54 protein-coding genes (2 of these 54 running past the window's edge) are annotated in these 57,383 nt (G+C 67.6%); 14 read left to right on the top strand and 40 right to left on the bottom strand.

Translation table 11 applies throughout. The features are described 5' to 3' along the window. The 17 genes from trpA to nadA all read right to left on the bottom strand — a co-directional run. Positions 1-656, bottom strand: the 5' portion of a protein-coding gene (gene trpA, locus ACVT6V_RS21130) for a tryptophan synthase subunit alpha (protein WP_489896069.1). It extends 178 nt beyond the left edge of the window; the window shows 656 of its 834 coding nt (coding positions 1-656); it begins with the start codon at positions 654-656; its stop codon lies off the left edge, out of view. Continuing rightward, entirely contained in the window at positions 653-1,969 is a 1,317-nt protein-coding gene (trpB, locus tag ACVT6V_RS21135; RefSeq protein ID WP_489896070.1) for a tryptophan synthase subunit beta, read from the bottom strand. The genes trpA and trpB overlap by 4 nt, the downstream gene beginning before the upstream one ends. A gap of 45 nt (positions 1,970-2,014) precedes the next feature. Further along, entirely contained in the window at positions 2,015-2,833 is an 819-nt protein-coding gene (gene trpC, locus ACVT6V_RS21140; protein WP_489896071.1) for an indole-3-glycerol phosphate synthase TrpC, read from the bottom strand. An 80-nt stretch (positions 2,834-2,913) separates the two neighbouring features. Beyond that, on the bottom strand, positions 2,914-3,756 hold the full coding sequence (locus ACVT6V_RS21145; protein WP_489896072.1) for a TIGR02234 family membrane protein: 843 nt from the start codon (positions 3,754-3,756) through the stop codon (positions 2,914-2,916). Continuing rightward, positions 3,753-5,366, bottom strand: coding sequence for an anthranilate synthase component I (locus tag ACVT6V_RS21150; RefSeq protein ID WP_489896073.1), 1,614 nt, complete (start codon positions 5,364-5,366; stop codon positions 3,753-3,755). Before ACVT6V_RS21150 ends, ACVT6V_RS21145 begins: the two co-directional genes overlap by 4 nt. Then, positions 5,363-5,542: a tautomerase family protein gene (locus ACVT6V_RS21155; RefSeq protein WP_066162994.1), complete on the bottom strand. Its 180-nt coding sequence runs from the start codon at positions 5,540-5,542 to the stop codon at positions 5,363-5,365. Before ACVT6V_RS21155 ends, ACVT6V_RS21150 begins: the two co-directional genes overlap by 4 nt. A gap of 19 nt (positions 5,543-5,561) precedes the next feature. Further along, a complete protein-coding gene (hisI, locus tag ACVT6V_RS21160) occupies positions 5,562-5,945 on the bottom strand; it encodes a phosphoribosyl-AMP cyclohydrolase (RefSeq protein ID WP_489896074.1) in 384 nt (127 codons plus the stop codon). Then, positions 5,945-6,718, bottom strand: a complete 774-nt coding sequence (hisF, locus tag ACVT6V_RS21165) for an imidazole glycerol phosphate synthase subunit HisF (RefSeq protein WP_489896075.1) — start codon at positions 6,716-6,718, stop codon at positions 5,945-5,947. The genes hisI and hisF overlap by 1 nt, the downstream gene beginning before the upstream one ends. Beyond that, complete coding sequence (locus tag ACVT6V_RS21170) at positions 6,715-7,563, bottom strand: inositol monophosphatase family protein (protein WP_489896076.1); 849 nt, start codon at positions 7,561-7,563, stop codon at positions 6,715-6,717. The genes hisF and ACVT6V_RS21170 overlap by 4 nt, the downstream gene beginning before the upstream one ends. Next, positions 7,563-8,306: a bifunctional 1-(5-phosphoribosyl)-5-((5-phosphoribosylamino)methylideneamino)imidazole-4-carboxamide isomerase/phosphoribosylanthranilate isomerase PriA gene (gene priA / locus ACVT6V_RS21175; protein ID WP_489896077.1), complete on the bottom strand. Its 744-nt coding sequence runs from the start codon at positions 8,304-8,306 to the stop codon at positions 7,563-7,565. Before priA ends, ACVT6V_RS21170 begins: the two co-directional genes overlap by 1 nt. Then, positions 8,299-8,598, bottom strand: coding sequence for a hypothetical protein (locus ACVT6V_RS21180; RefSeq protein ID WP_489896078.1), 300 nt, complete (start codon positions 8,596-8,598; stop codon positions 8,299-8,301). Before ACVT6V_RS21180 ends, priA begins: the two co-directional genes overlap by 8 nt. After that, positions 8,595-9,239 (bottom strand): imidazole glycerol phosphate synthase subunit HisH, encoded by a 645-nt coding sequence (gene hisH, locus ACVT6V_RS21185; protein WP_489896079.1) that lies wholly within the window; start codon positions 9,237-9,239, stop codon positions 8,595-8,597. The genes ACVT6V_RS21180 and hisH overlap by 4 nt, the downstream gene beginning before the upstream one ends. Before the next feature lie 127 nt (positions 9,240-9,366). Beyond that, positions 9,367-9,990, bottom strand: a complete 624-nt coding sequence (gene hisB, locus ACVT6V_RS21190) for an imidazoleglycerol-phosphate dehydratase HisB (protein ID WP_489896080.1) — start codon at positions 9,988-9,990, stop codon at positions 9,367-9,369. Then, positions 9,991-11,130, bottom strand: a complete 1,140-nt coding sequence (locus tag ACVT6V_RS21195; protein ID WP_489896081.1) for a histidinol-phosphate transaminase — start codon at positions 11,128-11,130, stop codon at positions 9,991-9,993. Beyond that, entirely contained in the window at positions 11,127-12,467 is a 1,341-nt protein-coding gene (gene hisD / locus ACVT6V_RS21200; protein ID WP_489896082.1) for a histidinol dehydrogenase, read from the bottom strand. The genes ACVT6V_RS21195 and hisD overlap by 4 nt, the downstream gene beginning before the upstream one ends. A 145-nt stretch (positions 12,468-12,612) precedes the next feature. Further along, a complete protein-coding gene (gene nadC, locus ACVT6V_RS21205; protein WP_489896083.1) occupies positions 12,613-13,527 on the bottom strand; it encodes a carboxylating nicotinate-nucleotide diphosphorylase in 915 nt (304 codons plus the stop codon). After that, complete coding sequence (gene nadA / locus ACVT6V_RS21210; RefSeq protein WP_489896084.1) at positions 13,520-14,593, bottom strand: quinolinate synthase NadA; 1,074 nt, start codon at positions 14,591-14,593, stop codon at positions 13,520-13,522. Before nadA ends, nadC begins: the two co-directional genes overlap by 8 nt. A gap of 233 nt (positions 14,594-14,826) precedes the next feature. On the opposite strand from nadA, the gene ACVT6V_RS21215 reads away from it, so the two are divergent. Both ACVT6V_RS21215 and ACVT6V_RS21220 read left to right on the top strand, forming a co-directional pair. After that, the gene (locus ACVT6V_RS21215) at positions 14,827-15,390 is read left to right on the top strand and encodes a response regulator transcription factor (RefSeq protein WP_489900929.1); all 564 of its coding nucleotides are present in this window, start codon (positions 14,827-14,829) and stop codon (positions 15,388-15,390) included. 53 nt (positions 15,391-15,443) lie between these two features. Beyond that, positions 15,444-16,163: an NUDIX hydrolase gene (locus ACVT6V_RS21220; RefSeq protein WP_489896085.1), complete on the top strand. Its 720-nt coding sequence runs from the start codon at positions 15,444-15,446 to the stop codon at positions 16,161-16,163. A gap of 15 nt (positions 16,164-16,178) precedes the next feature. On the opposite strand, the gene map is transcribed toward ACVT6V_RS21220, so the two are convergent. Further along, the gene (gene map / locus ACVT6V_RS21225; RefSeq protein ID WP_489896086.1) at positions 16,179-16,943 is read right to left on the bottom strand and encodes a type I methionyl aminopeptidase; all 765 of its coding nucleotides are present in this window, start codon (positions 16,941-16,943) and stop codon (positions 16,179-16,181) included. 77 nt (positions 16,944-17,020) lie between these two features. Between map and ACVT6V_RS21230 the strand changes: the two genes are divergently transcribed. Further along, positions 17,021-17,284: a helix-turn-helix domain-containing protein gene (locus ACVT6V_RS21230; protein ID WP_489896087.1), complete on the top strand. Its 264-nt coding sequence runs from the start codon at positions 17,021-17,023 to the stop codon at positions 17,282-17,284. Here ACVT6V_RS21230 and ACVT6V_RS21235 read toward each other — a convergent pair. Genes ACVT6V_RS21235 through ACVT6V_RS21260 form a run of 6 tightly spaced genes read right to left on the bottom strand, consistent with a single transcriptional unit; the run spans position 17,272 to position 22,521 of the window. After that, positions 17,272-17,910, bottom strand: coding sequence for a DUF2567 domain-containing protein (locus ACVT6V_RS21235; RefSeq protein WP_489896088.1), 639 nt, complete (start codon positions 17,908-17,910; stop codon positions 17,272-17,274). The two genes, ACVT6V_RS21230 and ACVT6V_RS21235, sit on opposite strands and share 13 nt — an antisense overlap. After that, positions 17,907-18,188: a biotin synthase auxiliary protein BsaP gene (bsaP, locus tag ACVT6V_RS21240; RefSeq protein ID WP_489900931.1), complete on the bottom strand. Its 282-nt coding sequence runs from the start codon at positions 18,186-18,188 to the stop codon at positions 17,907-17,909. Before bsaP ends, ACVT6V_RS21235 begins: the two co-directional genes overlap by 4 nt. Positions 18,189-18,210: 22 nt before the next feature. Beyond that, positions 18,211-19,251, bottom strand: coding sequence for a biotin synthase BioB (bioB, locus tag ACVT6V_RS21245; RefSeq protein ID WP_489896089.1), 1,041 nt, complete (start codon positions 19,249-19,251; stop codon positions 18,211-18,213). Beyond that, on the bottom strand, positions 19,248-20,036 hold the full coding sequence (bioD, locus tag ACVT6V_RS21250) for a dethiobiotin synthase (protein ID WP_489896090.1): 789 nt from the start codon (positions 20,034-20,036) through the stop codon (positions 19,248-19,250). Before bioD ends, bioB begins: the two co-directional genes overlap by 4 nt. Then, positions 20,033-21,223: an 8-amino-7-oxononanoate synthase gene (locus tag ACVT6V_RS21255; RefSeq protein ID WP_489896091.1), complete on the bottom strand. Its 1,191-nt coding sequence runs from the start codon at positions 21,221-21,223 to the stop codon at positions 20,033-20,035. Before ACVT6V_RS21255 ends, bioD begins: the two co-directional genes overlap by 4 nt. After that, positions 21,220-22,521, bottom strand: coding sequence for an adenosylmethionine--8-amino-7-oxononanoate transaminase (locus ACVT6V_RS21260; protein ID WP_489896092.1), 1,302 nt, complete (start codon positions 22,519-22,521; stop codon positions 21,220-21,222). Before ACVT6V_RS21260 ends, ACVT6V_RS21255 begins: the two co-directional genes overlap by 4 nt. Before the next feature lie 116 nt (positions 22,522-22,637). On the opposite strand from ACVT6V_RS21260, the gene ACVT6V_RS21265 reads away from it, so the two are divergent. From ACVT6V_RS21265 to ACVT6V_RS21285, 5 genes are all read left to right on the top strand, one after another. After that, positions 22,638-23,234, top strand: a complete 597-nt coding sequence (locus tag ACVT6V_RS21265) for a TetR family transcriptional regulator (RefSeq protein WP_489896093.1) — start codon at positions 22,638-22,640, stop codon at positions 23,232-23,234. Between the two features lie 163 nt (positions 23,235-23,397). Then, on the top strand, positions 23,398-25,593 hold the full coding sequence (locus tag ACVT6V_RS21270) for an acyltransferase family protein (RefSeq protein ID WP_489896094.1): 2,196 nt from the start codon (positions 23,398-23,400) through the stop codon (positions 25,591-25,593). Between the two features lie 93 nt (positions 25,594-25,686). Continuing rightward, positions 25,687-28,218: a glycogen debranching protein GlgX gene (gene glgX / locus ACVT6V_RS21275; protein WP_489896095.1), complete on the top strand. Its 2,532-nt coding sequence runs from the start codon at positions 25,687-25,689 to the stop codon at positions 28,216-28,218. Between the two features lie 10 nt (positions 28,219-28,228). Then, positions 28,229-30,556, top strand: a complete 2,328-nt coding sequence (gene treY, locus ACVT6V_RS21280; protein WP_489896096.1) for a malto-oligosyltrehalose synthase — start codon at positions 28,229-28,231, stop codon at positions 30,554-30,556. Between the two features lie 756 nt (positions 30,557-31,312). After that, entirely contained in the window at positions 31,313-32,584 is a 1,272-nt protein-coding gene (locus ACVT6V_RS21285) for an IS110 family RNA-guided transposase (protein ID WP_489896097.1), read from the top strand. Positions 32,585-32,776: 192 nt separating this feature from the next. On the opposite strand, the gene ACVT6V_RS21290 is transcribed toward ACVT6V_RS21285, so the two are convergent. The 9 genes from ACVT6V_RS21290 to ACVT6V_RS21330 are packed head-to-tail and all read right to left on the bottom strand — an operon-like array spanning position 32,777 to position 42,121. Beyond that, positions 32,777-33,607 (bottom strand): hypothetical protein, encoded by an 831-nt coding sequence (locus ACVT6V_RS21290; protein WP_489896098.1) that lies wholly within the window; start codon positions 33,605-33,607, stop codon positions 32,777-32,779. A gap of 14 nt (positions 33,608-33,621) precedes the next feature. After that, complete coding sequence (locus ACVT6V_RS21295) at positions 33,622-34,806, bottom strand: MlaD family protein (protein WP_489896099.1); 1,185 nt, start codon at positions 34,804-34,806, stop codon at positions 33,622-33,624. Continuing rightward, a complete protein-coding gene (locus ACVT6V_RS21300) occupies positions 34,803-35,954 on the bottom strand; it encodes an MlaD family protein (protein ID WP_489896100.1) in 1,152 nt (383 codons plus the stop codon). Before ACVT6V_RS21300 ends, ACVT6V_RS21295 begins: the two co-directional genes overlap by 4 nt. Beyond that, positions 35,951-37,054 (bottom strand): MlaD family protein, encoded by a 1,104-nt coding sequence (locus ACVT6V_RS21305; RefSeq protein WP_489896101.1) that lies wholly within the window; start codon positions 37,052-37,054, stop codon positions 35,951-35,953. The genes ACVT6V_RS21300 and ACVT6V_RS21305 overlap by 4 nt, the downstream gene beginning before the upstream one ends. Next, on the bottom strand, positions 37,048-38,037 hold the full coding sequence (locus ACVT6V_RS21310) for an MCE family protein (RefSeq protein ID WP_489896102.1): 990 nt from the start codon (positions 38,035-38,037) through the stop codon (positions 37,048-37,050). The genes ACVT6V_RS21305 and ACVT6V_RS21310 overlap by 7 nt, the downstream gene beginning before the upstream one ends. Further along, positions 38,034-39,068 carry an MlaD family protein gene (locus ACVT6V_RS21315; RefSeq protein WP_489896103.1) on the bottom strand — a complete coding sequence of 345 codons (1,035 nt, stop codon included), beginning with the start codon at positions 39,066-39,068 and terminating at the stop codon, positions 38,034-38,036. Before ACVT6V_RS21315 ends, ACVT6V_RS21310 begins: the two co-directional genes overlap by 4 nt. Next, complete coding sequence (locus tag ACVT6V_RS21320) at positions 39,065-40,390, bottom strand: MlaD family protein (protein WP_489896104.1); 1,326 nt, start codon at positions 40,388-40,390, stop codon at positions 39,065-39,067. The genes ACVT6V_RS21315 and ACVT6V_RS21320 overlap by 4 nt, the downstream gene beginning before the upstream one ends. An 11-nt stretch (positions 40,391-40,401) precedes the next feature. Next, positions 40,402-41,268 (bottom strand): MlaE family ABC transporter permease, encoded by an 867-nt coding sequence (locus tag ACVT6V_RS21325; RefSeq protein ID WP_489896105.1) that lies wholly within the window; start codon positions 41,266-41,268, stop codon positions 40,402-40,404. Position 41,269: 1 nt separating this feature from the next. Then, on the bottom strand, positions 41,270-42,121 hold the full coding sequence (locus ACVT6V_RS21330) for an MlaE family ABC transporter permease (RefSeq protein WP_489896106.1): 852 nt from the start codon (positions 42,119-42,121) through the stop codon (positions 41,270-41,272). Between the two features lie 212 nt (positions 42,122-42,333). Between ACVT6V_RS21330 and treZ the strand changes: the two genes are divergently transcribed. Continuing rightward, positions 42,334-44,220, top strand: a complete 1,887-nt coding sequence (gene treZ / locus ACVT6V_RS21335) for a malto-oligosyltrehalose trehalohydrolase (protein WP_489896107.1) — start codon at positions 42,334-42,336, stop codon at positions 44,218-44,220. Between the two features lie 27 nt (positions 44,221-44,247). Here treZ and ilvA read toward each other — a convergent pair whose 3' ends face one another. Further along, positions 44,248-45,633 carry a threonine ammonia-lyase IlvA gene (gene ilvA / locus ACVT6V_RS21340; RefSeq protein WP_489896108.1) on the bottom strand — a complete coding sequence of 462 codons (1,386 nt, stop codon included), beginning with the start codon at positions 45,631-45,633 and terminating at the stop codon, positions 44,248-44,250. Between the two features lie 308 nt (positions 45,634-45,941). Between ilvA and ACVT6V_RS21345 the strand changes: the two genes are divergently transcribed. Continuing rightward, positions 45,942-46,856, top strand: coding sequence for an SMP-30/gluconolactonase/LRE family protein (locus tag ACVT6V_RS21345; protein ID WP_489900933.1), 915 nt, complete (start codon positions 45,942-45,944; stop codon positions 46,854-46,856). A gap of 10 nt (positions 46,857-46,866) precedes the next feature. Here ACVT6V_RS21345 and ACVT6V_RS21350 read toward each other — a convergent pair whose 3' ends face one another. From ACVT6V_RS21350 to ACVT6V_RS21360, 3 genes are all read right to left on the bottom strand, one after another. After that, positions 46,867-47,121: a hypothetical protein gene (locus ACVT6V_RS21350; RefSeq protein WP_489896109.1), complete on the bottom strand. Its 255-nt coding sequence runs from the start codon at positions 47,119-47,121 to the stop codon at positions 46,867-46,869. 159 nt (positions 47,122-47,280) lie between these two features. Next, entirely contained in the window at positions 47,281-50,826 is a 3,546-nt protein-coding gene (dnaE, locus tag ACVT6V_RS21355; protein WP_489896110.1) for a DNA polymerase III subunit alpha, read from the bottom strand. A gap of 185 nt (positions 50,827-51,011) precedes the next feature. Further along, a complete protein-coding gene (locus ACVT6V_RS21360) occupies positions 51,012-51,761 on the bottom strand; it encodes a hypothetical protein (protein ID WP_489896111.1) in 750 nt (249 codons plus the stop codon). On the opposite strand from ACVT6V_RS21360, the gene ACVT6V_RS21365 reads away from it, so the two are divergent. Continuing rightward, positions 51,760-53,070: a sensor histidine kinase gene (locus tag ACVT6V_RS21365; RefSeq protein WP_489896112.1), complete on the top strand. Its 1,311-nt coding sequence runs from the start codon at positions 51,760-51,762 to the stop codon at positions 53,068-53,070. The genes ACVT6V_RS21360 and ACVT6V_RS21365 overlap by 2 nt on opposite strands. Continuing rightward, complete coding sequence (locus ACVT6V_RS21370) at positions 53,067-53,711, top strand: response regulator (protein ID WP_489896113.1); 645 nt, start codon at positions 53,067-53,069, stop codon at positions 53,709-53,711. Before ACVT6V_RS21365 ends, ACVT6V_RS21370 begins: the two co-directional genes overlap by 4 nt. Positions 53,712-53,747: 36 nt before the next feature. Here the strand turns inward: ACVT6V_RS21370 and ACVT6V_RS21375 are convergent, their stop codons facing one another. Together ACVT6V_RS21375 and lspA are read right to left on the bottom strand one after the other, a co-directional pair. Continuing rightward, entirely contained in the window at positions 53,748-54,674 is a 927-nt protein-coding gene (locus ACVT6V_RS21375; protein ID WP_489896114.1) for an RluA family pseudouridine synthase, read from the bottom strand. Next, a complete protein-coding gene (gene lspA, locus ACVT6V_RS21380) occupies positions 54,667-55,341 on the bottom strand; it encodes a signal peptidase II (RefSeq protein ID WP_489896115.1) in 675 nt (224 codons plus the stop codon). The genes ACVT6V_RS21375 and lspA overlap by 8 nt, the downstream gene beginning before the upstream one ends. 54 nt (positions 55,342-55,395) lie before the next feature. Here lspA and ACVT6V_RS21385 point away from each other — a divergent pair, with 54 nt between their 5' ends. After that, a complete protein-coding gene (locus ACVT6V_RS21385; protein ID WP_489896116.1) occupies positions 55,396-56,319 on the top strand; it encodes a hypothetical protein in 924 nt (307 codons plus the stop codon). 164 nt (positions 56,320-56,483) lie between these two features. Here ACVT6V_RS21385 and ACVT6V_RS21390 read toward each other — a convergent pair whose 3' ends face one another. Continuing rightward, the gene (locus ACVT6V_RS21390; RefSeq protein WP_489896117.1) at positions 56,484-57,032 is read right to left on the bottom strand and encodes a WKL family lipoprotein; all 549 of its coding nucleotides are present in this window, start codon (positions 57,030-57,032) and stop codon (positions 56,484-56,486) included. Positions 57,033-57,272: 240 nt separating this feature from the next. Between ACVT6V_RS21390 and ACVT6V_RS21395 the strand changes: the two genes are divergently transcribed. Then, positions 57,273-57,383 carry the start of an asparaginase gene (locus ACVT6V_RS21395; RefSeq protein WP_489896118.1) on the top strand. It continues 831 nt past the right edge of the window, so only the first 111 of its 942 coding nucleotides appear in the window; the start codon lies at positions 57,273-57,275; its stop codon lies off the right edge, out of view.

Consider the following 57,383-nt stretch of genomic DNA (forward strand, 5'->3'; position numbering starts at 1 on the left):
ATGGGAATGTCCGAATGGGCACGGACCCGTGCACACAGCTCCGGGGCGGCATCGGACACCGCGTCACGGGCGCCGGTGACACCCATGGTGGAGGCCGCATAGATGAATCCGCGCGACGCGTCGACGGTCATCGCCAACCTCTCGTTGGTCGACGACGGCGCGACCAGGTAGATCCGGTCGAGGTCGTGTTCGTCGGACGCGGCGTGCCAGGCGGCGCCCTCCTCGGGGATGAGGTTGGGGGTGATCATGCCCGCGCCGCCCGCGTTGGCCAGATCCCGGGCGAAGCGATCGACACCGTATTGCAGGACCGGATTCCAGTAGCTCATCACCACCGCCTGCCCACCGGCGTCGGTGATCGCCTGCACGGCGGTGAACACGTCCCGCACGCGCACACCATTACCCAGCGCGGTGTCGGCGGCCTCCTGGATGGTGGGCCCGTCCATCACCGGATCGGAGTACGGCACACCGACCTCGATGATGTCGCACCCGGCCGACACCATGGCCCGGAAGAACTCCACCGATTTCTCCACGGTGGGGTACCCGACCGGAAGGTACCCGATCAGCGCGCTGTGGCCGTCGGCTCGGCAGCGTTCGAAGGTCGGTCCGAGTTTCGACGGAGCGGTGTGGGTGATGGTCGCGGTCGCTGCGTCGCTCATACGGGCTCCCCGGTCTGCTCGCCGCCGGCGGCCGCCTCGTCTTGTGACGGCGGCTTGTCGAACAACCCGAACCATTCGGCGGCGGTGTCGACGTCCTTGTCGCCGCGGCCGGACAGGCTCACCACGATGACGGAGCCGTCGCCGAGTTCCTGCCCGAGCTTGAGTGCACCGGCGACCGCATGGGCCGACTCGATGGCGGGGATGATGCCCTCGCGGCGGCTCAGCAGCGCCAGCGCATCCATGGCCTCGGTGTCGGTGATCGGGTAGTACTCGGCGCGACCGATGTCCTTGAGGTAGGCGTGTTCGGGGCCGACGCCCGGGTAGTCGAGGCCCGCCGAGATCGAGTGGGACTCGATCGTCTGGCCGTCCTCGTCCTGCAGCAGATAAGAGTAGGCGCCCTGGAAGGCGCCCGGCGTGCCGCCGGTGAACGTGGCCGCGTGCCGGCCGGTATCCACTCCGTCACCCGCCGCCTCGTAGCCGACCAGCCGGACGCCGGTGTCGTCGATGAACGGGTGGAAGATGCCGATCGCGTTGGACCCGCCGCCGATACAGGCGACGACCGCGTCCGGTAGCCGCCCGGCCTGCTCGAGGATCTGGACACGGGCCTCGAGTCCGATGACCTTCTGCAGGTCTCGGACCATCGCCGGGAACGGGTGCGGCCCTGCGGCGGTACCGAAGCAGTAATAGGTGTTGTGCGCGTTGGTCACCCAGTCGCGCATCGCTTCGTTGATGGCGTCCTTGAGGGTGGCCGAGCCGTTGTCGACGGCGATCACGTCGGCGCCGAGCAGCCGCATGCGGGCGACGTTGAGCGCCTGCCGATCGGTGTCGACCCGACCCATGTAGACCACGCATTCGAGGCCGAGCAGTGCACACGCGGTGGCCGTCGCGACGCCGTGTTGACCGGCACCGGTCTCGGCGATCACACGCGACTTGCCCATCCGCTGGGCCAGGAGCGCCTGGCCGAGGACATTGTTGATCTTGTGCGAGCCCGTGTGGTTGAGGTCTTCGCGCTTCAGGAAAATCCTTGCGCCGCCAGCTGATTCACGCAGTCGCTTCGCTTCGTACAGGGGCGACGGCCGCCCGGTGTAGTCGCGTTGCAGGCGGTCGAGCTCGGCGAGATAGTCGTCGTCGCGGCGGAGCTTCTGATAGGTCGTGGTGACCTCGTCGATCACGGCCATCAGCGCTTCGGGCACGTGGCGCCCGCCGTAGACGCCGAAGTGGCCGCCTTCGTCGGGCTCGATCGATGTCCGGGTGGTGAGCCCCACGCTCGCCGCCGGATAAGAGGTTTCTGAGGTGTCGGTATGGGAGGTCACGGTCTCTTGTCGTCGCTCATCGGGGTGGTCGGGCGGAGATGTCCGTCAGCGAACCGGTTTGGGGCAGGACGGGTGGGTCCCCGCGGTGACCAGCTCGGACACGGCCGCGCGCGGGTCGCCACTGGTGACCAGTCCCTCCCCGACCAGCACCGCGTCCGCACCGGCGCCGGCGTAGGCCAGCAGATCGGCCGTGCCGCGGACACCGGATTCGGCCACCCGGATCACCTTGGTGGGCAGTCCGGGGGCGATTCGAGCAAAGCAGTCGCGGTCGACCTCGAGGGTCTTGAGGTTGCGTGCATTCACGCCGACGACCGAAGCGCCGGCCTCGAGTGCCCGGTTGGCCTCCTCCTCGGTGTGCACCTCCACCAGTGCGGTCATCCCGAGGCTCTCGGTGCGGTCGAGCAGGGAGGCGAGCACGTTCTGTTCCAGCGCTGCCACGATCAGCAGGATGACGTCGGCGCCATGGGCCCGGGCCTCGTGGATCTGGTAGGGCCCCACGATGAAGTCCTTGCGCAACACCGGGATGTTCACCGCGGCGCGCACGCTGTCGAGGTCCGCGAGGGAACCACGGAACCGGCGTTCCTCGGTGAGGACACTGATGATGCGGGCACCGCCGGCCTCGTAGGCACTGGCCAGCTCGGCCGGGTCGCCGATGGTGGCGAGATCTCCCTTGGAGGGGCTGGCTCGCTTGACCTCGGCGATGACGCCGATGCCGGGCTGGCGTAGCGCCTCCATCGCGTCCTTGGGTGCGGGGGCCTTCGCGGACGCGGCTTTGACCGCCACGTAATCGACCACGGCTTCGCGCGCGGCCACATCAGCTCTGACTCCGTCGATGATGGAGTCGAGGACTGTCGGCATACTCACGACCGTTGGCCCCCTTTCGGTGTTCGTTGTGTTCTCAGGGTAGACCGCGGCCCGTTTCGAGCTGAGGTCGGGTTCGTCGCTCAGCGACGCCCTTCGTCGTCGTCGGGGACGGTCCCACCGGGCCTGCCGTCGTCGTCGACATCGGTGGGATCGATGCCGGTGTCGAGGGCATCCCACATCATCCGTTCGTTCGCGACCGGACCTTCGTTACGCGCGGAAGTGTCGGCGGGTGGTTCGGCCGTGTCGCCCGCGTGGCCGGTGGCGCCCTCGGCGTCGGCCGCCTTGCGCTGCTCGTGTTCGGCGAAGATCTGTCGCTCGAGCTCCTCGCGACGGGCGCCCGGCGTCTGATACTTCGACGACATCCCGGCCGCACCCCCGGCGACCCGGAGCAACAGCACCCCGGCCAGCACCGCGCACAGTGAACCGATGAGGACCACCACGGCCGCCCACGAGTTCGTGGTGATGAGCAGGACCTGGAACCGTCCCGGGATGTCGGCGGCATTCGACGCGTAACCCGAGTCGGCACCGCCGGTCAGCAGCGAGATCGCCGGCACCGCGGAGACCACGCCCGCGACGGCGACCAGCAGCGCGATGATGCGCAGACCCCATCCGCGAACCGAGAACGCGGCGAGGATGGCCGCCAGCAGGGCCAGCGCGAGCGGGGTCAGCCACGGGCTCCAGTCCGAGCCACTGACGTCGAAGGTGCGCGGTGGCGCCAGCCCGTCCGACGCCAGGACGTGGCACCAGACCAGCCGGGACGCCGACCACAGGGCCAGCGCGCACAGCGCCAGCAGGACGGCGGCGATGATCTGTCGGCGACGCAGGAACGCCTTGGTCGCGGCTTCCGGATCCATCCGCGACGGCGACGAACCGGACGGAATCGGGCCCGACGGTGCGGGACCATCCGGTGTGGAATCGGTCATCGGCTGCCGGCCTCCCCGACCGTCTGGTCCGCGCTTGGATCGTGCCCGACCGGATCGTCCCCGCCGACGCGTCGCATCGTCGCGGCCGCCGCGACCGCATTGAGCACCGCGGTCGCCTTGTTGCGGGCCTCGTTGTACTCGTACTCGGGCTCACTGTCGGCGACGACCCCGCCACCGGCCTGGACGAACGCACTGCCGTCGGCCATCAGCGCGGTGCGGATGGCGATGGCGGTGTCGGCGTCACCGGCGAAGTCCAGATATCCGACGATGCCGCCGTACACACCCCGCCGGGTCAGTTCCTGCTCGTCGATGAGTTGCATCGCCCGAACCTTCGGCGCCCCGGTGAGGGTACCGGCCGGAAAGCATGCCGTGACGGCGTCGAGCGCGGTCTGGTCGTCGCGCAGGGTGCCGGAGACCGTCGACACCAGGTGCATCACGTGGCTGTACCGCTCGACGTGCCGGTAGTCGCTGACCTTCACGGTGCCGGGGCGGCAGACCCGTCCCAGGTCGTTGCGGCCGAGATCGACGAGCATCAGGTGCTCGGCGTTCTCCTTCTCGTCCTCGACCAGGCCCTTGGCGAGGAGCTGGTCTTCTTCCTCGGTCTTGCCGCGCCAGCGGGTGCCCGCGATGGGGTGCGTCGTGGCGACACGATCCTGGACCGTCACCAGCGCCTCCGGACTGCTGCCGACGATGGTGAAGGGGCCACGCCCGGCACGAGCACTCCCGGACGGATCGGTGTCGCCTTCCTCGACGCCCGGCATCCGGAGCAGGTACATGTACGGACTCGGGTTGGAGGCGCGCAGCACGCGGTACACGTCGATGGGGTCGGCATCGGTCTGCATCTCGAAGCGCTGCGACGGCACCACCTGGAAGGCTTCGCCCGCCTCGATCTCGCCCACCAGATCCCGGACGATCTCGCCGTATTCGGCGAGCGTGCGTTGCGAGCGGTACTCCGGTGCCGGCCGGTCGAAATGCGACACGGTCGACGGGGCCGGCGCGGCGAGGGCTTCGGTCATGCGATCCAGCCGCGCGACGGCGTCGGCGTAGGCCTCCTCGACCCGATCGGCGGAGCCGTCCCAGTTCACCGCATTGGCGATCAGGGTGATCGTGCCCTCGTGGTGATCGACTGCGGCGAGGTCGGTCGCCAGCAGCATCATCATGTCGGGCAGACCGAGGTCGTCGACCGTGGTCTCCGGCAGACGCTCCAGGCGCCGCACCATGTCATAGGCGAAGAACCCGACGAATCCACCGGTGAGTGGCGGCATGTCCGGGAACGGGTCCGTGGCCAGCAGGCGCAGGGATTCGGCGAGGGCCTCGAGCGGGTCCCCGCCGTCGGGTGCACCGTTGGGCACTTCTCCCCACCATCGCGCCTGGCCGTCGACGACGGTCAGGGCCGACGGTGAGCGCGCACCGATGAACGACCAACGCGACCAGGAGCGCCCGTTCTCCGCGGATTCCAGCAGGAAGGTCCCCTCGCGGTCGCCGGCGAGTTTGCGGTATGCCGACAGCGGCGTCTCGGAGTCCGCGAGTACCTTGCGGGTCACCGGCACCACGCGGTGATCGGCGGCCAGGTCGAGGAACTCCTCGAGCGTTGTGGTGGTGGCGCTCATCCCAGTGGCTCGCCGCCGACGCCCCACTGCTGTCGCGGTACCTCGGTGATGGTCACCCAGACGGAATCGGGGTTCTTGCCGGTGGCCTTCGCGTAGGCCTCCGTCACCGCCGCGATGGTCTCGCGCTTGACCCGGTCGGACAGGCCGGGTGTCTGCGAAATCTGGATCAAGGGCATTCCTGCCGTCACCGCCTTTCTATGTCACGTTCTCATCGTCGGGGAGCTCGTCGGCAACCGCCTCGCCCTCAAACAGCGACGGGGTGTCGAAGCAGCTGTGATTTCCGGTGTGGCAGGCGGCGCCCACCTGATCGACGACGAGCAGGACGGTGTCACCGTCGCAGTCGAGGCGTACGTCATGGACGTACTGGGTGTGGCCGCTGGTCTCCCCCTTGACCCAGTACTGCTGTCGGGACCGTGAGTAGTACGTCCCCTGTCGGGTCGCCAGGGTGGCCTCCAGCGCGGCGTCGTCCATCCACGCCATCATGAGCACCGTTCCGGTGGACCGCTCTTGCGCGATTGCAGCGAACAGTCCGTCGTCGTTTCGCTTCAGCCGTGCGGCCAGGTCGGGGTCGAGGGCCATCAGCGCACCGTGATCCCTTCCGCCGCCATCGCGGCCTTGACGTCGGGAATGGTCAGCTCGCCGAAGTGGAAGACCGACGCGGCCAGGACGGCGTCGGCGCCGGCCTCCACCGCAGGCGCGAAGTCGCCGAGCGCCCCGGCGCCACCGCTGGCGATCACCGGCACGGTGACCGCTGACCGGACCGCGGCCAGCATCCGCAGGTCGAAACCGCGCTTGGTGCCGTCGGCGTCCATGGAGTTGAGCAGGATCTCGCCCACCCCGAGCTCCTGACCGCGCTCGGCCCACTCGATCGCGTCGATGCCGGTGCCCTGTCTGCCTCCATGGGTGGTGACCTCCCACCCCGACGGTGTCGGGGTGTCGCCGTCGGGCACCGTCCGCGCATCCACCGACAGGACGATGCACTGCGAACCGAATCGACGACTCATCTCGGCGAGGACGTGCGGGCGTGCGATGGCCGCGGTGTTCACGCTCACCTTGTCGGCGCCGGCCCGCAGCATCGTGTCGACGTCCTCGACGGTGCGGATACCACCGCCGACGGTGAGCGGGATGAAGATCTGGTCGGCGGTGCGTTTGACGACGTCGATCATCGTGGCGCGGCCCGAACTCGATGCGGTGACGTCGAGGAAGGTGAGTTCGTCGGCGCCCTCCCGGTCATACCGGGCGGCGAGTTCGACCGGGTCGCCGGCATCCCGCAGGTTCTGGAAGTTGACGCCCTTGACGACACGACCGTCATCCACGTCCAGGCAGGGAATGACCCGTACCGCCACCGTCATGACCTACCTCCGGAGTTGTCTGGGTGGGCGGACCGCGCGGGTCTCGAATCCCACTCGTCGCCGACCACGTCGCCGATGACCGCCATCAATTCGTCGTGTAACCCGGGTGCCCCGGTGACCAACGAGGTCGACCTCGCGGTCCACGGCGTTCCCCCCAGGTCGGTCGCCACTCCTCCGGCAGCCCGGATGAGCGCCGCCCCTGCAGCGTTGTCCCAGGCGTGGCGGCCGAACGCGATCGCGCCGCCGAAGATCCCGGCGGCGGTGTAGGCCATGTCGACACCGGTGCTGCCGGTCATCCGCAGCCGCGCAACCCGCGAACTCAGTGCCCGGAGCACATCCACGCGGCGTGCACCCGGGTAGCGTCCCTGCGCTGCCGCATTGAACGGCCCATACCCGATCACCGCCGACTCGAGGTCGATCGGCGCGAGGGCACCGACCGGCTCACCGTCGACGTACAGGGGGCCGTCGACATGTCCGGCGAAGCGCCGTTTCAGCAGCGGGAGCCAAGTGAGGCCGAGCACGGGTTCGCCGTCGACGAGCAGCCCCAGAAGGATGCCGGTCAGCGGAAAACCGGTCGAGTAGTTGTAGGTACCGTCCACCGGGTCGAGCACCCAGACCGGGCCCTCGGTGATCGGTGGTCCGCCGAACTCCTCCCCGTGCACGGGGATCTGTGTGCGTTCGGCCAGTTCGGCGCTGATGCGACGCTCGAGGTCCAGGTCGACCTGGGTCGCGAAGTCCGTCGCTCCCTTGGCGACCGCGCTGGGCGCACCGAGACCGGCGACGAACTCGTCGGCGACCGAATCGAGGATCGTGCTCGCGACGTCGAGCAGGCGGGAGGGATCCATCAGATCCCGTCGACGGCCGTGAGGGCCTCGGGGAGGGTGAACCGGCCGGCATAGAGCGCCTTGCCGACGATCGCGCCCTCGACACCTCGATCGACGAGCCCGGCGATGGCGACGAGGTCGTCGAGCGCGGAGACGCCGCCCGAGGCGACGATCGGCGCCGACGTGGCGGCGGCGACCTCGGCCAGCAGATCCAGGTTGGGACCGCCCAGGGTGCCGTCCTTGGAGACGTCGGTGACCACATAGCGGGCGCAGCCGTCGCGGTCGAGGCGGGTCAACACCTCCCACAGATCGCCGCCGTCGGTCACCCAGCCGCGGCCACGCAGTCGATACGACTCGCCCTCGCGGATGACATCCAGACCGACCGCGATCTTGTCGCCGTAGCGTTCGATGGCGCGTGCACACCAGTCCGGGTTCTCGAGCGCCGCGGTGCCCAGATTGACGCGCGTGCAACCGGTTCCGAGCGCCGCGGCGAGCGAGTCGTCGTCGCGGATGCCGCCGGAGAGCTCGACCTTGACGTCCAGTTCGCCGACGACGTCGGCGAGCAGTTCGCGGTTGTTGCCACGCCCGAACGCGGCGTCGAGGTCGACGAGGTGAATCCACTCGGCGCCGTCGGTCTGCCAGGCCAGGGCCGCCTCCCGGGGCGAGCCGTAGGAGGTCTCGGAGCCGGCTGCACCCTGGACGAGGCGGACGGCCTGTCCGTCGGCGACGTCGACGGCCGGGAGGAGTTCAAGGGTGTTACCCATCGGTGGAGGAGTTCCTGTCTGTCGGATGTGGGGGGTGCGGCGGTTGGGCCGGATCGGCGGCGCGGGCGGCCAGGATCTCGCGCTCGGCGGTCGCGATGATCCGGCGAGACACGGTACCGATGACCGCGATCATCGCCAACACGGCGATCAGCGCCACGACGAGCCCGGCGATCGGCGACCACTGCGCGATGAGCAGGATGACGGGGATCGACACCACCAGGACCAGCACGCCGGCGCCGAGCGAGTACAGCACCAGCTTGCCGTAGGAGAACCGGGTGTCGCCGAGGCTCATGTCAGTGACCGGACCCAGTTGCGCAGCAGATGCGCGCCGGCGTCGCCGGACTTCTCGGGATGGAACTGGGTGGCGGCCAGAGCCCCGTTCTCCACGGCGGCCAGGAAGGGACCGCCGTGTTCGGCCCACGTCAGTTTCGCGGCCGCGAGTGGTGAGCCGACGTTGTCCATCTCCCAGGTCTGCGCCGCGTAGGAGTGCACGAAATAGAAGCGGGTGTCGGCGTCGAGCCCGTCGAACAGCAGCGAACCCTCGGCGGCCTTGACGGTGTTCCAGCCCATGTGGGGCAACACCGGAGCGGGCAGTTGGCTGACGGTTCCGGGCCACTCCCCGCAGCCGTCCGCCTCGACCCCGAACTCCACGCCCCGCTCGAACAGGATCTGCATGCCGACACAGATGCCGAGTACCGGACGACCACCGGCCAGCCGCCGGTCGATGATCCGGTGGCCCTTCACCGCGCGTAGACCCTCGATGCAGGCGGCGAAGGCGCCGACGCCGGGCACGACGAGGCCGTCGCAGTCGGTTGCCGCGTCCCGGTCGGCGGTGACGGTCACCGTGGCGCCGGCCCGTTCGAGTGCTCGCTGCGCCGACCGCAGGTTGCCCGAACCGTAGTCGAGGATCGTCACCTCAGGCGTGCCGCTCACCGGGTCACCCCCGTGGTCCCGGAAATGCGCCCCAGAAAGCCACCCTCCTGGGCGCCGCCGTCGACATGATGTGCGCGACCGGCTGCTGCCGGGCGCTTTTCTGGGGTGTTTTTCGTCAGCGCCACGATCACAGCGCACCCTTCGTCGACGGCACGCCACTCACACGCGGATCGGGTTCGGTCGCCGCCCGCAACGCCCGGGCGACCGCCTTGAACTCGGCCTCGGTGATGTGGTGCTGGTCGCGACCGTAGAGGACCCGCACGTGCAGCGCGATCCGGGCGTTGAGGGCGATGGATTCGAAGACGTGGCGGTTGATCACCGTCGAATACGGCACCCCGGGGTAACCACCGATCACGGCGGTGAGCAGGTGCTCCGGTTCGCCGGTGTGCACACAGTAAGGCCGTCCGGAGACGTCGACCACGGCGTGCGCAAGCGTCTCGTCCATGGGGATGAAGCAGTCACCGAACCGGCGGATGCCCTTCTTGTCACCCAACGCCTGACCGAGTGCCTGACCCAGGACGATTGCGGTGTCCTCGATGGTGTGGTGTCCCTCGACCTCCACGTCGCCCTTCGCCTCGACGGTGAGGTCGAAACTGCCGTGCTGACCGAAGGCGGTGAGCATGTGGTCGAAGAACGCGATACCGGTGGAGATGGCGGTGACGCCGGTGCCGTCGAGGTTGATCTCGACGGTGATCGACGATTCGCGGGTGGTTCGTTCGACCCGCGCGATGCGCGGTGCTGCGGTGGTCACTTACCCATTCTCCAGATCTGTGGCCGCCAGCGTGGCGCTGACGTCGAGGAAGGCGTCGTTCTCCGGTGCGAGGCCGATCGTGACACGGAGGTGGCCGCCGATACCGACGTCTCGGATCAACACGCCGGAGTCGAGATAGCGCTGCCAACTGGCCGGAGCGTCACGGAACCGCCCGAACAGCAGGAAGTTCGCGTCGGAGTCCACCACGCGATAGCCGATGTCGGCCAGTCGCGCTGCGACGCGCTTGCGTTCGGCGATGATGGCGGCCACCCCGGCCAGGGTGTCGTCGCGGTGACGCAGGGCTGCGCGTGCGGCAGCCTGTGTCAGCACCGACAGGTGGTACGGGAGGCGCACGAGCTGCAGTGCATCGACGATGGCCGGCGCGGCCGCGAGGTAGCCGAGGCGCCCGCCGGCAAAGGCGAACGCCTTGCTCATCGTCCGGCTGACGACGACCTTCGTCGGATACTCGTCGATCAGCTCGACCGCGCTGGGCTGTTCGGAGAACTCGCCATAGGCCTCGTCGACGATGACGATTCCCGGCGCCGCCTCGATGATGGCGCGCAGCGCATCGTTGGGGATCGACCCGCCGGTGGGGTTGTTCGGCGAGGTCACGAACACCACGTCGGGCCGACGATTGCTCACCTCGGCCACCGCGTAGTCGACGTCGAGGGAGAAGTCCGAGGCACGCACGGCGTGCAGCCACGTCGTGTCGGTGCCGTCGGAGATGATCGGATGCATCGAATAGGACGGCACAAAGCCGAGCGCACTACGGCCCGGACCACCGAAGGCCTGCAGTAGCTGCTGCAGGATCTCGTTGGAGCCGTTTGCCGCCCAGAGATTCTCCGGAGACAGCTCCACCCCGGTGGCCTCGGTGAGGTAGTGGGCGAGGTCGGTGCGCAGCGCGACCGCATCCCGGTCGGGGTAACGGTGCAGCTCCACCGCCGCCTGCCGGGTGGACTCGGCGATGTCGGCGACCAGCGCCGCCGACGGCGGGTGCGGGTTCTCGTTGGTGTTCAACACCACCGGCACCTTCAGTTGCGGTGCGCCATAAGCACTTTTCCCACGCAGATTCTCACGCAACGGCAGATCGTCGACGGTGATCCGACTGCCCGGTCCGCCACGACTCGTGAGTGCGCTCATGACGCTCCCGAGGCGACAAAGCGCTGCTTGATGGCGTCACCGTGGCCTGGCAGGTCTTCGGCGTCGGCGAGGGTGACGACCTTGTCGGCGACGTCACGCAGGGCGGCCTCGTCGTAGTCGATGACATGCACGCCCCTGAGGAACGTCTGAACCGACAGACCGGAGGCGAACCGGGCCGAACCCGAGGTCGGCAGAACGTGATTCGATCCGGCGCAGTAGTCGCCGAGACTCACCGGCGCATAGGGTCCGACGAAGATCGCACCCGCGTTGGTGACCCGGTCGGCAACCGTCGCCGCATCCCGGGTCTGGATCTCGAGGTGTTCGGCGGCGTAGGCGTCGACCACCGCCAACCCGGCCTCCAGGTCGTCGACGAGCACGATCCCGGACTGCTTGCCGGACAGGGCGGTGCTCACCCGTTCGCGGTGCTTGGTCGCTGCCACCTGCGCTTCCAGTGCTACGTCCACCGCGTCGGCGAGTTCGACGCTGTCGGTCACGAGCACCGATGCGGCGAGAACGTCGTGTTCGGCCTGACTGATCAGGTCGGAGGCGAGGATGCCCGGATCGGCGCTGTCGTCTGCGAGGATGGCGATCTCGGTGGGGCCGGCCTCGGAGTCGATACCGACGACGCCGCGGCACAGACGCTTGGCGGCGGTCACGTAGATGTTGCCCGGACCGGTGATGAGATCGACCGGGTCGAGTATCGCGCCGGCCGAATCGCCGTCGGAATCGCGGCCGCCGTAGGTCAGCAGCGCGATGCCCTGCGCTCCGCCGACCGCCCAGACCTCATCGACACCGAGCAGCGCGCACGCAGCGAGAATCGTCGGGTGCGGCCAGCCGCCGAATTCCTTCTGCGGCGGCGAGGCGATGACGAGGGAACCGACGCCGGCCTCCTGCGCCGGGACCACATTCATGATCACCGACGACGGATAGACCGCATTACCGCCGGGCACGTAGAGCCCCACCCGGCGGACCGGAATCCACTTCTCGCTGACCACTCCTCCGTCGACGACCTGGGTGCGCGAGGTCTCGCGACGCTGGTCGGCATGCACCAGACGGGCCCGGGTGATCGACTCGCGCAGCGCGTCGACAACGGCTTCGTCGAGGTGATCGAGCGCGTCGGCGATCACCTGAGCCGGCACCCGGACCGACGCCGGGCGGACGCCGTCGAACTTCTCCCCGAACTCGAGCGCGGCATCGGCACCGCGCTCGGCGACCGCATGGACCACCGGCGCCACCGTCTCGAGAACGGCATTGACATCGGTGCCTCCGCGGGGCAACGCACGACGCAGTTCAGCGAGCGTCGGAGTGGCACCGCGCAGGTCGGTTCGGGCGAGCATCGGGATCTCCTGTTGACAGTGGGGAGGCTGCGCATCGTGCGCACGTCACCACAAGTTTATGGGGTCCGACGAAGTGGTTTTCACACGGTGCGGCAGGCCTCGCCGAATCGAGTGCACCGGCGGCACCGAATTCGGGCGGCTCGCATCACCGATCGGCGGTGGGCGCCGGGATGTCGAGGCCGAGATCGAGAACCGTCACCGAGTGGGTCAGCGCACCGACGGCCAGATAGTCGACGCCGGTCCGCGCGTAGTCGGCGGCCATGTCCAACGACAGGCCACCCGAGCTCTCCAGCTTCGTCTCCGGCGAGCGCGCGTTGCGCCGCTGGACCGCCATCTGCGTCTCCCAGAGCGCGAAATTGTCGAGCAGAACGAGCTGGGGCTCCAGCGCCAGCACCTCGTCGAGCTGGGCCAGCGAGTCCACCTCGACCTCGACCGGCAGGTCCGGAGCGGCGGCGCGCACCGCGGCGAGCGCGGCGCTCACCGAGCCGGCCGCGACGACGTGATTGTCCTTGATCAACGCGGCGTCGCCGAGGCCCATCCGGTGGTTGACACCCCCGCCCGCCCGGACCGCGTACTTCTGCAGGGACCGTATCCCGGGCAGCGTCTTGCGTGAGTCACGCACCTTGGCGTCGGTGCCGTCGACTTCGGCCACCCACCGGGCGGTCGCCGTCGCGATGCCGGACAGGTGGCAGATGAGGTTGAGTGCGGTGCGCTCGGCGGTCAGCAGCGCGGCGGTGGGCGCCTGCACGGCGAGTACCACGTCCTTGGGGCCGACCACGTTGCCGTCGGACAGCGCCGCGGTCACCTCGTAGGCGCCGGCGCCGATGACCTCGTCGAACACCGCGAGCACCAGTGGGATGCCGGCTATGACGCCGTCGGCGCGACTGACGATCGCGGCGTCGGTCGCGGCGTCGGCGGGCACCGTGGCGAGCGTCGTGACGTCGGGTCCGTAGCGCAGGTCCTCGTCGAGCGCGGTCCGGATCAGCGTCCGCACCTCGTCGGTCACCGCGAGGTCGAGCGCCCCGGACACCCCGATCTGACCGACGAACGCGTCACTCACCGGAACCGGGATTGCCGATCGCGATCATCCGCTCGACGCTCTTGCGAGCGCGCTCGGCCACGTCCGGGGCGACGTGCACCTCGTCGCGCCCCTCACGCAGCGAACGCAGCAGGGCCGCCGGGGTGATCATCTTCATGTACGGGCACGACGCCCGGTCGTTGACCGCCTGGAAGTCCACTGTGGGCGCGGCCTTGCGGAGCTGGTGCAGCATGCCGATCTCGGTGGCCACCAACACCTGCTTTGCCTGCGTTGCACGCGCCGCATCGAGCATTCCGCCGGTCGACAGGATCTTCACCCGGTCCTCGGGCACGGCTCCCTCACCCGCGAGATACAACGCCGACGTCGCGCAACCGCACTCCGGGTGGATGAACAGGTCGGCGTCCGGGTGCGAGCCGGCCTTCGCGGCGAGCTCGTCGCCGTTGATGCCGGCGTGCACGTGGCACTCACCCGCCCAGATGTGGATGTTGTCGCGGCCCGTCTCACGTTTGACGTGGGCGCCGAGGAACTGATCGGGCAGGAACAGCACGTCCTTGTCGGGATCGATCGATGCGACCACGTCGACGGCGTTTGACGAGGTGCAGCAGATGTCGGTGAGACCCTTCACCTCGGCGGTGGTGTTCACATAGGACACGACGACCGCGTCCGGGAACTCGTCTTTCCATTCGCGCAGTTCGTCGGCGGTGATGGAATCGGCCAGCGAGCAGCCGGCCCGCTCGTCCGGGATCAGCACCCGCTTCTCGGGGCTGAGGATCTTGGCGGTCTCGGCCATGAAATGCACACCGCAGAAGATGATCTCGTCCGCGTCCACCTCGGCCGCGATCCGCGACAGCGCAAGCGAGTCACCCACATGGTCGGCGACGTCCTGGATCGCGGGCAGCTGATAGTTGTGGGCCAGCAGGGTCGCGTTCCGGGCGCGGGCGAGCCGCCGGACCTCCTCGGCCCACTCCTGCGTGGGCTCGACCCCGGTGTAGCCGCCGGGTCCGTCGGTCCATGAGGCGTCCATCAGGTCGAGGTCAACGGCCCCGACCTCTGTCGTCACCGCCGGACGGTCGCTGGTGATGCTCATCTGCCACTCCTCTTCCGGTCATGCCCGGCGCTGTGGTCGCGCTCCGAGCAGGGTTTTCGACTGATGATCGAAAACACTGTCCATCGTAACACCGGTCACATCCGAGGCATTCCCGCGGGCAATTCGAGTAGTGGACTACGCGTTCGCGCGAACGCCACAAACCCTAGCGTCAGCGGAGTACACCCTCTCCGGCCAGGTCAGAACCGGCCGCTGACCAGATTGTGAGCAGCGTGATGACCGTTTCCCCGTCCGACACCTTCACGACCTCACCGGTTGCCGCCGGTCCCCTTGCACCGCCTCTCGGGCGGGCCGCCGCGGCCGCGGTCCAGCGCCGCCAGGCCGCGCTGGCCCGACTCGCCGCGCGCCGCATGCCACTGCCCGGGGCCCCGGCCATGCCATCCGCCATGCCACCGGCGCCACATGCGGCCACTGTCCGCCGCCCGATCGAGGACACGCGACCGCGCCCCCATATGCATCTGGTGGCCGCACCCGAGGTCTCCACGCGGCCTTCCGCGGCGCCGACCGTGGGCCCGCATCCGACCGCGACATCCGCGCCCGGGGGCCCCCGCCGCCGTCCGGGCCTGACCGATCGCGAGATCCAGGTGCTGCGTACGTGGCTGCTGACCGATTCGAAGATCGCTGTGGCGAAGGAGCTCTCGATCTCCATCGGCACGGTGAACACCCACCTCACGCGGATCCGCGCCAAGTACTCGGCGGTCGACCGGACCGCCCGCACGAAAGCAGCACTCGCGGCGCGCGCGATCCAGGACGGGATCATGTCACTCGACGAGCTCTAGCGCCGCGCGCGGCCGACGACGACGTGGGGTCGCGCGCCCATACAATCGACGCCATGGCGACGCCCCCATCGAGCTCATCCAGCGCCGCCGGGGCGTCCCAGGTTCGCGTGGAGGTCTTGACCGCCGTCTTTCAGGTCCGGGAAGTCGACGCCGACGTCGCGCCGATGCTGTGCGTCCTGCTCTGGCGCCACGCCGGAGGCGCCGCGTGGTCATTGCCCGGCGGCGACGTCGCGCCCGACGAAACCCTCAAGAGCAGCGCGCGCAGGCTCGTCGCGGATTCGGTGGACGTCGCCGACATCGCCCACCTCGAGCAACTGGCCGTGTTCTCCGACCCGGGTCGCGTACCGGGCGTCCGCACCATCGCGTCGACGTATCTCGGGCTGGTCCCCACCGATGTGTCGGCGCGACTTCCCGACGACGCGGCCTGGTATGCCGTGGACGCACTGCCCGACCTGGCCTTCGATCACCGCGAGATCATCGAGGCGGCCCGACACCGACTCGCCGCGAAACTGTCATACACGAACATCGCCTTCGCCCTTGCCCCGAGCCGCTTCCCGATGTCGCAGCTATCCGAGATCTACTGTGCAGCACTGGGTTACGCTGTCGACACTACAAATCTGCTACGCATTTTGTCTCGACGTGCCGTGGTGGTGGCCACCGGGACCGTGGGTAAGACCGGGCGATCCGGCGGCCGCCCACCCGCGCTTTACGCGTTCGCGGAATCCGAGTTGCGGGTGACCGACGAGTTCGCGACGTTGCGTCCGCCGATGTGACCCCGCGCGCCGACCTCACGGCGCGGTCAGGACCTCGGCGTCGCCGTCGGTGATCGCGATGGTGTGTTCGCTGTGCGCGGTACGCGACCCGTCCGCGGACCGGATGGTCCAACCGTCGGGGTCGTAGACGATTCGAGCGGTGTGCCGGGCGAGCCACGGTTCGAGTGCGAGGGTGAGCCCGGGCCGCAGCCGCAGACCGTGCCCGGCGCGACCGAGATTGGGCACGTGCGGATCCTCGTGCATGGTGCGTCCCAGCCCGTGGCCACCGAACTCGGTGTTCACGGGATATCCGCGCGAGGTGCAGACCGAACCGATCGCGGCGGAGATGTCGCCGAGTCGGTTTCCCGCTCGGGCGGCGGCGATGCCGGCGGCCAACGCCGCTCTGGTGGTCTCGATGAGCGCCTCGTCGTCGGGCCGTGGCGTCCCGACGATGATCGTCCGCGCCGAATCCGCCACCCAGCCGTCGATCGACACCGCGATGTCCATGCTGAGCACGTCACCGTCGACCAGCACGTAGTCATGTGGAAGCCCGTGCAGCACGGCGTCGTTAACCGACAGGCAGATGACGTTGCGAAACGGCCCGCGACCGAACGACGGCGAATAGTCCCAGTAACACGACACGGCACCTCGGGAGTCGACGAGTTCGCGCGCCCGCATCTCGAGGTCGAGCAGATTGACCCCGGGTCGCGCCCGCAGCGAGAGATCGTCGAGCAATTCCGCGATGAATCGTCCGGTCACCCGCATCGCCGCCACCTCGTCCGGTGACTTCAGTTCGATCACACCCACCTCCTGGTATTTAAATACCAGGATACGGAATCACATCGGTATTTTCATACCGGGGTCGGTAGGCTGAGCGCATGGTTCGTGCACCGTTGACCCCTGAGCAGATCGCCGCCGGGCGGCGCCTCGGCGCGCTGCTGCGCGAGCTGCGGGGCGACCGCACCGTCACCGACGTCGCCGAAGCGGCGGGCATCTCACCGGAGACGCTGCGCAAGATCGAGGGCGGGCGGCTGCTCACCCCGTCGTTCGCGACGGTGGTGGCACTGAGTCGCGTCCTCGAGGTCTCGGTCGACGTCGTCGCCGATGCCGTGATCGACGCCACGCCGGCTCAGATCGGCTGACCCTCGGGCCCCTCGCCCGATCCCGCGGACACCGCGATGAGGTCGCCGACACCCAGATCGGCGGTCCGCGATCCGAGGGCGAAACCGAGATAGAGGAACGCCGCCGCGAACGGTGCGCACCCGAACAGCACCCATGCTCCCCCGACACCGCGAACCGCGCCGTCGAGCCAGAGATCGGGAACCAGCTCGAAGGTCGCACCGACCGGGGTGGAGCGTGGATCGTCGAATCGCCAGTCCGCGACCCGGGTCCCGATCCACGCGGCGAGGAACGAACCGATGACCGAGCTCACCGCGACCACGCCGAATCCGACCGGACCGCGCCAGGCGCGTGCGGTGAACCAGGCGACGACAACCGAGACGAGCCCGTAGACGAGCAGCAGGGACGCGAAGGTCCCGACGGCGGCGAACTCCTCGGGGAATTCGGCTGCCGGGATGATCGCGGAGCCCGCGGAGAGCACCCGGCCGGTCATGGCCGGGGTCACCATCGCCCAGATCATCCCGACGACCGCGCCGAGCAGGATCACCACGGCCACGACCGCGATCAACGGACCCGCGGCAGGACGGGTGTGACCCGTGGGGTCAGTCGTCGCCGGCGGCGGTTCGGGCGCCGTCGCCGGACTGCTCACCTCTGCCCCAGCTCGGCCGAATCCACCGTCCCGTGCCGGGAGCAGCGGGCGCCCCAGCCGTCCGGCCGCACCTGGACGACCATGCGCCTCCCGCATTGGCCGCAATACCGCGGCGGTTCGAGTCCCATGCGGGCCGCGGGCGGCACCGCGTCGGGTGACTGGAGATCGAGCTCCAGCCCGGTGTAGACGCCGTAGCGGCACGGCTCCGCGAGCGGCCCCGGGATGTCGAGCGGGGCGCCTGCTGGGCGTGGTCGGTCCACCGGGTCGGGCTTCGTCATCGACGTGGTCACGTGATCGAGCCTAGATGCTGTCGTTGAGTGCCTTGATCGGCATCGACAGATCACTCAGCAGATCGAGGTCGTCCTCGGCGGGGCGGCCCAGGGTGGTGAGGTAGTTGCCGACGATGACCGCGTTGATGCCGCCGAGGATGCCCTGTTTGGCACCGAGGTCGCCCAGGGTGATCTCACGGCCACCGGCGAACCGCAGAATCGTGCGCGGCAACGCGAGGCGGAACGCGGCAACCGATTTGAGCGCTTCCGAGGCGGGCAGGACGTCGAGGTCCCCGAACGGGGTGCCCGGCCGCGGGTTGAGGAAGTTGAGCGGAACCTCGTCGGGCTCCAACGCGGCGAGATCCGCGGCGAACTCGGCGCGCTGTTCCAGCGACTCCCCCATGCCGAGGATGCCGCCGCAGCAGACCTCCATGCCGGCCTCGCGGACCATGCGCAGCGTGTCCCAGCGCTCTTCCCAGCTGTGGGTGGTCACCACATTCGGGAAGTGGCTGCGCGCGGTCTCGAGGTTGTGGTTGTAGCGGTGGACGCCCATGCCCTTGAGCTCGTCGACCTGCTCCTGGCTGAGCATGCCGAGGCTGCAGGCGATCTGGATGTCGACCTCGTTGCGGATCGCCTCGATGCCGGCGGCCACCTGGCTCATCAGACGCTTGTCCGGACCGCGGACGGCCGCGACGATGCAGAACTCGGTCGCACCGGTCTTCGCGGTCTGCTTGGCGGCCTCGACCAGCGACGGGATGTCGATCCACGCGCTGCGCACGGGCGACGCGAAGAGCCCGGACTGCGAGCAGAAGTGGCAGTCCTCGGGGCACCCGCCGGTCTTGAGGGAGATGATGCCCTCGACCTCGACCTCGGGTCCGCACCACGTCATACGCACGTCGTGGGCGAGCTGCAGCAGTTCGGTGAGTCGGTCGTCGGGCAGACGCAGCACCTCGAGAACCTGCTCGCGACGCAGCCCCTCGCCGTTCTCGAGAACCTGCGTGCGGGCGATGTCGAGGATGTCGTCGGATGTATCGGTGCGGGTGGCGCCGGGTGCGACGGGGGCCTGGGTCACGAGAGAACTCCTTCTTGGGGCTGTGCATTCAGGGACTGTGAACGGATGGGTGGTTCGGGCTCGGTCGGTGTCCGGGCGTGGCCGGGAAGACATTCGTGACGCAGCCATTCCGGGTCGATCCACGATGGCGCGAGTCGCCGGAAATCGGCCGGGTCCAGCCCGCCGGCGCCGACCGGGATCGCGCCGACGATCGGCACGCCGGTGAGACGCGGCAGATCGGTGCGATTGCAGGTCATCGCGAGATCCGGTTCGGCCGGCCACGATCCGATGATCAGTCCCGCGGCCCGCAGGCCGCGCCCGGTGATCGCGGACACCGTCAGTTCGGCGTGGTTGAGCGCGCCGAGGCCGGCCGGAACCACGACGACCACACCGGCATCGGTCGCCTCGGCGACATCGAGGAGCGTCAGATCCTGGGCGAGCCGGACCAGCACACCACCGGCCCCCTCGACGAACGTCACGTCGTGATCGGCGGCCAGACCGGCAACGGCCGACGTCACGGTGCCGATTTGCAGTGCGGCCAGCCCTGCTCGGCGGGCCGCGGTCTCCGGCGCGAGCGGTTCGGGGTAGCGGGCACATTCCGCCGTCGCCGTCGGTCCGGCGAGCGCTTCGACGACGGCGAGATCGCCTGGTTCCCCACCCACGACACCGGTCTGCGCCGGTTTGCACACGGCCACACTGGTTCCCGCGTCCCGCGCCGCGGCGACCAGGGCGGCCGTCACGATTGTCTTACCGACATCGGTCGATGTGCCGGTGACGGCCAGGATCCGACCGGGCCCGGCGGTCATCGGACACCGACCTGTGTCAGTGCGTCGTTGACGACGCCCGCGACGTGATCGATGACCGAGGCCTCGAGATCGGCCCGCACCGTCAACCGGAGGCGCGAGGTGCCGGCGGGCACCGATGGCGGACGGAAGCAGCCCACGAGGACACCTTGATCGCGGCATGCGGCCGCCGCGGCAACGGCGGGCTTCGGGTCGCCGACGACGAGGGAGATGACCGCCGCGGCCGGTGTGTCGGCCCCGATCGCGGCCGCCATCCGGGTCGCGTTGGCGCGCAGTCGGTGCGGCATCGCCGGGTCGGCGCGCAGCAGGCCGAGCGCGGCCCGAGCGGCGCCGACGGCGGCCGGGTTGAGTCCGGTGTCGAAGATGAAGGTGCGGGCGCGGTCGATCAGATGCGATCGCAGCAGCGCCGAGCCCAGCACGACACCGCCTTGCGCACCGAGCGACTTGGACAGCACCGTGGTCACGACGAGATCCGGCGCCCCGGACAACCCCAGTTCGGCGACCAGACCTCGACCACCGGGACCACGCACCCCGAGGGCATGCGCCTCGTCGACGAGCAGGGCCGCCCCGTTGTCGCGGGCCGCGGCGTACAGGTCGGCGATCGGCGCCGGCTCACCGTCGATGCTGTACACCGAGTCGGTGACGACGAGCGCCCGCTTCTCGGTGCGTGCACGCAGCGCGGCCCGCACGGCCGCATGATCGCCTCGATCCACCACGACCACGCGCGCCCGCGACAGCCGGCAGCCGTCGATCAGTGAGGCATGCGTCCCGGTGTCGCTGACGATGAGATCGCCGCGTCCGGCCAGTGCGGTGATCGCGCCGACATTGGCGAGGTAGCCGGAGGAAAAGGCGAGGGCGGACGGGAATCCGAGAAACTCGGCGAGGTCGTCCTCGAGTTCGACGTGGGCCGCGGTGGTGCCGACGACCAGTCGCGATGCTGTGGATCCCGCACCCCAGGCGTCGAGCGCCGCGTGGGCACCGGCGATCACCGCCGGATCGGTGGACAGACCCAGGTAGTCGTTGGAGGCGAGATTGATCATCGACGAATCGGGCTGTCGCACCACGGGTTCCCGGTGCAGACCGGCCTGCTCGAGCCGGACGGCCTCGTCGGCCAGCCACGCCAGGGCGTCCTCGGACGTGTCGACGGATGCGGCTGCAGTGGCCGCCGGGTTCAGTTCTGTGGTCGTCATCGACTCACTCCCGTGATGAGGTCTACGGACAGAGATGCATCCACCGCGGCACGCACACCGCGGGTGATCGTGTCGATGTCGTCGCCGGTGCACACGAACGGCGGCATCACGTAGACGAGATCCCGGAACGGCCGCAACCACACCCCTGCGTCGACCGCGGCGGCGGTGGCCGCCGACATGTCGACGGGCCGATCCAGCTGCACCACGCCGATCGCACCCCGGACCCGCACGTCGACGACGCCGGGCGTGTCGGCGAGGCCGGCGAGACCGCGCTGCAACCCGGACTCGATCGCGCCCACCCGGTCACGCCAGGGTGACTCCAGCAACAGTTCGATGGCGGCGACCGCGACCGCGCACGCCAGCGGGTTCGCCATGAATGTCGGGCCGTGCGCGAGTCCGCCCGCCTCGCCGGCGCTGATCACCTCCGCGACCTCCGTGGTGCAGAGCGTCGCGGCCAGCGTCAGGTATCCGCCGGTCAACGCCTTGCCGACGCACATGATGTCGGGCGTGACGCCGACGTGGTCGGCGGCGAACAGTTCGCCGGTGCGGCCGAACCCGGTTGCGATCTCGTCCAGGATGAGCAGGACACCAGCACGGTCGCAGATACGCCGGAGTTCGGACAGGTACCGCGGGTCGTGGAACCGCATGCCCCCCGCGCCCTGCACGACCGGCTCGACGATGACGGCGGCGAGGCGCTCGCGATGTTCGGTGACGGCGGATTCGAGGACCGCGACGTAGTCGGCGTCGTACTCCGTCGGCGGCGCCGGGACGAAGACCTGGTCGGTGAGCACGTCAGTCCACATCGAGTGCATCCCGCCGTCGGGATCACAGACGCTCATCGGGGCGAAGGTGTCGCCGTGGTAGCCACCGCGCCAGGTGAGCAGCCGGGTCCGCGACGTCTCGCCGCGGCTGCGCCAGTACTGCAGCGCCATCTTCACGGCGACCTCGACGGACACCGAGCCGGAGTCGCAGAAGAAGACCTTCTGCAGGTCACCGGGGGTGATCGAGACCAGCAGCTGCGCCAGCCGGGCGGCGGGTTCGTGGGTCAGTCCGCCGAACATGACGTGCGACATCGCCCCGAGCTGATCGGTGACCGCCGCGTCGAGCACGGGGTGCCGGTAGCCGTGGATGGCGGCCCACCACGAGCTCATGCCATCGACGACGCGGCGTCCGTCGGCCAGCTCGAGCCGCACGCCCTGCGCACCGCGCACGACGAGAGGCGGCGTCGCCGGTGGCATGGCGCCGTACGGGTGCCAGACGTGGTCGCCATCGATGCGGCTGATGGTGGCGTCGTCCACGGCGCGATGTCCTTCGGATCTCTGGGAGACGCGCCGGTGGCGTGCCTCACGGGCTTCCTCGTCCTGAACACTGTACAGGTTTCCTGAACGCTGTACAGGGCGCCTATTGTGGGCGCGTGAGCAACAACCGAGCCGACGTCCTGCGCGCGGCCCGCGACATCCTGACCGACCACAGCCTGGCCGATCTGTCCATGCGCCGCCTCGCCGCCGATCTCGGGGTGCGGCCGAACGCGCTGTACTGGCACTTCCCGAACAAGCAGACGCTGCTGGCGGCGCTGTCCGACGACATCCTCGGCGATGTCGCGGCCCCACCCGAGAGCATGAGGTGGGATGAACGTCTCGCCTTCCTGGCGACCGGGATGCGTGCCGCGCTCCTCGACGTGCCCGACAGCGCCGAGGTCGTGTCCTCGGCATGGGCCAGCGGGCTCTCCCCGAAGAGCATCGCCACCGATCTGGCGACGGTGGGGCGCGCCGGCGGACTGAGCGAGCGCGATGCGGCGGCCGTCGCGACGGCGGTATGCCAGCTGGTCATCGGATTGACCATCGAGGAGCAGACCCGAGCACAGATGGAACGACTCCAGGTGACCGGCCCGTCGGGACGCGATTTCACCTCCGAGTTCGCCGATGGGCTCGGGGTGATCCTGGACGGCGCGCGACTGCGGGCCGGCGTCCGCCCGGTGGCCGCCGTGAACGGGAACGGTAAAGAAACGTAAAGGTCAGCGGCTGTCCGTCGGTCGGTGTGTCGGACCGCGCGGAATCGGATATCACAGCTTGGGCATGTAGATTGCTTCACCGAAAGACCGCCTGAACCCACTCGACGATTCAGCCGGACCGTTCATCGAGCCGATGCTCACGACAGGAAGATCCACCAGGCAAGTGGCAGCTCCGACGCACACCGCCGCCCCGGCGTCGCCGGGCCCGGTGGACACCGTGCCCGCGTACCGCACGGACCTCGACGGTCTGCGCGGGATCGCGATCGCGCTGGTCGCCGCCTTCCACGTGTGGTTCGGGCGCGTCTCCGGCGGTGTCGACGTGTTCCTGGCCCTGTCGGGGTACTTCTTCATCGGGTCGTTGCTGCGCCACGCGATCCACAGCCAGGCCACGCACGTCACGCTCCGGGACACCATCAACCCGTGGCCGCGCCTCAAACGACTGCTGCGGCGGCTGCTACCCGCGCTGTTCACCATCCTCATCGCGGTTGCCGTGCTCACCGTCGTCGTGATCCCGCAGACTCGTTGGGTCAGTATCGGCCGCGAGCTGGTCGCCAGCGCGCTGTACTACCAGAACTGGCATCTGGCCTTCAATTCCCAGGATTACCTGGCCGCGAGCTCTGCGAACAGTCCGCTACAGCACATCTGGTCGATGTCGGTGCAGGGGCAGTTCTTCGTCGCGACCCTGCTGGTCGCGCTGATGTTCGCGGCCATCATCAAGCTGACCGCGCGCATGCTTCCTCCGCTCGCCGAACCGCGGACGATCAGGCTGCTGGTCGGCCTCGCCGTGCTCGGCGTGGCCGCCGTCTCGTTCTACTGGGCGCACATGCGCATGGGCGTCAACCAGCAGTTCAACTACTTCGACACGCTGTCTCGGGTGTGGGAGCCCCTGGCCGGCGGGCTGCTGGCGATCTGGCTGCCGAGCTGGCGTGTCCCCCGCTGGGTGCGCACCGTCGCCGCGGTCGCGGCGCTGGCACTGATCGTCACCTGCGGCTGGTGGATCGACGGCGTCGACTCGTATCCGGGCCCCCTCGCGCTGGTGCCGGTCGGCTCGACCCTGGTGATCATCTGGGCCGGCGCGACCGCACTGGAACGCCCGCGCCCCGGCGCCACCGGGCCGCAGGGCCTGCCGCCGGTCAACCGGATGCTGGCCAGCCGCTGGCCGGTGTGGCTCGGCACGGTCGCCTATTCGCTGTATCTGTGGCACTGGCCCCTGCTCATCTTCTACCTGACCTGGCGCGGCAAGAACCACGCCTCCGTCGTCGAGGGTGTCGGGATCCTCGCCGTCTCGCTGGGGCTGGCCTGGCTGACCAAACGCTACGTCGAGGACCCGCTACGCGGCGGCGGACGGTCCAGGCTGGCCCACGCACGCCCCGACGGCCGGACCCGATGGCTCAGCTACACCTCGGTGGTGACGAGTCTCCTCGTGGTCGGCACGGTGATCACCGGCGTCGGGATCAAGGTCTGGGATCGGCACGTGTCGACGATGGTGGTGGACACCAAGAACCTCGACCCCCGCTCATACCCCGGCGCCCGGGCCCTACTCGACGGGTACCCGGTGCCCGCGCTCGATCCGCAGCCGTCGCCGCTGATGGTCACCCAGGACTTCCCGGAGACCTCCACCGACGGTTACATGAGCAGCTTCGAGGACCCCGGGATTCACGTCGGCGTCTACGGCGACCCGACCGCGACCAAGACCGTCGCACTCATCGGCGGCTCCCACGCCGAGATGTGGATCTCCGCCCTCAACCTCCTCGGACAACGCAACCACTTCAAGGTGACGACCTACGTGAAGATGGGTTGCCCGATGTCCACGGAGCTGGTGCCCAAGCAGCAGGGCGTGCCCTATCCCCAGTGCCACGACTGGGTGATGCGGGTGATGAAGAAGGTGATCGCCGACAAACCGGACGCGGTGTTCACCAACTCGACCCGCCCACGTGACTATCAGCCGGGTGACTGGGTGCCGCCGACCTATACACCGATCTTCGACGAGTTCATCGATGCCGGTATCGACGTTCTCGGCATCCGGGACACTCCGTGGCCGAAGAACGCGAAGGGTTCCATCGACACGCCGACCTGCCTCGCCGACGGCGGAACCGCCGAGAGTTGCGGCACCCGCCGGGCGGCGGCCCTCGCGCCGCAGGACCCGGCGCTGGCACTGGCCGCGACGCGGCCGAAGTTCCACGCGCTCGACCTCTCCGACGGGATCTGCGACGCCGAACTGTGCCCGGCGATCGTGGGCAACATCATCGTCTACAAGGACTGGCACCATCTGAGCGCGACGTATGTCCGCAGCCTCAGCGACGAACTGGGACGGCAGATGGCGCAGGCCCTGCCGTGGACCGGCCCACCCGTGCCCTGATCAGGGGCCACGGACGACCAGAGTCGTCCATCCCACATCGGATCACGGTCTCTCCGAGATGAACACGTGACGGTTGACGGCTAGTGTCATGTCATGGAATCGCCGAAGGCCGAGATGACCAAATCGCCGGCCCCCGATGCCGGGCGTTCGGGCGGCCGACAACCCGCCGCGGAGCGCGCGGAGTTCATCGACCTCCCCGACCCGATCGATCATTCGGAGCCGCCCGCAGATGCGACCCCGTTTGTCGTCTGGCCGGGTAACCCGTATCCGCTCGGAGCGACGTATGACGGTGTGGGAACCAACTTTTCGCTGTTCTCCGAGGTAGCCACCGCCGTCGATCTGTGCCTGATCGACGCCGCGGGCACGGAGCGTCGGATCCGCCTCGAGGAGGTGGACGGCTACTGCTGGCACTGCTACCTGCCCAACATCGGCCCGGGCCAGTTCTACGGGTTCCGTGTGCACGGTCCGTACGATCCGGCGCAGGGGTTGCGCTGCGACCCCAGCAAGCTGCTCCTCGACCCCTACGGCAAGGCCTTCCACGGGGCCTTCGACGGCGATCCGTCCCTGTTCTCGTACGCGATGGTCGACCCGGACACGACATCGGCCGAACCCGCGGCGCCGGTCGAGACCGAGGCCGCAACGGCGGCGGTGACGACCAGCGACGCCGGGACTCCGCCGGTCCCTGACGGGACGGCCGAGGACGGGGCCATCGATGCCGAGGTCACGGAGGCGACACCCGAAGCGCAGGTCACCGAGGACCAGTCCGATGCGCCGAACGGCACCGACCTGACACCCCGGTCCGCCGGCGATCCGGCACCGGCGGTGACCGGCACCGCCACCCCGAGCGTGCCGATGGCCTCTGCCCAGCCCGCCGACATGCCACAACTCGATTCGCTCGGCCACACGATGGTGTCGGTGGTGATCAACCCGTACTTCGACTGGCAGAACGACCGGTCACCGAAGCGGCCCTACCACCAGACCGTCATCTACGAGGCCCACGTCAAGGGGATGACGGCAACCCATCCCGACGTTCCCGAACACCTGCGCGGAACCTACGCCGGACTGTGCCATCCGGTCATCATCGACCACCTCAAGTCCCTCGGCATCACCGCGATCGAACTGATGCCGGTGCACCAGTTCATGCAGGACTTCGTCCTGCTCGACAAGGGACTCCGAAACTACTGGGGATACAACACATTCGGCTTCCTCGCTCCGCATGTCGAGTACACATCGCAACCCGACCAGCCGGCGAGCGCGGTCACCGAATTCAAGGCGATGGTACGGGCGTTCCACAAGGCCGACATCGAGGTCATCCTCGACGTCGTCTACAACCACACCGCAGAGGGTAACCACCTCGGTCCCACGATCTCGTTCCGCGGTATCGACAATGCCGCCTATTACCGGCTCGTCGACGGCAATCCCGAGATGTACATGGACTACACCGGAACCGGTAACAGTCTGAACGGACGCCATCCACACACCCTGCAGCTGATCATGGACTCGCTGCGTTACTGGGTGCTCGAGATGCACGTCGACGGCTTCCGCTTCGATCTCGCGTCCACGCTCGCGCGCGAACTCCACGACGTCGACCGCCTCTCGGCGTTCTTCGACCTCGTCCAACAGGATCCGGTGGTCAGTCAGGTCAAGCTCATCGCCGAGCCGTGGGACGTCGGCGAGGGCGGCTATCAGGTCGGGAACTTCCCGCCGTTGTGGACCGAATGGAACGGCAAGTACCGCGACACCGTGCGCGACTACTGGCGCGGTGAGCCGGCCACCCTCGGCGAGTTCGCCTCCCGTCTGACCGGGTCGTCGGATCTCTACGAGGCGACCGGTCGACGGCCGCTGGCGAGTATCAACTTCGTCATCGCCCACGACGGCTTCACCCTGCGAGACCTCGTCTCCTACAACGAGAAGCACAACGCGGCCAACGGCGAGGACAGTCGCGACGGGGAGAGCCACAACCGGTCCTGGAACTGCGGCGTGGAGGGTCCCACCGACGATCCCGAGGTCCTCGATCTGCGCGCTCGACAACAGCGCAACATCCTGGCGACGCTGTTCCTGTCCCAGGGCACGCCCATGCTCGCCCACGGCGACGAGTTCGGACGGACCCAGCAAGGGAACAACAACGTGTACTGCCAGGACTCCGAACTGTCCTGGATGGACTGGTCCCTCGCCGAGAAGAACTCGGACCTCTTGGATTTCACCCGCAAGGTGATCGATCTACGCACCCGCCACACCGTCTTCCGACGACGACGGTTCTTCGCCGGCAAGCCGATCCGGTGGGGCGGTCAGGCCCTCGACATCGTCTGGTTGACCCCGTCCGGCGAGGAGATGACAGCCGAGGACTGGGACAGCGGGTTCGGCAAGAGCCTCGCGGTCTTCCTCAACGGCGATGGCATCGGCGAACCCGACGAGCGCGGCGAGAAGGTGGTCGACGACAGCTTCATCATCTGCTTCAACGCCCACTACGAGGACATCGAGTTCCACCTGCCCGCGTGGGGGTTGGAATGGGTCGGCGAACTCGACACCACGCATCCCACCGGTGACTCCGAGATCAGCGCGAGTCCGGGTTCGGCGCTGATGGTGGGCGCGCGGTCGGTTCTGGTACTCCGCAAGACAGCGTGACCTGCGAGAGATGACAAACGACGCTTCTCCCGCCATCGGTGGTGTCCGTGAGCCGGTGGCCACCTATCGGGTTCAGCTGACCCCCGACTTCGGGTTCGCCGACGTCATCGAGATCCTGCCGCACCTGGTCGATCTGGGGGTGAGTCACATCTACCTGTCCCCGATCGGCCGCGCGATGCCGGGCTCGACGCACGGTTACGACTGGGTCCCGCCGCCCGTGGTGGCACCCGACCGCGGTGGTCTTGCCGGTCTGCGTGAGCTGCGCCGGGCCGCCACCGGCCACGGTCTCGGTCTCATCATCGACATCGTGCCCAACCACACCGGCGTGGCGGACGCTCTGCAGAATCCCTGGTTCAGCGATCTGCTGCGGTACGGGTCCGGATCCCGGTATGCGAACTGGTTCGACGTCGACTTCTCGACGGACAACGGCAGCGAGGGGAAGATCGCGCTTCCGGTGCTCGCCGCCGACGGCGACCTGTCGCCGCTGGTGGTCGACGGCGGCCACCTGCGCTATCACGATCACGTCTTCCCCACCGCCCCCGGTTCAACGTCGACCGGAAGTCCCGTCGAGGTGCACGGTCGCCAGCACTACCGACTGGTGCCCTGGAACTGCGGGTTGATCGGTTACCGCCGGTTCTTCACCGTCAACGAGCTCGCCGGGCTTCGGCAAGAGGATCCCGCCGTGTACGCGGCGACCCACGAGTGGCTTCGGGATCTCGTCGACGAGAACCTCATCGACGGTGTGCGCGTGGATCATCCGGACGGACTGTGGGATCCGCAGTCCTACCTCCGGCGGCTGCGCGCCGACGTCGGAGAAGGTCGGCTCATCTACGTGGAGAAGATACTCGCACCCGACGAGGAGCTGGAGCCGACGCTGCCCGTCGAGGGAACGACCGGTTACGACCAGATGCGTCTGATCGACGCGGTCTTCACCGCCCCGTCGGGGGTCATCGAACTCGGCGAGACGCACGAACGGGTCACCGGGCAGCCCGGTGATTCCAGCTGGCTGCACGAGGCCGAGCGCGCCCGAAAGCTGGTGACGCTGCGGGAGATGTTCCCCACCGAGCACCGCCGCCTCGTGCGGGCCATCACCCATTCCGACCCGTCCGCCGACTCCGAGGCGGTGGCCGACGCCACCGCTCAGCTGATCGCAGAACTCGGCGTCTACCGAGCCGACTATCCGTCCCTCCGCGCCCGCCTCGTCGACACCGCCGCCGAGATCACACGCCGCACACCGCGTCTCGCCGCCGCCATGGACCTGGTCGTGCAGGCGACCGGGAGCCCGGGCGCCGCGGCGTCTCGCCTGGCCCAGACCTGCGGTGCGGTCACGGCCAAGAGCGTCGAGGACAGTCTGTTCTACCGGACGGCGCGGCTGGTGTCGGCACAGGAGGTCGGCGGGGATCCGGCCGACCCGACTTTGTCGCTGCGGGACTTCCACGCCCACAACGCCCGCCGGGCACATGATTGGCCCTGGGCGATGACAGCGACGTCGACACACGACACCAAGCGCGGCGAAGATGTGCGGTCCCGGATCGCCCTGCTGACCCAGGTTCCCGAGCGATGGTCCAGGTTGGTGCGCGGGATATGGCAGGCGACCCCGCCACCCGACGATCTGACCGGATACTTCCTGTTGCAGAACATCTTCGGCGTGTGGCCGGCGGCCGGGCCGGTCGACGACACACTGCGACAACGGATCAAGGCCTATGCCCAGAAGGCCGCACGCGAAGCCGCGGTGTGCACCACCTGGACCGAGGTCGACGACGAGTTCGAGAACGCGCTCGCAGCCTGGATCGATGAGGTGACCACCGGCCACAACTCCGCGACGATCGCCGAGCTCGTCGCTGAGGTCACCCCGAACTGGTATTCGGAATCCTTGGCGCGCAAGGTGATCGCACTGCTCGGCCCCGGGGTGGGAGACATCTACCAGGGCACCGAATGGTGGGACGATTCCCTCGTTGATCCCGACAACCGTCGAGCGGTTGACTTCCGACAGTCGCGCGAGCATCCGAAGGTCGAGCTCATCCGAGCGGCATTGCGGGCCCGTGCGGCGCACCCCGAGGCCTTCCGGGCCGGCGGAACCTATACGGCCCTGTACGCGGAGGGACGCTGCGCCGACCACGTGGTCGCGTTCACCCGTGGCGTCGGAGACGACCCGCGGGTCGCGGTGGTGACCGCGCGATTCACCCACAGTGTCTCCGACCGGGACGCGTCGGCCACGACCATCTCGCTACCTTCGGGCACATGGCGGGACGCGCTCACCGGCGAGGTCCGCGGTCCGACGATGCACCTGTCGGAGCTGGGACCAACCTCCGTGGGCGTCCTGACCAGGACGGACTGACCGGGGCGCCGGACGAGCGCTAGTGACCCCGATAAGGTATGCAGGGCCGGACGAACGGTTCCGACCCCCGGTCCCTGAGGAGCACGAAGGGCCGGACGAACAGCCCGAACCCCCGACCCCTGAGCAGCACGAACGGCCGGACGAACGGTTCCGCCCCCCGGTCCCTGAGCAGCACGAAGGGCCAGACGAACGGTTCCGACCCCCGGTCCCTGAGCAGCACGAAGGGCCAGACGAACGGTTCCGCCCCCCCGGTCCCTGAGCAGCACGAAGGGCCAGACGAACGGTTCCGACCCCCGGTCCCTAAGCAGCACGAAGGGCCAGACGAACGGTTCCGCCCCCCCCGGTCCCTGAGGAGCACGAAGGGCCGGACGAACGGTTCCGACCCCCAGTCCCTGAGCAGCACGAAGGGCCAGACGAACGGTTCCGACCCCCGGTCCCTGAGCAGCCTCCGAGCCTGCGAGGATGCGTCACGAAGGGCCCTTCGTGACGCTCGCAAGCCAATGTGCCCTTGGCAGGACGCTCGTTCCGGCGTGAAAATTAGTGGGCGGCTGGCTGGCAACGCCGTCGATCTTTGGCACTGTTGAGGCCGTTCGCAAGCCGGGTGCGGGTCTGTGTCGTGGGCTCTTCACTGTAACGACGCTGTTCGGCGCGAGTCGGGTGGCAGAGAGTACGAGGACTAGATTAGTTCGTGCCCTAACAGACCCCGGTCAGCCGCCCTGAAGTGGGTGCGAGTCGACCGAAGGTGGTGATGGGGTGATGCAAGTAGTTGATGAGGAACAGATCATCGAGCGGGTCGCCGCGCTCGATGTGGGCAAGGCCGAGGTGGTGTGCTGTGTGCGTCTGCCGGGTACTGGCCGTAAACGCCGCGACCAACAGGTCACCAAACATAAAGCGATGGTGCCGTCGTTGATGGCGTTGGGCCATCACTTGCGTGAGTTGGGCGTGACGCGGGTGGTGATGGAAGCGACCAGCGATTATTGGCGAGCGCCGTTCTACCTGTTCGAGGCCTATGAGCTTGATCCGTGGTTGGTCAATGCTCATGACGTCAAGCACGTCCCGGGACGGCCCAAGACCGACACTCTGGATGCGGTGTGGCTGTGCAAACTTGCCGAACGTCAGATGTTGCGTCCAAGTTTTGTTCCGCCACTAGAGCTCCGGCAGTTGCGGCGACTGACTCGCTACCGCATCAGCTTGGTCTCCGAACGCACCGCGGAGAAGAGTCGCGTGGAAAAGCTCCTCGAGGATGCGTGTATCAAACTGTCGGTGGTGGCCTCGGACATCTTCGGGGTATCCGGGCGCGAGATGATGGACGCATTGATCGCTGGTCAGGCCGATCCCGAACGATTGGCCGATCTGGCCCGCACCCGGATGCGGCGCAAGATCCCGCAGTTGACCGAAGCCTTCGCGGGTGTCACGTTGGGCAGTTTCACCGACGATCACCGCTTCCTGCTCACCCGCATGCTTGCACGGATCGATTCCACCGACGAGGAGATCGCGATGCTCGATGATCAGATCACTGAGCACATGGCCCCTTTTGTCCGCGAGGCCGAGCGCCTGTGTGAGATTCCCGGAATCTCTGATGTTTCGGCCGCGGCGTTGATCGCCGAGATCGGTGTGGACATGTCCCGCTTCCCCACACCCGCTCACCTGACGTCGTGGGCCCGATTCGCCCCCGGGGTGAAATCCAGTGCCGGCAAGAACACCGGTAACGGTGCCACCGGCAAGGGCAACAAGTACCTGGCCCGCACCCTGAGCGAGGTCGTCGCCTCGATCACCAAGTCGCGGAGCTTCCTCGGCGCCCGCTACAGACGTATCGCGCGACGCCGAGGTACGAACAAGGCCAACGTCGCCGTCGGCAGATCCATCCTCGTCATCATTTGGCAGCTGCTGTCCGATCCCGACGCCCACTTCGAGGACCTCGGCCCCGACCACTACGACAAGCACCGCAACACCACCCGCGCCACGCGCCACCACATCCAAGCCCTGCAGTCACTGGGCTGGCAGGTCTCGCTCGAACCGGCCGCGTAGCCCGAACCTCACCACACAACAACAGCGCAACGAACCCAACCACTCACCACCCGAACGTGAGCGGGGCACCCCAGCATGCCCCGTCACCTCTATTTTCGGACTAGCTCGCTCCCTTCGTGACGCTCGCAAGTTCGCGCCTCAGGGCGGCGCCTCAGAGACCGAGTAGGGACGCTCGCACTCGTTGATCTCGGGTCAGCCCGCGGGAGCCGGTGCCGGTGCCGGTGCGGGTGCGGCGGGGCTCGGTTGTGCGGCACCCTGCTCCTGACCGATACCGGCCTGGGCCCCACTGAGTTCCGACACCAGCCACTGACCGTTCTCCTTGCGCAGGTCGAGCCAAAGCAGCATCAGGCTCTTGCCGCCATCGGGGGCCAGTGCGCTCTTCCCACTCACCTCCATCAACACGGAGGTACGTGCGGTGTCGGTGTCGAACTTCTCCACCGACACCGATTTCACGGTCGATTGGGCATCCTGCAGGTTCAGCTGGTCGACGGCCTTGGCGGTGTCGGACTGCTGTTGCTCGAGGTGCTTGTGGAAGTCACCGGTGGACAGCGGCCCGAGGGTGTTCTTCATGTCCGCGACGCCGTCCTTGGTCATCGTGCCGACCAGCTTCGTCACGAACTGCTCGGAGGCTGCCTTGCTGTCGTCGAACGCATCGAGCCGCTCGCGTTGCTGGTAGTAGCCCCACCCCAACAGCACGACACCGACCACGACGGCGATCACGACCAGCACGCCGAGCACCTTGCGCAGTCCGGCCGTGGTGAACGTCAGCGAGATCTGCCGTGGTCCGTCCTTGGCCGCGGTCGCGGCGGCGGACACCTTTCCGGGTTTCGGCTCGTCGGCCGTTGCTTCGTCGGCCGGGCGTGAGCCGTCGGCGCCGCGCGAGGCCTTGGCACGCGAGGCCTTGGTCCGTGGTCGCACCGGTTCCGGGGTCTCGGCGGTCGTATCGGCCTCACCTGACGACTCTGCCGCCGACCCGGAGGGGTCCTGCGCGGAATCGTCGGTTGTCTTGTCCTCGTCGGTCATTCCTACTCTTAACGTCATTTGTCGAGCGGCACGGTCCGCGCATTCGGGTCGTAGTTCGGCGGCGGACCGGCGGTGTCGTCTCCGGGTGGCCGGGGGGCGTTCGCCGATCCCCGGATCTGTTGATTCGGATCTTCAGTGACACAGTACAGATTGGTCGGGACCGTCAGCTCCAGGATCTTCGTCGGCCGCACCGGAGTGACCGCGTAGGTGCAGCTGGGCCGCGGGTACACCGAGCCGAAGGCCCACCAGGCGCCGTCGTGGAACATCGCCAGGCTCTTGATGCCGGCGTCGCGGATGGACGGCAACAGGTTGGCGATCGCCGGGGCGCGCAGTGCGCCCTGCCTCGCGATGTCGACGAACTGTTGCAGAACGTCGGTGACCGGATCGCGGATCTGGTTCAGCGATCCGGTCAGGCTGGTCAACTGTGTGGGCCCCCGATTGAGCAGGGTCCGCAGTTCCTTGTCGGAGGCGACCGCCGCGTTCACGATCGTGCTCATCGAGTTCACCGTCGTACCCAGGTCGGGCTGGATGCCGGCGGTCGTCTTCAGGATCGTGCCGGTGTCGGAGATGAGTTTCTTGGTCTGCGGCAACACGCGCGCGAGGTCGGCGAAGATGGTGCCGCCGGAGACGAACAGCGATCGCAGCACATTGTCGTCGCTACCGCCGTCGCCGAGCGCCACCTGCAGATTGTCCACGGCGGAGCGGAGTTTCACCGGGTCGATCTGGTCGACCACGTTGAGAGTGGACTCCAACATGTCCGGGAAGGCGACGGTGACCCGCGTCTGGTTCTGCTGGATCTCGTCACCGTCGGTGAAGTAGGGCCCCTCGGCGGTCGCCGGCTCGAAGTCCACGTACTGCTCACCGGCCGCGGACAAGCCCAGGGCGGCGACGACGGCGTTACGGTTGATCTTCACGTCGTCGGTGATCTTCACCGTCACATCCACGGATTCGGGGCGAACCTGAATGGTGTCGACCTCCCCGACCCGGGCCCCACGTACCGTGACTCCCGAGGTGTCTTGCAGCCCACCGGAATTGGGAAAGTGCACGGTCAGCTCGTAGGTGCCCTTGAACGGATCCCAGCGCAGGGCACCGAAGGACAGGTAGGCCAACCCGACCAGCATCACCAGGATCAACCCGATGTTGCCGACCAGCACCGAGTGTTTGCGCACCCAGGTGAACGGTCCGGACAGTGCCCTCATCCGCAACACCCCTTCGTTCCGGTGAGACGCGCCAACAGGCGGGTGAGCGTCTGCTGCAAGGCCTCCGAGGCGGCGTCGGCGTCGCCGAGTTCGGGCAGTCGGGTCGCCGAGTCGAAGCCCACACCCGGGTTCAGGTAGTAGACCTTCGACGAGAGTGCCGCCGCACTACCCGGTGTCGCCTTGACCCATTTCGGTGTGAGCGTGCCGAGATTGTCCGCGAGGGGCCCGAGCGTGCCCGCCGCGTCCTTGAGCCCGGCGAGGGCGGTCTGCAGATGCCCGATCATCTCGACGAGGTTGTCTCCGTCGGAGTTCAGGAAGTCATTGGTCGCCGCGGTGACCTGGTTGGTCTTGTCCAAGGTGGTCAGGATCTGGCCGATCTGTCCGTTCACCGCGTTCACGGCGGGTGCGAGCTTGTTGATCGACGCCATGATCTGTGCACGACCCGCGTACAACTGATCGGTGAGCGCGCGGGTGGTGCGCATCGATTCGTCGACCTGCGCCGCGTTCTTGTTGAACTTCGTGATCGCCGTGGTGAGACCCTCGATCGAGCCGGACAGCTCGTCCGGGTGCGGCGAGACGGCATTGCTCAGCTCGGTCAGGATGACCTGAAGCGAACTCAGCGAACCGCTGTCGACCAGACCCGACATGCTGACCAGCAGATCCTCGACGGTCGCGGCCGCCGAGGTGGGGCCGGTGAGCGTGTCACCGTCGCCGAGATAGCCGTCGGGCGCGTCCCGGGGTGGCAGCAGCGCCACGAACACATCGCCCAGAGGTGTGGCCTGGCGGAGTTCGGCACCGGTCCCCACCGGCAACTTCGAAGTCTTGCCGACCTCCATCGTGACCACGGCGGTGTAGTCCTGCGCCTTGATCTCCGAGACCTGTCCCACGTCCATGCCGTTGAGCTTCACCTTGGCGCGGGTGGGCAGGTTCAACGCGTTGTCGAACTTGGCCGTGAGCTCGATGGCCTCGCCGATCCCGCCGGGCGCGGGGAGCGGGATCTGTTCGACCGTCAGGCCAGGCAGGACACCGCACCCCGACAGCGCCAGAACGGCTGCCACGGTGAGCGTCACCACGCCCCGGCGGCGTAGCCGACCGCGACGTCGTGGGTCCGGCTGGGTTCGGAAGCCCCGGATCGTGTCGCCGGTCATTTGGTCAGCTCCAGCAACGCCGAGAACACGCCGAGATCGGGACCGAAGTCCTTCAGCCGTCCGGTACGGCATCCGTTCTTCTGAAGATTGATCGCCTGGCAGAACGTCGACAACGCCTCCGTGTCGATCAGTGACTTGTCCAGGAGCACCTGAGCGCGCCAGGCCCCCTGCTCGGCGGACACCGAGTTGCTCAGGTTCTGGAACAGCAACGGACCGAGATCGATGGTCTCCACCACCTGTCGGGAGAAGTCGCTCAGGTTCGACGCGAGGGCCGCGAGCCGTCCTGTCGACGACCCGATGGTGCCGGCGTTGTTCTGCAGGAACTCGGTGGTGTTCTGCAACGTGGTGTTCAGGTCGGCGAGCGTGGCCTGCAGTCCGGGGGCCTGGCCGTTGAGCATCTGTGCGACCTGGTTGATCGAATGCGAGAAGGCCGTCATCTTCGGGTAGTTGGCGACGAGTGTGGACGTCAGGCTCTGAACGGTTCGGATGATGTCCACCAACGCGTCGCCGTTGCCCGATGCCACCTCGGCGGCCTTGTCGAGTTCGTCGAGCGCGGTCCGCATCCGCTCACCGTTGCCGCTGGTGATGCCCGAGGTGATGTCCATCAGGTCGGCCACCGGTCCCTCGCCGGGGGCATCGCCGGACAACGACTTCACCAGTGCGTCGATGGAATCGAACAACTCCCCCACCGACACCGGACTCTTGGTCTGTTGGATCACGCCGCCGTCGGTGAGCTTCGGGCCCTCGGAGTAGGTCGGCGACAGTTCCATGTGGCGCGTGGTGACGATCGACGTGTTGACGATCGCCGCCGTCGCGTCCGCGGGAATGGGCACGTCCTTGTCGACGGTGAAGGTGACCTTCACCCGGTTGCCTTGCTGCTGTACGGATGTCACCTGGCCGACAGGCATCCCGAGGACGGCGACATCGTTGCCGTCGTACAGCCCGGAGACGTCGTCGAAATAGGCTGTCGCCTCGATCGCCGATCCGAAGAACGCCGTCCACTTGGCCGGGATGAGTGAACATCCCGACAGCCCCACGACCGCGAACATCGTGATCGCGACCAGTGCCACCGACCGCCGCGCGGTGGTCCGGCTCAACATCCGTCCACCACCCGTGCCGTGCACAGCCAGTTGTCGGGGAAGATGCCCCACGGGAGATAGCCGTTCGCATAAGGGCCGTCACCGATGGTGTTGTTCGTCACGCGTGCGGTGACCGGCAGGATCTCGAGGAGCTTGCGAAGGTTCGCACGGTTCTTCTCCAACCCCTGCGACATGGTGTTCAAATTCGCCATGATCGGGGCGAACTGGTTCCCGTTCTCCTTGGCGACGGCACGGGCCTGCTCAGTGAGCTCGGCGATCCCGTCGAGCATGCGGGTGACCAAAGCCTCACGGGCGGCGATCTTCTCGGCGAGCTGCGCGCCTTGCCCGACGATGATCGCCAGCTGCGCTTGGCTGTCGTCGGCAATGGCCGTCACGGTCTTGGTGTCGGTGACCAGCTGATTGATCTGGTCGCGGCGATTGGTGATCACCTTGGACATCGCGGTCAGCGAATCCAGCGTCGGTTTGGTCACCGCCGGCGCTCCGGCGAGTTGCCGGTTGAGTGTGCGCAGGCCGGCGGCGAACTCGTCGTCGTCGATCCCGGCGATGATGGGCGTACCCTCCTCGATGGTCTTCTGCAGGTCATAGGGAACGCGGGTCTGCTCGATCTTGCCGTTCGGGGCCGGCGTCGGCGCGTCGCCCAGTGACACATCGACGTAGCGCTGACCGAGCAGGGTCGACATCTTGATCTCGGCGGAGCCGTTGGAGGTGACCTCCACGTCCTTGTCGACCTTCATGGTGACGGTGACATGGTTGCCGTTCAGTTCGGTCGAACCGACTTCGCCGACGTCGACCCCGGCGACCCGGACCTTGTCGCCCGGCCGAATTCCGCCCGCCTGCGCGAAATCCCCCGTGTAGGTCTTCTGGCCGAGGTGAGCCTGTGCGAGACCCGTGACCGCCAGCACCAGCAGCACGATCACGACGGCACCGGCCAAGCCGTACCACATTCGCCTGTTGTCATCGAAATGTCTGCGCCACTTACTCATTGGCACACCACCGAATGCTTGGTACCGCCGATCTTGTTGATCAGGCCGGGCGGGAACAAGACGTCCCCGATCGCGATGTCGAGGTCACACGCGTAGATGTTCAAGTAGGCTCCCTGGCCCTGGACGAGCGGGAAGTGGCCGAGGAAGATCGGCAACTGAACCGCCATCCGGTCGAGCTTCGCACCGTTGGCGATGAGCGTGTTGGTGGCCGCCCGGGCGTCGGTGGCGGCCCCGGCGAGCGAATCGCGGCTCTGCGAGAGCACATCGGCGAATCCGCTGGCTGTCCGACCGATCTGGTCGACCGACTTGCCGAATGCCGCCGAGTTGGCGTTGAGGTTCTCGATCAGGCTGCTGACGCTGTCGATCACGGTGCCCACCTGATCGCCCTGCCGCGCGAGGTCGCGCATGACCCCACTCAGATCGTCGATGATGGCGCCGATGACCTCGTCGCGGTTTGCCATGTCATCGGCAAGTTTTCCCACCTCGGCGACGGTGTAGCTGAGCGACACCTTGTTGCCCTGGAATGCCTGCACCAAGCCCTCGGACAGTGCGTTGACCTGGTCGGGGTCGAGCGTCTCGAAGACGGGCTGGAATCCGGCGAGCAGTTTGGTGACGTCGAAGGAATCCTCGGAGGGTTGCTGCAGCGTCGATCCCGCGGCGAGCGGTGCACTCTTCGCATCGTCCACCAGGGTCAGCGACAGATATCGCTGACCGATGAGGTTCTGGTACCGGATCGCGGCCTGGGTGTTGGTGAACATGGGCTGGTCGGTCTGGACCTCGAAGGTCACGCGGGCTCGGCCGTGGTCGAGACCGATGTCGCTCACCCGGCCGACCCGGACCCCGGCCATCCGGACGTCGTCGCCGGACGCCAGCCCCGACGCATCGTTGAAATAGGTGGTGTAGGAGTGGGTGTCACCGGGCAACGATCGTTCGAGCGTCGACCAGATGATGTAGGTCAGCAGCAACGCGATGACCGCGAACAGGGAGAAGCCGATCAGCGGTTTGCGGATGCTGGACTGTCCGTGACTCATCGTCCCCCTCCTTCGCGATTCTCGGGTTCACCGGGTTTGATCGTCGACGATTGCACCAGCGGACCCAGCATCAGGGTGTCGGCCGCCGTCGGCTTCCGCTTGAGCGCCTCCCCCAGCGTCTTGTTGTCCGCCGATGTCGACACAGCCCCGAAGGTCTGGGCGGCCCGGCGCATGCCGTTGGACGGATAGATCATCAGCGGGCCCGAACTCGTCGGTCCGGTGCCGGTGCCCGGCCCGACACAGCCGGGTCCGCGCAGCTGTCCATACTTCCCGGCGTTGTACACCGGGCAGTTCTGCCTGGTGTAGCGCTCGAACGCGCCGAAGTTCACGCCGATGTTCAGCTGCGGATGGCCGTTGACCCCGGTGAACACGGTGAGGACGCGGGCGGCCAGATTGTTCAGCGCACTGAGCGCCTGTGGGAGCGAATCCGGTTCCAGCACCGCGGCACCGATCATCGTGTTCAGGTCGCGCACCACGCGTTTCCCGCTATCCCCGTTGCTCGCGAACAGCGCCTGGGTCTCGTCGAGGACGCCCTGTCCCGCCGACAGCATCGCGGTCAGGTCCTGTTGCTTCTCGGCGATCGTCATCGCGGGGATGACGCTGCGTCCCAACGTGTCGAGCAATTGCGGAGTGGATTGCGACAGCCCCCGGACCGCGTTGTCGAAGTTGTCGAAGCCCGACGGGGCGCCGGGCGGGAACTGCGCGTTGATGGTCTTCCAGTAGTTGTCCAGCAGCGGCACGAAGGCGCCGAACACCGCACCGCCACCCTTGAGAGCGTCGGAGATGGTCCCGAGAACCGAGGCGAGATCTTCCGGGGGGACCGCACGCAACAACGTCCGGAGCTCGTTCTGCGCATCCTGCAGCCGGAGGGTGGCCAGCGACTCATCGGCGGGGACGACGTCGCCCGACGACAGGCTCTCGGAGCTGGGCTGCGCGGGCCGCACCAGTTGCACGGAGTTGACGCCGAACAGGTTGGACGGCACCGTCCGCGCGGTGACGTTGGCCGGGATACCGTCGGCCTGTTGCGGATCGAGCTCGATCTTGACGTTCTTGTACTGCAGGTTGCCGGGGCCGGTTTCGTCGCTGAGGTCGATCGACTGCACCGAGCCGACGATCAAGCCGTTGTAGCGGACGTCGGCACTGGTGACCAGGCCGTCGCCGACGTCGGTGAGTTTTGCGGTCACCGGCACGCTCGAGGAGAAGGCGCCCTGGTAGCGCAGGAACAACAGCACGAACAAGATCAGCAGCGCGACCAGGAACGCCACTCCCCGCAGGATGTACTGCACCAGGGAGGGGTTGCGGCCGTCGGTGTCGATTTGCATCCTTCTCCCCCCTATCCCGAGATCTTGATTCCGGGCGAGGTGCCCCAGAACACGAGCGTCATGACCAGATTGGCGAAGACGATCACGATGATCGCCATCCGGATGGCGTGACCCGCGGCCACTCCCACCCCCTCGGGACCGCCGGAGGCGAAGTACCCGTAGTAGCACTGGACGAAGGTGGCCAGCAGCACGAACAGGATCACCTTGGCGAAGGATGCGATCACGTCTGTGCTCACCAGGAACTGGTTGAAGTAATAGAGGTAGGTGCCCGCACCCTGGCCGCTCTGCAGCTGGAACATCACCTGGCAGGCCAGATAATTGGCGGCGAGCGACACCGAGTACAGCGGCACGATCGCCAACACGGCGGCCGACATCCGCGTGGTGACCAGATACGGCAGTGGCCGGATGGCAATGGATTCGAGTGCGTCGATCTCTTCGCTGATCCGCATGGACCCGAGCTGCGCGGTGAATCGGCACCCCGACTGTGCGGTGAACGCCGTGGCTGCGAGGAGAGGTCCGATCTCGCGGGTGGTCGCGAAGGCGGACAGTCCACCGGTGACCGGAGACATGCCGAGCAGATTCAGCGCGGTGTAGCCCTCGATCCCGACGGTGGCACCGCCCATGACGCCGAGGATCACCATGACCCCGACGGTGCCGCCGCCGACGACGATGGCACCGTTACCCCACGCGACGTCGGAGAGCAGTCGCCACACCTCTTTGCGGTAGTGCGTGAAGGTGATCGGCACCGATCCGATGGATTTCACCAGGAAGGTGATCAGGTGCCCCATCGCGGCGAGTCCGCCGCGCGGACCGCGATAGATCGCCTTGGCGGCCTCGACGGGCCGCAGTATCGGCGGTACGTACCGTGATGCCGTCATCTCACACCACCCTCGTCGGTACGAGGATCGCGAACAGCTGAGTCAGCCCGACGTTCACGGTGAACAACAGCAGTACCGAGTTGACCACTGCGGCGTTCACCGAGTTGGCGACGCCGGCGGGGCCACCCTTGGTGGTCAGACCGCGGTCGCAGGCGACCACCGCGACGATGGCTCCGAAGATGACGGCCTTGATGATCGCGAACGCGAGATCCGAGGTGGATGCGAAAGACGCAAAGGTGCCCGTGTAGCTGCCCGGAGTGCCGCCCTGGAAATAGACGTTGAAGACGTACCCGGTGATGAAGCCGACGAAGCAGACGAAGCCGCACAGCAGGAAGCTGACGACCATCGTCGCGAGCAGCCGCGGCGAGATCAGCCGCTGGATCGGATTGACACCCATCACGCGCATCGCGTCGATCTCGTCGCGAATCGTGCGCGAGCCGAGGTCGGCGGCGATCGCCGAGCCCACCGCGCCTGCGAGCAGCAGCGAGGTGACCAGCGGCGCCCCCTGCCGGATCACACCGAGTCCGGTGGCGGCACCGGAGAACGAGGTCGCGCCGACCTGCCCGGCGATATTGGAGACCTGGATCGAGACGATCACACCGATCGGGATCGCGACCAGGAACGTCGGGAAGACCGATGTGCTCGACATGAAGGCGCACTGCCGAACGAATTCACCGAACGGGAATCGCCGCTTGATGATGTCGACGATGAGCACCTTGAACACCTCGACGAACATCCCCATCTGACGTCCGAACGTGTCGAAGGACGCCAGAACATGCCCGTGAAACCACTTGCTCACCCCCGAGCGCGCACGTGGTGCCTCGTCTTCCGAGGTCACCGTGTCAGTAGTCAATCCCCTGCCCCTGCTCTTGCTCCGTTGCCCTCGGGGTCGTCCTATCACATATATGTTGCCCAGAGAGCGCTCTGTTTGACCACACTTTGTGCACTTTCCCCCTGATTGACGAACCCCCGGCGGTAATATACCTCGCTTCACAAAAGGCGCTGTGTCACGGGTCACACTACCTACATCTGCGCGTGGATCGGTCGCGACATACCTTGTGTTGGGTGACCGATCACTCCTGCGCTCCAGACACCATAACTGGGACGGGTGACCAAGGGCGAGGAAACCCTTCGTTTCCGAATCCGGCACGACCGTTCTCGCCCCCCGGGTCGCTCAGGGAGCTGCGCGTCTGGGCGCCGACTGCCGAAACGGTCTCGCTGATCGTCGAGGACGACGACGCCGGGTCCACCGAGATTCCCCTGGGTCACGATCCCGCGGCCCCCGAATGGTGGCTCCCCACGGCGCCCGCCGCGGTCGGGGAGCCGGCGGACAGCGGTAGTCTCGCGGACCTCCGGTATCGGTTCGTCGTCGACGGCGGGGAACCGACCTCCGACCCCCGATCCGTACGTCTGCCCGACGGCGTCCACGGCCCCTCGGCCCTGCACCGTCTCGACGACTTCGCCTGGACCGATGCCGGCTGGGCGGGCACCGATCTCCGTGGATCGGTCCTCTACGAGTTGCACATCGGTACGTTCACTCCCGGCGGCACTTTCGACTCGGCGATCGCGCGTCTCGACCATCTGGTGTCGCTGGGCGTCGACGTCGTCGAGGTGATGCCGGTCAATGCGTTCAACGGCACCTACGGCTGGGGCTACGACGGGGTCGGCTGGTATGCCGTGCACGAACCCTATGGCGGTCCGGATGCCTTCGCCCGATTCGTCGACGCCTGCCACGCACGCAGACTCGGCGTGGTGCTCGACGTCGTCTACAACCATCTCGGCCCATCGGGCAACTACCTGCCGCGCTTCGGCCCGTACCTGAGTGAGGGCACCACCAGTTGGGGCTCATCGGTCAATCTGTCCGACCCCGATTCCGACGAGGTCCGTGCGTTCATCCTGGGCAACGCGCTGCGATGGCTACGCGACTTCCACCTCGACGGACTCCGACTCGACGCCGTCCACGCGCTCGTCGACCACCGTGCCGTCCACCTGCTGGAGGAACTGGCCGTCGCCACCGACCAGCTGTCGGCCGACCTGGGGCGGCCGTTGACGCTGATCGCCGAGAGTGACCTCAACGATCCGCGGCTCATCCTGCCGCGAGACATGGGCGGCTACGGGCTCGCGTCGCAGTGGGACGACGACATCCACCACGCGATCCACGCGACCGTCTCCGGCGAGCGGCAGGGTTACTACGCCGACTTCGGCGGTTTCGACGGGTTGGCGAAAGTGTTGCGCGGCGGCTTCTTCCACGACGGCACCTACTCGTCATTCCGCCGCAGGCATCATGGCAGGCCGATCCCGACCGACATCGTCGCGGCGAACGCGCTGGTCACCTACACCTGCAATCACGATCAGGTCGGCAATCGGGCGATCGGCGATCGGCCGTCCGCCTACCTCGACGGCGGGCAGCTCGCCATCAAGGCGGCGCTGGTGTTGCTCTCGCCGTTCACGCCGATGCTGTTCATGGGCGAGGAATGGGCCGCGGCCACACCGTTCGCCTTCTTCACCTCGCATCCCGAGCCCGAACTCGCCGAAGCGGTTCGGACGGGACGCCGCAGCGAGTTCGCCGATCACGGATGGGACGCGGCAGACGTGCCCGATCCTCAGGACCCGGCGACCTTCGAAGCATCACAGTTGAATTGGGACGAACTCGACCGGCCGGACCATCGGCGCATGCTCGACTTCTACGGGTCGCTGATTGCCCTGCGCAAGCGCGAGGAGAGTCTGGCCCGTGGCGACTTCGCCTCGGTGGACACCGCGTTCGATGACGCGGCCGGGTGGTTCGCGATGTATCGCGGCGAGTGGGCTGTGGTCTGCGTGCTTACGGCGAACGAGACGGTCGTACCGATTTCACTGACGCCCGAGATATGGTGGGACGAACCGACACTCGAAGACGGTTGCCTCCGGAGTTCTGGGCACAACGTGATCGTCGGGAAGATCGGCCAGCTCTGAGCCGCCGGGTCGCGGAGCCCTGCCGGCTCAGGTCAGATAGTCATATGCCGGCGTTCCGGGCTCGAGCCGCTCGCAGTGCAGGTGCGAGTGGGCCATACGGTCCATGAGCCCGGCGAGTCCCTCGGGTTCACCGAGTTCGATGCCGACCAGCGCGGCCCCGGTCTCCCGGTTGTTGCGTTTGACGTACTCGAACAGCGTGATGTCGTCGTCGGGGCCGAGTACCTCGTCGAGGAAGCGGCGCAACGCACCCGGCTCCTGTGGGAAGTCGACGAGGAAGTAGTGCTTGAGACCTTTGTGCACCAGGGACCGTTCGATGATCTCCCCATAGCGCGACACATCGTTGTTGCCGCCGGAGATCAGACATACGACGGTTGCGTCGGCGGGAATCCGGAGAGCAGCCAGGCCGGCCACCGACAAGGCACCCGCGGGCTCGGCGATGATGCCTTCGTTCTGATACAGCGCGAGCATCGCACTGCAGATGGCGCCTTCGTCGACGTGGGTGATGTGTGCGCTGCCGGGGCGTACGGCATAGGGCTCGTCCCCGCCGAGGACACCGACCGCCGGGGTCGGCGCGACCTGCCCGAGAACCGGATGGTCGGTGATGGTGGCACCGAGGTCGCTCATCACCCGGTATCCGATGGAGCCGATGCGTTTCACCGCCGCACCATCGACAAAGGAGTCGATGACGTCGAGCGTCACCGGGCCGCCGGCGGCGAGTGCTGCGGCCAGCGACGCGGCCCCTGTGGGTTCGACGCCCACGATCGCGACGTCGTCACGCTTGGAGCGCAGGTAGGTCGCGATTCCCGCAAGGCATCCGCCGCCTCCGACGGGTGCGACGACGACGTCGGGTACCGCGCCGAGCTGCTCGACGATCTCGTAGGCGATGGTGCCCTGCCCGGCCGCGGTGCGCGGGTCGTCGAAGGCGTGAATCCAGGTCGCGCCGGTTCGCATCACATCGGCCTGGGCCGCGGCCGCAGCGGCGTCATACGTCTCACCGACCGCGATCAACTCGACAAAATCCCCTCCGTGCCAACGGATTCGGTCGCGCTTCTGCTTGGGGGTGGTGGTGGGCACGAAGATCCGGCCGTGGACCTTCATCGACCGGCAGGCATAGGCGACGCCCTGCGCATGATTCCCGGCGCTGGCGGCCACGACGCCGCGGGCGAGTTCCTGTTCGGACAGCTGCGCCATCACGTTGTAGGCGCCGCGGATCTTGTAGGAGCGCACGGTCTGCAGGTCTTCGCGCTTGAGCAGCACACGCGCACCGACTGCGGCCGAGATCCTCGGGGCGTCCTCGAGCGGCGTGCGGGCGACCGCATCGGCGATCCGCGTGACGGACGCGGTGATCGCGTCGCCGGTCAGTGCGGGGCCGTGCTGGTGAACCGGTGCCTGCTGAGTACTCACGATCTCCATGCTCTCACCTGGCAGGTCACGTGCTCACCCGAGGGCGGGCGGTGTTCGCGTCGATGTCCGTTTCGCGATGGTCGACTCCCCGTCACCGGCGGGCTTAGACTCACCCTCAGGTCAACGAACCAGTCGTCCACCGGAGAAGTCTGAGTGAGTGCATGGCCATCGGCGGACGGCGCCCACCGATGCGGGAGGCCGCCATGTTCGGACGCACCCATTCTCTGAACCGCTGGGCGAGCGGCTCCCCCGGCGCCCGCGGTGCGACGAGGCGTCCGCGTCGACGTCGTCTCGTGGTCTCCGTCTCGGTCGCCGCGCTGGCTGCCGGCCTGATCAGCGCCCTGACACCGGGGATGGCGGCCGCAGCCCCGGTCTGTCCGGGCGCCGGACAGGCTCCCCGCCTCGTCGGCGTCGTTCCGGGGGCGGCTCTGGAAGGACTCACGGTCGATACCGCCGGCCGCCTGTACACGACCGACATCCTCTCCGGCCGGGTGTTTCGGCTGTCCGCACCGGGCACCCGGGCGGTGCCGATAGCGCGGGTTCCGGAGAGCGGAGCCGGCGGTCTGGCATGGGCCCGCGACGGCGCCCTGCTCGTGGGCTACGGCGCCGATCCCCGGGTGGTCGTCGGCGATGTGCTCCGACATGCGGGCATCGCACGGCTGAACGTGAACACCCTGGCGATGCGCCCCTGGGTGCGTGGACTGTCGGCGGCCGACGGCATGGATGTGTCGGCAAACGGAATCGTCTACGCCACCAACGATTTCGCCAATCTCATCGGGCGCGTGTATCCCAACGGCGTCGTCCAGGCAGACTGGGGTTCGCTGCCCAGTGCCAACGGGGCCGTCCTCGGCCGGGGCGATCGGTGGCTCTACGTGTCCCGCACCTTTGTCAATCCCGGTGTCAGCCGCATCTCGACGGCCAACCCGCGTGTGGTGCAGAGCCTCCTGAACCTCGGCGGGGACATCACCGCCGGCCCGGACGGGTTGACGCTGGACGCCAAGGACCGGCCGGTGGTGCCGTTCAACGGCGCCGGGCAGATCGTCCGGATCACCTCACCGGGCCGATACTGCGTGCTCGCTTCGGGACTCGGTACGTCGAGCGTGCTCTCCTACGGCCGTGGTGACCGTGGCTTCTCGGCGGGACACCTGTACCGGGCGGGCTTCGACGGACGAATCTACGAGATCCCGGGCGGATTCGATCGAGGCGCCACGGCGGCCCATCCGGGCCAGTGAGAACGACCGCTCAGGATCGACGGGGTCGCGCGAACCAGACTCGCTCGGCCCACCAGACGGTGACGAGCGCCGCGCCGGACACCAGGGCAGCGGCCTGGCCCGTACCGATGAACGCGAAGGTGAGCAGCGCGGCCACCGCGGCCACCAGCACCGCGTGTATCTTGTAGGCGGGCCACCGCACGCCGGCGATCTCGATGACGGGGTGCCTCGTGCTGGTTCGGGCCGTGCGGACCTCGACCAGCGCGGTGACATTCGCTGCGGTCATGCTCGCTCCTCACGGTCCGTGGCGATCCGGTCGGGATGATCTCCACTGATCCGAGTGTAACGCAGCCTGAACTAAAATGTTCGGCGCGCCGAAATCTCCGGTTCGGATGCGGTGACTTTCATGTCCGGCTCCCGGGAGCGACAGGGCCGGCCGGGAGCGTCAGGTGCCGAAGCAGCTCGGTCCGAGTAACGCTTTGAGGTCCCCCATCAGAGCCGAACTCGGCGTGACCCGCAGTGCCTCGGTCAGTCGCAGCACCGTCGACCGTTGCTCGCTGACGAGTGTCACGTGCACGTCCGCGGTGCCGGGGTGCCTGGTCAGGACCTGTTTGAGGGCCTGGACCCGGTCGGGTGTGCAGGACCGCGCGCTCAGTGTGAGTGCCACCGGTTTGGCCGTGCCGACGACCGCCAGGTCTGGGACCGCCAGGTCGTTCGCGCTGATCATCGTGCTGTCGTCGCGGACGTTGACCCTTGCCTTGATCAGCACGATGTTGTCGGCGACGATATCGAGTCCGTACACCGAGAACGCGCGTGGGAAGAAGTAGACCTCCACGCCGCCGACCATGTCCTCGAGGGTGACGACCGCATACGGCTCACCCTTCTTGTTGACCCTGCGGTTGACCGCGGAGATGATGCCACCGATGGTGATCTGCGCGCCGTCGGGCACCGTACCCTCGAGCAGCGCCGTGATCGACGTGTCGGTCTGGGCCACGATGGCATGTGCGACACCGGCGAGCGGATGGTCGGACACGTACAGGCCCAACATCTCGCGTTCCAGCGCCAGCTTGTGTTTGGACTCCCACTCCTCGTCGGGAACCTTGACCGCGAAGACCTCGGCCATGCTGTCGTCCGCACCGCCGGCATCACCGAACAGATCGAATTGGCCGATGGCCTCGGCCTTCTTGGTGCCGATGACCGATTCGACGGCGTCGCCGTGGACCAGGAACAGTCCCTTGCGCGGATGATTGAGCGAGTCGAAGGCGCCGGCCTTGATCAGCGACTCGGTGACCTTCTTGTTGCACGCCGTCACGTCGATCTTGCCGAGGTAATCCGAGAAGCTGGTGAACTTCCCCTTCTCTTCCCGTGCGGCCAGGATCGACGACACCACACCCGTGCCGACGTTGCGGACCGCGGCGAGGCCGAATCGGATGTCACCACCGACAGCGGCGAAGTTGCGCTGCGACTCGTTGACGTCCGGCGGCAGCACCGTGATCCCGAGTTTGCGGCAGTCGGCGAGATAGATCGCCGCCTTGTCCTTGTCGTCGCCCACCGAGGTGAGCAGGCCGGCCATGTACTCGGCCTTGTAGTTCGCCTTGAGGTAGGCCGTCCAGAACGAGACGAGTCCGTAGCCGGCGGCGTGCGACTTGTTGAACGCGTAGCCCGCGAACGGGAGGATGGTGTCCCACAACGCCTTGATGGCGGCCTTGGAGAACCCGTTGGCCTGCATACCGGCCTCGAAGCCCTCGAACTCGGCCTCGAGCACCGAGGCCTTCTTCTTACCCATCGCGCGGCGCAGGATGTCGGCTCGACCGAGCGAGTACCCGGCGACCTTCTGCGCGATCTGCATGATCTGCTCTTGGTAGACGATCAGGCCGTAGGTGTCGGCCAGGATCTCCTTGAGCGGTTCCTCGAGTTCCGGATGGATCGGCTTGACCTGCTGACGGCCGTTCTTGCGATCGGCGTAGTCGTTGTGCGCGTTCATGCCCATCGGGCCGGGGCGGTACAGCGCCAGGACCGCGACGATGTCGTCGAACCCGGTGGGCTGCATGCGTTTGAGGAGCTCTCGCATGGCCCCGCCGTCGAGCTGGAACACGCCGAGCGTGTCACCGCGGGCGAGCAGCTCGTAGGTTTTGGGATCGTCCAGCGGGGCTGCGTCGAGGTCGAGGTCGATGCCGCGGTTGGTCTTGATGTTCTCGATCGCATCACCGATGACGGTGAGGTTGCGCAGACCGAGGAAGTCCATCTTCAGCAGACCGATGGCCTCGCACGACGGATAGTCCCAGCCGGTGATGATCGCGCCGTCCTGGGCGCGTTTCCACACCGGGATCGCGTCGGTCAGCGGCTCCGAGGACATGATCACCGCGCAGGCGTGCACACCGGCGTTACGGATCAGTCCTTCGAGACCGAGTGCGGTGTCGTAGATCTTCTTGACGTCCGGGTCGGTCTCGATGAGGGTCCTGACCTCGGTGGCCTCGGTGTAGCGCTCGTGCTCCGAGTTCGTGATTCCCCAGACCGGGATGTCCTTGGCCATGATGGGCGGCGGCAACGCCTTGGTGATCCGGTCGGCGATGGCAAAACCCGGCTGGCCGAACTGGACTCGGGCGGAGTCCTTGATCGCGGCCTTGGTCTTGATGGTGCCGAAGGTGATGACCTGGGCGACCTTGTCGCTGCCCCATCGCTCCGTCGCATAACGCACCATCTCCCCGCGACGACGGTCGTCGAAGTCGATGTCGATGTCGGGCATGGACACGCGCTCTGGATTGAGGAATCGCTCGAACAGCAGTCCGTGCGGGATGGGGTCGATGTTGGTGATACCCAACGCCCATGCGACCAGCGACCCGGCGGCCGACCCTCGGCCCGGGCCGACCCGGATGCCGACTTCTTGCGCATGCCGGATCAGGTCACCGACCACCAGGAAGTAGGCCGGGAAGCCCATCTGGATGATGACGTCGAGTTCATAGTTGGCTCGCTGCTGGTATTCCTCGGGCACCTGCGCACCTGGGAATCGACGCTCGGCGAGACCGTGCGCGACCTCCTTGCGCAACCAGGTCTGCTGCGACTCCCCTTCGGGCACCGGGAAGATCGGCATCCGGTCGTGATGGGTGAACACTTCCTTGTAACTCTGGACGCGCTCACCGATCTCCAGCGTGGAGTCGCAGGCGCCGGGTACGACGTCGTCCCACAGTGTGCGCATCTCGTCGGCGGACTTCAGGTAATAGCCGTCACCGTCGAACTTGAACCGGGTGGGATCCGAGAGAGTCTTGCCGGTCTGCACGCACAGCAACGCCTCGTGACTCTTCGCGTGTTCCTTCGTGACGTAATGGCAGTCGTTGGTGACCAGCGGCTTGATGCCGAGTGTGCGGCCGATCTCCAGGAGCCCGTCGCGCACCCGTCGCTCGATCTCGAGCCCGTGCTCCATCAGTTCGAGGTAGAAGTTCTCCTTGCCGAAGATCTCCTGCCATTTCGCGGCGGCTTCGAGCGCCTCGCGGTCGTGGCCGAGCCGCAGGCGGGTCTGCACCTCACCCGACGGACAGCCGGTGGTCGCGATGATCCCCTCGGCGTACTCCGCGATGAGGTCGGCATCCATCCGGGACCATTTGCCGAGCTGGCCCTCGATCGAGGCGAGCGAGGACAGTTTGAACAGGTTGCGCAGGCCGGTGGCGTTCTCGGCCACCATCGTCATGTGCGTATAGGCGCCGCTACCGGAGACGTCGTCGTCCTTCTGATCGCGGGTGCCCCAGGTGACGCGTTTGGTGTTGAACCGCGATTCCGGCGCGATGTACGCCTCGATGCCGATGATCGGCTTGATGTCGTTCTCGACCGCGGTGTTGTAGAACTCGCTCGCGCCGAACATGTTGCCGTGGTCGGTCATGCCGATCGCGGTCATCCCGAGGCGTTTGGCCTCGGCGAACAGCGGCGACACCTTTGCTGCGCCATCGAGCATCGAGTACTCGGTGTGGTTGTGCAGGTGAACAAACGAATCGGCCACGGACGCCTCTCACCTCGACTGCTTGCCAACGATCGATCATCTCCCCGCCCGCGGGCGCCGAAAATCCGGCCCCGCCGACAAGGCTTCTCCACTTTAGGCCGCGACTCGGACAGTCTCCGTGGGGCGCGCCCGGCTGTGACGGATGAGGCGATGAGTCGGTGTGTCGGGACCGGCGTGTCGCTCCCTCAGGCGGCACGCACGTCGCCGACGGCGTGTTCGACGTCGTGTTCGTCCGACACAGTCCGCAACCAGTGCCAGGCCAGTGCGGCGACCCAGAGCTCATATCCGAGTGTGCCGAGCGCGAGGACGGGGAAGACCGCCGGGACGACGAGGGTGGCGCTGCCGACCAACGCGAGCGGGATGAGAGCCAGGCCGCTTCGTCGCAGCCACCGGGCCGCATGTGTGCGCCGCAGGCCCAGCACGATGGCGCCGACGAACAAGGCGCGGGGCAGCGCCGAGAATGCCAGTCCGAAGGGTGCGACCGCATCCCAGCCGGCGAGGACGCGCACGTCGGCGCCGGCCTGCGCTGTCTCGAGTGCGACATCGTGCAGCATTCCCGTCAGCGGCCAGATCAGCGCCAGCAGAGTGCCCGCCGCGACGGCGACGACCGCCAGTACCCCGGACCGATCGGCGCGGCACAGTCGGGCCCAGACCACGCCGAGAAACCCGAGCAACAGCATCCCGGCGACCATGAAGGCGTAGTTCCCGGCCCGATAGAGGTCGGCGGCGTCGAGGACACCGGTGCCGCGATCGACCGCCGGATCGGTTCGCTGCCCACCATGGGGCAGCACCACCGCGATCATCACCACCATCACGGCCAGTTGACACAGGGCGAAGGCCAGCCCGAAACGCGCGCTGGTCCGTGCGATGCGGTCCCCCGCATGGGCCGTCGCTCCGAGGTACGTCTGTCTGGCATCGAGTTCTGTTGTGGTCATGATCTTTCCGTTCGTCGCGGTGGCGCCCGGGTTGGGCCTGCCACCACTGACGGTAGGAATCCGGATACGGTCGGCGCATCGACCGCCGGACCGATTCCGATCGGCCCACGGGCTGGTCGGCGAGTCAGCCCACGGGCTGATGACGTATCCCGGTGACTCCACTTACGCTCTGTGGGTGACCGGAGTCAGGTGGCTGCGCAGCACTGGATCGGATGCCGCGCTCGCCCTGGTGTTCGTGGTCGCCGGACTGGTGCAGCATGCGTTCGTCCCGATCGCCGCACCACTCGTCGGCGTCGTCTATGTGCTCGGATCGCTGCTGCCCCTGGCGTGGCGCCGGACATTCCCGATCCCCTCGGCCTTCGTCGCATCGTGCTTCTGGCTGATCCCGCTCGATGGCTTCCCGATTCTCGGTTTCGTCGCGGTCATCCTGCAGTTCTACTCCGTCGGGGTGCGGGGTCGGCCGCTCCTCGCGGCCTTCGGCGTGACGGTGTGGGCGGTGATCGTCTCCGTCATCGGCACCCTGCTCGGTCCCGAACAGCCGGTCGCGGCGGTCGGCGCGGCGCTCGTCGTGGTGGCACCGACCGCAGCCGGACTGGTGGTGCGACATCAGCAATGGCAGAACGCGCGGCTGCGGGCCCTGACCGCGCAGCTGCGAGCCGAGCGCCGGCACGCGGAGCAGGCTGCGGTGGAAGCCGAACGATCTCGGATCGCACGGGAACTCCACGATGTCGTGGGCCACGAGGTGACCCTGATCTCGATTCAGGCGGAGGCCGCCACGGTCGCGCTGCGGATGTGCCCCGAACGAGCCGAAGAACCGCTCGAGACGATCCGGACGACCGCCCATCGGACCCTGGCGCAGATGCGTCAGGTACTCGAGGTGCTCGCACCGGCTGCCGATGACAACGACGACCGGGACCGCGACGTCGCTGCGATCGCACGCACCGCCGATGTGGCCGGCATACCCAACACCCTCACGATCACCGGTTCGCCCGCGGCGCAGAGCTCTCCCGTCAGTCTCGCCGTTCGCCGCATCGTCCGCGAATGCCTGACCAACGCGGGCCGGCACGCCCCCGGACAGCACGTCGACCTGGCCATCGACTGGACCCCGCACCGGGTGGAGATCCGCTCGGCCAATCCCACGGTCTCGGACAAGGACAGTGCTTCCGGAGCGGCCGGCGGGTCCGGGCGCGGGCTCACCGGCATGCGGCATCGCGCCGAACTGCTCGGCGGCACCTTCGACGCCGACGAACTGGGTGGGCAGTTCACCGTCCGGGCCGCCATCCCCCGCGACGCACAGAGCGACCGATGATCCGGGTGCTCGTCGTCGACGACCAGGATCTCGTGCGGCACGGGTTACGGATGATCCTCGAGTTCGGCGGCGTCGAGGTGGTCGGTGAGGCGGCCGACGGCCGCCAAGCCGTGGACGCCGCCCGCGCACTGGTGCCGGACGTGGTGTTGATGGATGTGCGGATGCCCGGGATGGACGGCGTGGAGGCGACCCGACGGATCATCGCCGAGAACACCGGAATCCGCGTTCTGGTACTCACCACGTTCGACCTCGATCAGCACGTCGTCGACGCACTCCGCTCGGGTGCCTCGGGATTTCTGCTGAAAGACGCCACCGCGGAAGCACTGGTCGATGCTGTCCGCGCGACTGCGGACGGTCAGCCGGTCGTCGCTCCGAGCGTGTTGTCGAGGCTGATGGCTCATTTCAGCGACAGACCGCCGGTGCCCACTCGACTCCCCCCGGGCTACGGCGATCTCAGTGACCGAGAGCTGGAGATCCTCGGGCTGATCGGCTCGGGACGCTCCAACGCGGAGATCGCGGCGGAACTCTTCATCAGCATGGCGACGGTGAAAACGCATGTGCGGCACGTCTTCGCGAAGCTGGGTGTGCGCGATCGGGCACAAGCTGTCGCACTGGCCCGCGACGTCGGGCTGGGGAGCTGAGTCACTCGCGGACCTCGACGGATCGGCCGCACACCGTCAGGCGTCGCGCAACCGGTCCAGAGCCTGCTGCAGGTCCGCCGGATACGGGCTGGTGAAGGTGACCTGCCGTCCATCCGCGGGATGCGCAAACGACAGCGACCGTGCGTGCAACCACTGCCGGTCCAGCCCGAGCCGCTTGGCCAGGACGGGATCGGCGCCGTAGGTGAGGTCGCCGCAGCACGGATGATGCAGTGCGGAGAAGTGCACGCGGATCTGGTGGGTTCGGCCGGTCTCGAGGTGGATGTCGAGCAGCGACGCCGACGCGAACATCTCCAGTGTGTCGTAGTGGGTCACCGACGGCTTCCCGTTCGCCGTTACCGCGAACTTCCAGTCGCTGCCCCGGTGGCGGCCGATGGGCGCATCGATCGTGCCCTCCGGCGGATCGAGATGCCCCTGCACCAGCGCGTGATAGCCCTTGTCGACCTCACGCTCCTTGAATGCACGTTTGAGTAGCGAATACGCGCGCTCGGACACCGCCACGACCATCACCCCCGAGGTGCCGACGTCCAGGCGGGAGACGATTCCCTGACGCTCCTGGGCACCCGACGTCGCGATCCGGTAGCCCGCCGCGTCGAGCGCTCCGACCACCGTCGGACCGGTCCAGCCCTGCGACGGGTGCGCCGCGACGCCGATCGGTTTGTCCACCACGATGATGTCCGAGTCGTGGTAGATGATCTCCATGCCCTCGACCGGGGTCGGTTCGATGCGCAGCGGCTCGGCGGGTTCGGGCAGCGTGACGTCGAGCCAGCTTCCGGCCGCCAACTTGTGCGACTTGCCGACCGCGACGCCGTCGACGGTGACGTCGCCGTCCTCGGCGAGTGTGGCGGCCACGGTCCGGGACAGCCCTAGGATGCGCGCCACCCCGGCGTCGAGTCGCATCCCGTCGAGCCCGTCGGGGACGGGCATGGAGCGCGACTCACGCATCGGCGTCCTCCCCCGCGGTCGATCGATCCGCGTGGCCGCGTTCGGCGCGATGGGCCGCCCAGCCGGTGCGGGAGCCGTCGTACTCGAAGCCCAACAGGGACAGGGCGACCAAGAGGACGGCACCACACACGACCGCCGAGTCGGCGACGTTGAACACCGGCCACCAGCCGACTGACACGAAGTCGACGACGTGCCCACGCAACACTCCGGGTGACCGGAAGATGCGGTCCGCGAGATTGCCCATGGCACCGCCGAGCACCAAACCGAGTCCGACGATCCACCAAGCCGAACGCAGCCGACTGCTGTAGCGCACGATGCCGATCACCACACACAACGCCACGATGGTCAGCACCCAGGTGTAACCGGACGCCATCGAGAAGGCGGCGCCGCTGTTTCGGACCAGCCGCAGCGTCACGAAGTCTCCGGCGATGTGCACCGGTTCGGCAGGGTCGAGATGGGCCACGGCCAACGTCTTGGTCAGCACATCGAGGCCGATGACGGTGGCGGCGATGGCCAGCAACGTCCACACCACCCGGAGGTTCCGACGATCCCTCGGCGCCGAGTGATGCCCACCCCGTGGCGCGGAAGCGTCGCCGTCCGCGGGGGACGTGGCATCGACGCCCGCCGGCTCACCCCCGTCGACCGGCCCGGGTGTCGATTGACTCATGACTCCATCATCCACCCCATCATCATCCACGAGGCCTCCAATACCCTGGCTGCCGTGTACCCCCGTCTCGCCCGTCTCGCTGCCGCGGCGGCTCTGCTCATCGGCCTCACCGGCTGTGGTTCCGACAATCAGACCGACAGCGGCCACGCCGCGACGCAGTCGGCAGGCTGTACGAACGACTCGACCTCGGGTCGAGACGGTGTGAACCTGCTGTCGATCCCGCCGGCCACGGTGACCGTCGTCGACGCCGGGACCGGGGACAAACGTGTCGCCGTCGCCGAGCCCGACCGCAGCAGTCCACAATCGGTGACGCTCGTGACGACATCGTCAGTGGCCTCGGCCACCGACAGCCAGGCCCAGACCGTCGAGATGCCGCTGCGAGCACTGTTCGGGTGCACCGACCCCACTGACCTGGAGATGACGTTGGGGACCGTCACCTCGCCCGACTCGACCCTCGCGGACCAGTTGCGTCCTGCGGAGGGGTCGTCGGCCGGGCTCGCGATCGGGCCGGGTTCGACCCCGATCTCCCTGCGCCTGGTGCCCGCGGAGGATGAGGGCCCAGAAGCACGACTGGCCATCGAGCAGTCGTTGCTGCAGTCCCTGCAGCTGTCGGTGCCGGTGCCGACCGAGCCGATCGGGTCGGGCGCGCGCTGGCGGGTGGAACGCACGATCAGCGCGGCGGTGACCGTGACCCAGCACATCGAGGCGACGCTGCGCAGCTGGTCGGGCGACGCGATGACGCTCGACGTCACGGTCGAGGAGACCCCGGTGAATTCGGTGTTCATGATCCCCGGGTCCGACCGCACCCTGACGATCTCTCGGTTCTCCAATGCCGGGACCGGCCAGATCACGCTCGATGTCGGGCGTGCGCTCCCGGAGTCCGGCACCATCACGATGACCGGGGCGCGTGAACTCGTCGGCTCCGATCCTGCGCAGCCGCTGTTGCAGCAGACCGGCCTGTCCGTCGCGTGGCGGTGACCGGACGACTTAGCGTGCGCCGAGTGACCAGACGTCCCCAGGAGCCTGCCCGACAGACCGGCCGGCACGACCCGGCCCAGACGACTCGGGCCGACGGCGTGAGTCGGAACTCATGCCGTCGGCCCGAGGGTCGCTGATCGTGATGATCAGTCGGTGATCTCAGATCAGTTGGGTGCCTGCGAACTCGACGCCGCAGTCGTGCACATCGGCGTCTTCACGTTGTTCGCGGTGATGAGCGGGCACACGGTGTCGCGTGAGAGCTTCCACCGTCCGTCCGTGTAGACGATGCTCGCATCGAGCTTGGTCGGCGGGTTGTCGGGCAGCTTGACCTGCACCTTCACCGTCGCCTTGTTGGGTCCGGCCGGAATGACCGGAGGATAGATCTCGTAGGTGACGTCCGGATTGTCCTGCTTGGCCTTGACCAGCTCGTCGAAGATGGCCGGGTCTGCCGAGGAACCCTCGACCAGATCGGTCTTCTCGGTGTTCGGCACGTTCGGGTCGAGCGCCTGTTCCAGCATCTGATTCAGCGTCGCCACCGAGGGCCGCGTGTTCGGGTCGGTCACCCCGCCACCCTCACCCGACGAGGCCGAGGTCGCCGCCGACGACACCGTCGGCACGGATGGGACGTCGTTGTCATCGCTGCCGCAGGCGGCCACCGATGCTGCCACCGACCCCGCGATCAACACGGCGGTCACGATCTTCGGAAACTTCACCGATCTCCCTTACTGTCGTTCGTCCGGTCCGCGGGCGGTCTCTTTCCCGCAGATCCTGGCAGTTTCTGGCCGACATACCCCCCTCGGGGCCGCCAAAACTTCCACCACTATGCCAAATCGACGGCGCCGCGCCCAACATTCGGGACGGGAAGTCGCACGTCGGAGGCCCAACGCTCGACGGCGCACCCAGGTTCCCGAGAATCCCGATGTCAGATCTGCGACCCCCTAACCTTGGACTCCATGACGGCCACGCGCATCGTCCTGATCACCACCGGCGGCACCATCGCGGCGCAGACCACCTCCGACGGCGCGGTGCCTGCCCTTGCGGCGCGCGATCTGCTGCCGGACACG

The sequence above is a fragment of the Gordonia sp. LMA167 genome, assembly GCF_058130025.1.

Bases quoted from the DNA above. Each gene is read 5' to 3' on its own strand.
- ACVT6V_RS21145 (WP_489896072.1), bottom strand. From the start codon at position 3,756: ATGACCGATTCCACACCGGATGGTCCCGCACCGTCGGGCCCGATTCCG.
- ACVT6V_RS21150 (WP_489896073.1), bottom strand. From the start codon at position 5,366: ATGAGCGCCACCACCACAACGCTCGAGGAGTTCCTCGACCTGGCCGCC.
- ACVT6V_RS21155 (WP_066162994.1), bottom strand. From the start codon at position 5,542: ATGCCCTTGATCCAGATTTCGCAGACACCCGGCCTGTCCGACCGGGTC.
- hisI (WP_489896074.1), bottom strand. From the start codon at position 5,945: ATGGCCCTCGACCCCGACCTGGCCGCACGGCTGAAGCGAAACGACGAC.
- hisF (WP_489896075.1), bottom strand. From the start codon at position 6,718: ATGACGGTGGCGGTACGGGTCATTCCCTGCCTGGACGTGGATGACGGT.
- ACVT6V_RS21170 (WP_489896076.1), bottom strand. From the start codon at position 7,563: ATGGATCCCTCCCGCCTGCTCGACGTCGCGAGCACGATCCTCGATTCG.
- priA (WP_489896077.1), bottom strand. From the start codon at position 8,306: ATGGGTAACACCCTTGAACTCCTCCCGGCCGTCGACGTCGCCGACGGA.
- ACVT6V_RS21180 (WP_489896078.1), bottom strand. From the start codon at position 8,598: ATGAGCCTCGGCGACACCCGGTTCTCCTACGGCAAGCTGGTGCTGTAC.
- ACVT6V_RS21195 (WP_489896081.1), bottom strand. From the start codon at position 11,130: ATGAGCGCACTCACGAGTCGTGGCGGACCGGGCAGTCGGATCACCGTC.
- hisD (WP_489896082.1), bottom strand. From the start codon at position 12,467: ATGCTCGCCCGAACCGACCTGCGCGGTGCCACTCCGACGCTCGCTGAA.
- nadA (WP_489896084.1), bottom strand. From the start codon at position 14,593: ATGAGCATCACCAGCGACCGTCCGGCGGTGACGACAGAGGTCGGGGCC.
- ACVT6V_RS21215 (WP_489900929.1), top strand. From the start codon at position 14,827: ATGACCGTTTCCCCGTCCGACACCTTCACGACCTCACCGGTTGCCGCC.
- ACVT6V_RS21220 (WP_489896085.1), top strand. From the start codon at position 15,444: ATGGCGACGCCCCCATCGAGCTCATCCAGCGCCGCCGGGGCGTCCCAG.
- ACVT6V_RS21230 (WP_489896087.1), top strand. From the start codon at position 17,021: ATGGTTCGTGCACCGTTGACCCCTGAGCAGATCGCCGCCGGGCGGCGC.
- bsaP (WP_489900931.1), bottom strand. From the start codon at position 18,188: ATGACGAAGCCCGACCCGGTGGACCGACCACGCCCAGCAGGCGCCCCG.
- bioD (WP_489896090.1), bottom strand. From the start codon at position 20,036: ATGACCGCCGGGCCCGGTCGGATCCTGGCCGTCACCGGCACATCGACC.
- ACVT6V_RS21255 (WP_489896091.1), bottom strand. From the start codon at position 21,223: ATGACGACCACAGAACTGAACCCGGCGGCCACTGCAGCCGCATCCGTC.
- glgX (WP_489896095.1), top strand. From the start codon at position 25,687: ATGGAATCGCCGAAGGCCGAGATGACCAAATCGCCGGCCCCCGATGCC.
- treY (WP_489896096.1), top strand. From the start codon at position 28,229: ATGACAAACGACGCTTCTCCCGCCATCGGTGGTGTCCGTGAGCCGGTG.
- ACVT6V_RS21285 (WP_489896097.1), top strand. From the start codon at position 31,313: ATGCAAGTAGTTGATGAGGAACAGATCATCGAGCGGGTCGCCGCGCTC.
- ACVT6V_RS21290 (WP_489896098.1), bottom strand. From the start codon at position 33,607: ATGACCGACGAGGACAAGACAACCGACGATTCCGCGCAGGACCCCTCC.
- ACVT6V_RS21295 (WP_489896099.1), bottom strand. From the start codon at position 34,806: ATGAGGGCACTGTCCGGACCGTTCACCTGGGTGCGCAAACACTCGGTG.
- ACVT6V_RS21300 (WP_489896100.1), bottom strand. From the start codon at position 35,954: ATGACCGGCGACACGATCCGGGGCTTCCGAACCCAGCCGGACCCACGA.
- ACVT6V_RS21305 (WP_489896101.1), bottom strand. From the start codon at position 37,054: ATGTTGAGCCGGACCACCGCGCGGCGGTCGGTGGCACTGGTCGCGATC.
- ACVT6V_RS21310 (WP_489896102.1), bottom strand. From the start codon at position 38,037: ATGAGTAAGTGGCGCAGACATTTCGATGACAACAGGCGAATGTGGTAC.
- ACVT6V_RS21315 (WP_489896103.1), bottom strand. From the start codon at position 39,068: ATGAGTCACGGACAGTCCAGCATCCGCAAACCGCTGATCGGCTTCTCC.
- ACVT6V_RS21320 (WP_489896104.1), bottom strand. From the start codon at position 40,390: ATGCAAATCGACACCGACGGCCGCAACCCCTCCCTGGTGCAGTACATC.
- ACVT6V_RS21325 (WP_489896105.1), bottom strand. From the start codon at position 41,268: ATGACGGCATCACGGTACGTACCGCCGATACTGCGGCCCGTCGAGGCC.
- ilvA (WP_489896108.1), bottom strand. From the start codon at position 45,633: ATGGAGATCGTGAGTACTCAGCAGGCACCGGTTCACCAGCACGGCCCC.
- ACVT6V_RS21350 (WP_489896109.1), bottom strand. From the start codon at position 47,121: ATGACCGCAGCGAATGTCACCGCGCTGGTCGAGGTCCGCACGGCCCGA.
- ACVT6V_RS21365 (WP_489896112.1), top strand. From the start codon at position 51,760: ATGATCTTTCCGTTCGTCGCGGTGGCGCCCGGGTTGGGCCTGCCACCA.
- ACVT6V_RS21360 (WP_489896111.1), bottom strand. From the start codon at position 51,761: ATGACCACAACAGAACTCGATGCCAGACAGACGTACCTCGGAGCGACG.
- ACVT6V_RS21370 (WP_489896113.1), top strand. From the start codon at position 53,067: ATGATCCGGGTGCTCGTCGTCGACGACCAGGATCTCGTGCGGCACGGG.
- ACVT6V_RS21375 (WP_489896114.1), bottom strand. From the start codon at position 54,674: ATGCGTGAGTCGCGCTCCATGCCCGTCCCCGACGGGCTCGACGGGATG.
- lspA (WP_489896115.1), bottom strand. From the start codon at position 55,341: ATGAGTCAATCGACACCCGGGCCGGTCGACGGGGGTGAGCCGGCGGGC.